This window comes from Providencia sp. LY12 (genome assembly GCF_057621555.1).
Genome location: NZ_CM172594.1, coordinates 2,418,745 through 2,475,077, shown reverse-complemented (window position 1 = coordinate 2,475,077; position 56,333 = coordinate 2,418,745). Strand labels below are relative to the sequence as shown.

The window sequence follows — 56,333 nt, the reverse complement described above, 5'->3', positions numbered from 1 at the left end:
TGATATTTCAATCCCCAAAGATGAAGACATCATTGCCGACCAGCGCCAAATGCAGAATATTCGCGGCGTACCCAAAATCGATAAGAATCGGCGCAAAGGTGCAGACGGTAAGAAACGCCACGGTGACAGCGCGGGTGCGTATTTGATGTTTACGCGTGCGACCTATCTTGATGGGCAAGAGATGGACTTTATTCCTCTGCCTGATAAGCACGCGGTCTCTAATGACGATGACTATCACAATTTTGATCGAGGTTGCTGGTGAGAATATTAAATCGCATGGTGAATGCCGTCGGGCAGCGGTTTTGGTTTAAAAAACACGCCCAAACGCAAGATGATGAATCACGGGTAAATCAGCTTCATCGCTATTATGGCGATCATCCTGTCAGTGGACTCACGCCCGCGCGTGCCGCCGAGATACTGCGTGATGCGGAGCGAGGTCAATTGCTCGCCCAATGCGAGCTGGCTGAGGACATGGAAGAAAAAGACCCGCACTTACAGTCTGAATTGGGTAAGCGTCGCCGCGCCCTTCAGTCGCTGGATTGGAAAATCAAGCCGCCCAAAAATGCCAGCCGCGAAGAAAAGCACGACGCCGAGCTGCTCACCGAAATTCTCGACGATGCAGATTGGTTGCCAGATTGTATCTTTGATGCCACCGACGCCATTTTAAAAGGCTTTAGCTGCCAAGAGATTGAATGGGAAGAAGTGGAAGGTTTGATCATCCCACGTTCGGTAGAGTGGCGCGACCCCGCATGGTTCCAAACGCCGATTGATGAGCGCAACGAATTGCGCTTACGCGATGGCTCCGCTCACGGTCTTGAGCTTCAGCCGTTTGGGTGGGTGCAGCATGTGGCTAAATCTAAATCGGGGTATCTGGCACGGACGGGATTAATCCGTACGTTAGTCTGGCCGTTCATCTTTAAAAACTATTCTGTGCGCGATTTAGCGGAGTTTTTGGAAATTTACGGCTTGCCCATCCGAGTGGGGCAATACCCTGCTGGGGCTACCGATAAAGAGAAAGAAACGCTGATGCGAGCGGTGATGTCGATTGGTCACAATGCAGGCGGCATTATTCCCCGTTCAATGCTCATTGATTTTAAAAATGCGGCAGATGGCACGGCTGACCCGTTTCTTGCGATGATGAACTGGGCGGAGCTGAGTATGTCTAAAGCCATTCTCGGCGGTACGCTCACCAGTCAAGCTGACGGTGCAACCAGTACCAATGCACTGGGTAACGTCCACAATGAAGTGCGTTTTGAGGTGCGAGACAGCGACGCGACCCAGCTTGCCGCCACCTTAACCCGTGATTTGGTTTTTCCACTGTACGCGCTTAACTGTCAGTCCTTTGATAATCAGCGCCGCAAGCCTGTCTTTGAATTTGATTTATCGGAGCCGGAAGATATAACCACGTATGCAACCGCCTTGCCGCAACTGGTGAATATGGGGATGAAAATCCCTGCACAGTGGGCGCATGATAAATTGCAAATTCCCGTGGCTGCCGACGATGAAGAGGTGCTCAAGCCTGCAACACCCGTGACACCGGATTTTTCAACGGCGCTACTGAGTGCCCGTCCGTTATCCGATAAGCCATTGGTGGCGTTAGCCTCGCAGGTTGAGCCGGACTCCGTGCAATCGATGGTGGAAACCGTTAGCCCGCAGGCGTGGCAATCCACTGTTGATCCACTCCTCATCCCACTCATTCAAGCGATTGAGTCTGACGGGTTTGCTGCCGCCCAGCAATTGGCTGATGAACTGTATGCGGAGATGGACGACACACAATTGACGGATATGCTGCATCGCGCCATGTTTGTGGCAGAGTTATGGGGACGCCTCAATGCCACAACCCGTTAATTTAGGCTATGCCGCCACGCTAGAGCCATCACTTGCAGTCGATTACTTTCGCGCTAAAGGCTATGAAATCACATGGAACTGGCAAGAAGCCAATGCCGCAACTCATGCCAAAGCCTTTACCGTGGCGAAAGCGGCGCGTCTCGATATTTTAGAGACTATCTACGCGGAAACTGAACGCGCGAAGAGTCAAGGTATCACGGAGCGCGAGTTTAAGCAGACCCTTACGCCTCGTCTGCAAGAGCAAGGATGGTGGGGAAAGCAAGTGATTGTGGACAGTGATGGTGGCGCGGAAATGGTGCAAATGGGCAGTCCTTCAAGGCTGTCCACCATTTATCGCACTAACGTTGCCACCGCCTATCAGGCGGGTCGTTATCAACAACAACTTGCCAGTGTCGAAACGCACCCTTACTGGCAATACATTGCTATCCTCGATGGACGCACCCGTAAAAGTCATGCTGCCATGCACGGGCGTGTTTTTCGTTACGATGATCCTATCTGGGACAAGCTCTATCCGCCGAATGATTGGGGGTGCCGTTGCCGCGTTCGCGCCTTAACCGAGGCACAAGTGAAGCGCATGGGCTTAACGGTTGAATCCAGTACCGGAGCCTTGCAGTCCCAGCAAGTGGATTCAGGCGTGGATAAGCGCACAGGGGAAGTCTACGAAGCAGAAACCACCACCTTTAGCCGTGGTGGGCAATCCATGACGACGGGCGCGGGTTGGTCAAATAATGTCGGGCAAGCCGCGATGGGGGCAGATGTGGCGATGGCGCAAAAATTGGTTGAGATGCAAAATCGCGCGTTACGCCAACAAGTGATCCAGTCAATGAATAATGCCCCAGCCCGTCAGGCGGCATTTGCTCAGTGGGCAGGTGAAACCCTCACTCAACAGAACGCGCCGCAGACGACCCAATCGCTGGGCTTTGTGAGTGATACCGTTGCGGTCGCCATCGAAAAACAATCGGGTCAAGCCGTTCCTCGTATTGTGACTGCCGATAATCAGACGTTGCAATCGGGTTTAACGCTGATGGAGTACCAAACGTTACCACAATTACTTGGGCAACCCGCTGCGGTGTTGTTAGATACGGAGCGACAACAATTGGTGTACGTGGGTGCCACAGGGCGTGAGCTGGGTCGAACCGTCATGAGATTACCGCTTGGCACCCAAAAATCGGCGTTAATCAGTCAGGCAGTTCAGGCGGAGTCTATGCCGTTATCGACGTTACAGGCAGGACTGGCAAGCGGACGTTATACCCTACTGGAAGGTAAACTATGAAGCTTGAGACAAAGATAGACGTTACCCCGATTCAAAATGCCTTTAAACGACTTCAGAAGCTTGGACAAGATACCACGCCGATTACGCGTGGGATTGCTGCCGTGCTTGCCAGTGAAAGTGAGGATGCCTTTGCCAGTGAAACTGACCCGACCACGGGAAAAAAATGGTCACCGTTAAGTGCGCGTTATCAAGAGAAATTAGAGAAAAGTGGCCGCGATGGGTTAATGTTACAGCGCTCACAAGGCGGGTTGGCCATGTCATTGATGCCCTATTATGACGCCACGAGCGCCGCCATTGGCACCAATAAAGCCTATGCTGCCTTGCATCAATGGGGTGGTTTGCCCACGATGCCCGTCGCCCCTGCGTCTGTGTCTGCACGTCCTTACATGGGGCTATCACCGCAGGGGATTGCCGATATTGTGGATATCATTCGCCAGAAGCACGAGGAAGCCTCAAGGCAGCGTTAACGCCCGTTATATCATGCTCACCCCGTTTAAACGTGTGATAGCGTTTTTAAACGGGTTTTAAACGCGGTATAGTGTCCTTTCTTAACTCGCTTTTCATTTGCCCTCCCAGTAAGGTGTGATTTACCACAAACCCGCCTTGTTTTGTTCCTCCGCCACAATGGCGGCATGAAAACCCGAAAAAACACCTCACCCAAACGCGTTGCCATTTTAAGTGCCGCGATAACACACAGCCAAGATGGCTGGTATCAACTGCTGCCTGCGGGGCATTTTAACGCCCGTGATGGTCGTCCCGATGATGTGCCGGGCGGTCAATGGTTTATTGATGCCACCATTGCTGCACAGTTTATCGAAGCCACCGCCGCTATCGGTCAACCCGTGCTGTTTGACTATAACCATGTGACCTTAAAACAAGATGAAGATCCAACCGCCTGCGCAGAAGCCAAAGCCGCAGCATGGTTACGTGACCCGCGTGCCGATATGCAGTGGCGAGACGGCGACGGATTGTATGTGCGCTTGTCTCTGACTCCCGCAGCACAAGCGGCGGTGGATAATGGCGAATGGGCGTATTTGTCGGCAGTTTTCCCCTATGACGAAGTCGGTCATCCGTTGTATTTGCGGATGGGCGCTCTCACCAATGACCCGGGTTTAACCGGAATGAAATCGATAGCGGCATTAAGTGCGCGACTCGATACCTTAATTTCTCTTCCATCCCCTACTGAGGACGTTCTTATGAATGAAACTCTCCTTCAGCTCCTTGAGAAGCTGGGCATTACGTTGCCTGAAGACACCAGCGAGCTGACTGAAGACGCATTACGCGAGCTGCTGGGTCAAGCGCTTGTGGCGATTGAGACCTTGTTAGCCTCTGCCCAAGTGGCATTAGACACGCAAGAAGTGATTGATACCACGCAAGATGTGGATGTGCTTGCCAGTGATATCACGGACATTGTGGATGACAACAGCGCAGAGCTGGCTGAAGTGGAACAAATCCTCGAAGAAGCCGCATTAGCCGGTGTTGACTTGACGCAATTTGTTCCTGCTAAAGCGTACAACCTGCTCGCACGCTCGGCGGCGGTATTAAATGCCCAAGCCAAAACGGGCGGCGCTGAAAACATTATTGCAACGGCACGTCGTTCCGGTCGAGTGGTCGCAGCAGAAGTCCCTTATTTACGCACGTTAGCGCGTACTCGCGGGATTGCCGCCCTCAATGCGGCAATTAAAGGTAGAACAGGGATTGCCGCGGTTACTCGTCGTCAAACGACCACCTTGACTAAGCCTGCTGCTCGTCTCGCTGTTTTGTCTGCCTCAGATAAAGAGGCTGCACGTTTACAGGGCTTGACAGATGTAGAGTTTTTGAAACGTAAAAAACTGGGAGCTAAAAAATAATGGCAATCATCACCCCTCAATTAATTCAATCTCTTTTTACAGGCTGGAATGGCGACTTCCAAAATGGTCTTACAGATGCCCCGAGTCAATATGAAAAAATTGCAATGAAGGTTGCCAGTACCACCAAATCAAATACTTACGGCTGGTTAGGGAAATTTCCTAACATGCGTGAGTGGATTGGTGATCGTGTGCTTAATGACATGGCATCACATGGCTATCAACTGGTTAACCGTCCCTTTGAAAGCACAGTCAGTGTTGACCGTGATGATATTGACGATGACAACCTTGGGATTTACTCACCGCTATTTACAGAAATGGGTCGAGCTGCGGGTGTCCAGCCGGATGAAATGTGTTTTGGGGCATTAACCAAGGGATTTAATACCTTGTGTTATGACAAGCAAAACTTTTTTGATACTGACCACCCTGTTTATTCCACCGTTGATGGGACTGGTGCCGCGAAACACGTTAGCAACATCCTGATAGATGATGCCTATCAAGGTGAACCGTGGTTCGTGATGGATTGCTCTCGTGCTGTTTTACCTATCATTTTCCAAGAACGTAAAGCTGCAGAGCTGGTCGCGATGGATAAAGTCGATGATGAGCAAGTCTTTATGCGCAAACAGCTTCGCTACGGGGTCGATACACGCTGTGAGGTCGGTTATTCCTTCTGGCAGTTAGCGTATGCAGGTCAAGCTTCGCTAAATAAATCCAACCTTTGGAAAGCAATTAAAGCCATGCGTGCTTTTAAATCAGATGGCGGTCGTCCATTAGGCATTAAACCAACATGCCTCGTGGTTCCGCCATCACTCGAAGAAGAAGCGACAATCTTATTAGAGCGTGAACTGACCACCGATGGTGAAAGTGGCACGGTCTCCAACGAAATGAAAGGTCGCTTAGAGCTGATTGTTGGCGACTACCTGTAACCATTAAACGGGGGTTAACCCCCGTTTAAATCGAGTTTAACCGGAGTTGAAATGCTATGTCTGATAAAGAAAGTGCTAGCAAACTTACCGAGATGGTGGGCGTCCATGTGGTCAATACCGCACATGAAGGCTACCGTCGCGCGGGTTTTGTTTTACATCAAGGCGAAAACACCTTACCGCCCGTTACAGCCGCCGTGCTCGAAGCGCTCGAAGCTGACCCACGTCTCACTGTTATGGTTATCGCGTCAAATCCTGATAGTGACCCACCGCGGGGGCTGGGCGATCCGATTGCACCAGCAGCGATAGTGACTGACGAGCCGACTTTATCGGTTGGTGAGGTGACTGTGGTTGTTGATGGTGATGCCGTGACGGATAAGCCAGCAAGTGAAGTGACGGCTACCGAAGAAGTTAAAGCGCCTCAAGAGCCAGTACCTGAAGCCACAAGTAAAGGAAAAGGTAAAAAATGAGTTACGCCACCCTGAATGATATGTATGCCCGGTACAGCCGCACGACGCTGAATATTCTGGCGGATAAAAAAATTGAAGATATTCGCCAATTATCCCCCGAAGAATTGGATGTTGAGCGCCAGCGTATATTGCAGATTGCGCTGGATGATGCCGCCGCCGCGATTGATGGTTATATCGATGGGCGTGCCACATTACCACTCAAAACTGTACCGACAGTGCTCGTCAGGGTGGCCTGTATTTTAGCGCGTTTTTCACTTGAGGAAGGCAAAGCCACCGATAAAGCAACCAAAGACCAAGAAGATGTTATCCGCTTTTTGGAGAAAGTCTCTTCAGGTGATATCAGTCTGGGATTGAGTCCCGAGGCTGAGCGTCCAACGGGTGGTGATGTCGCTCTGATGGAAAGCGCGGGCAGTGTTTGGTCACGCGGCAAATCAAAAGGGTTTATCTAATGGCGATCACGTCGGATATTTCGGACAAATTGCTTGAAGGCATTGATGGTCTTTTTGGTAACACGCTTCGCGCACTAGATACTCATCCGGGGAATTGGAGCGACAGCGCTGTGTCATTAATTGTCAATACTGCTCCCGCGGTTTATGTGGCATGGCTAGGCAACCGTCCGGGGGCAATTCGCCATACCGCTATTTCCAGTTGGGGGATTTTTGTCAGTGCTGAAGTGCTGGATGGTCGTCAGACCCATGTTCCCGGTATTTATGAGATTGTTGAGCGTCTTATCGGCTGGCTGAACAATCGTCGCATTGAACCTGCGGGGAACTTTACGTTAACGCAAGCCAGTAATCTATGGAGCGATATTCAAAGTAGTGGTGGCGTAGCCGTGTATGGGCTGTATTTTGAGGCACCACAACCGCTGCCTGACCCTGTGGAGATGAGCGAGTTAGATGACTTTGCTACCCATTACCAAGTTTGGGCTGAACCGGACGGCACGCCAGAGCAAGAAGCCCTTATTCATTTACCGATACAGGAAAAACCATGACCACGTTACACATTAAACCCGTGACAGGGCTAACGGTTCGTGACCCTGACACGTATCAACCGTTAGCAGATAAAGGCGAAGTCAAGCCGCGTAATGCATTTTGGCTGCGTCGTTTGAAAGACGGTGATGTTGTGCTTGTTAACACGCCCTCGAAAGGAGCTAAGGCATGATTTCTTTTAATGAGATCCCTTCCAATATTCGTGTTCCTCTGTGCTATATCGAGTTTGATAACTCAGCGGCAGTCACGGGAACACCGCCAACGTTGCATAAAACGTTGTTACTGGGTATTCGAGCCTCAACAGGTCAAGTGCCCGCGGGTGAGCCATTTCGTATCACGTCAAACAATGCGGCTGAGGCGGCGTTTGGTCGAGGCTCCATGCTTGCCGAAATGGCGATCAGCTTTATTAAAGCGAATGCCTTTGCGGATTTATGGGCATTAGCCGTGGATGATGATCCTGATGGCGTACATGCTGAAGGTGAAATTGCACCTGTGGGCACCGTTGCCCAGACCGGACAAATTGCGCTGATGATTGCCGGGACGTCAGTCCGTGTCACCGTTAAAGCTGGTGATACCGCTGAGGTCATGGCAAAGAAAATCAGTGATGCAATCAATGCCAATGACCGATTGCCTGTTAGTGCCAAAGTGAGTGAGCAAGTGGTCAAGCTCACCGCGAAATGGTCGGGTGAAACGGGAAATGATATTGATGTCCGACTCAATTATTACACGGGTGAATTACTGCCGTTAGGTATCGATGTCACCATTACCCCGATGGGCAAAGCGACGGGCAACCCGGATTTAGCCAATGCCATTACCGCGTTCGGTGATACGTGGTGGAACCACATGGTTAACCCGTTCACTGATACGTTAAACCTGAACCTCATGCGTGATGAACTCAAAGAACGCTGGGGCGCACTCAAAATGATTGATGGCATTTGTTGGATGGCAAAACGCGGCACGCTCGCTCAAACCTCTAGCTTTGGTCTCAGTCGTAATGATTACCTGTTTTCGACAATGCCAACGGGATTGTCTCCACATCCCCCGTACCTTTGGGCATCCACCGTCGCGGCTGTGGCAGTTGGGTCACTCAGTATCGACCCCGCACGTCCATTACAAACGCTCCAGTTACCGGGCATTTTACCGCCGTCTATTGGCGACCGCTGGCAACTTAATGAGCGTAACTTGCTGCTTTATGATGGGATTTCAACCTTTAACGTCGATACGGGCGGCAATGTGCAGATTGAGCGCATGATCACCATGTACCGTGAAAACGCTTTTGGTGACCCAGACCCGAGTTATCTCGATGTGGAAACCATTGCGACATTGTCGTACCTGCGTTATGCGACCCGCGTGCGTATCACTCAGAAATTCCCACGTCATAAGCTCGCAGAGGATGGTATTCGCGTCAGTGCAGGTCAAGCGATTGTGACCCCATCCATCATTAAAGCTGAGCTACTGGCGCTCTTTACGGAGCAAGAGTTTGCGGGGCTGGTTGAGGACTTTGACACCTTCAAGGAAACCTTGATTGTGGAACGCGATAAGAATGATCGCAATCGCGTCAATGTTCGCAGTAACCCTGATTTGGTCAATCAGTTCCGTACTTACGCTCACGCTATTCAATTTATTTTGTAAGGATAACGACTTATGGCTAGCCCTTATCAATATACCGGAATCGCCTTTATCCGCATGAATGGGAAGGAAATCCCCACGCTTGAGGGGGCGGTACTGACCCCGGGCGGCAAAATTCGAACCCCTGTAGTGGGTTCCCGCGTCTACGGTTTTCAGGAAGCCCCAAAAGAAGCGGCACTTTCTTGCACTATCCCGCAAGGTTCCGGTGTGAAGCTGTTTGACATTAAAAATGCGGTGGATGTCACTATCTCGTTTGAATGTGATACCGGCGAAAAATTCTTGCTGGCAAACGCATGGAGTGATGGACAAAGCACACTCTCGGGCAAAGGTGAGATAGTCGCCAATTTTAACGCAGTGGAATGTAAGGAGATCTAATCATGCAATTTACCCTAAAACACGGATTACCGTATGGCGACGGTGACGATGAAGAGCTTCAGTTTGATGTCGAGCTGCGTGAGCTAACCGCGGGTGATTTGATTGATGCTGAAGCTGCCAGTGAGCGCGTCGTGATGACCAATAAAGGGGCGGCATTGGTGTCGAGTCCTTCTCGTATGGGGTATGAGCTTATTCGCCGTGCGATTGTGCGCATCGGTAAAATTAACGGTCCATTGCCCTTTGAGATGCTGAAGACGCTCAATCAAGACGATTTAGAGCTGATTTCTAATTACTTTGGTGGGCATCAGGACGCGGCAATGAACACGGTTGTGGGCGTGACCGATAAGGGGCGATAGTTTGCAGTGCGTTCGAGCCATCGAGCGTACTGCATTATTTGTTGGGATTAAGCTACAAAGTGGTGCGTCGTGGGCAATGACGTTGCCACTTTCTAAATTGCGGTTGTATAAATCTTGGGTGGAGGCGCGATAATGGCAACTCAAAATAAGACACAATTTGTGGTTGATTTGGTGGGTAACGTCACCAGTCGCGCCCGCCAGTTTGGAGCCAGTATCAGCCGTTTCGGGGCGGAAGGTAGCCGCTCCATGAAACTGTTTACCAGCAGCATTAATGGGGCAAATGGCATACTGGATAAGTTTGACAATAAGTTAGTCGGGTTCGTGACAGGTGGCGGCTTGGCGATGGCAGGCAAAAAAGTTGCCGACCATCAACAAGTCATGACCAAATTGGGTACGCAATACAATTTAACCGCTGACCAAGTGGGCGAACTGGATAAACGTATCGCACAAACGGCAGCAACCTACCGCCTCAGCAGTAGCGATTTAACGAATGCCACCAATGCGTTTTTAACCCAAACGAATGACTTTGATGCCGCGATAAGCCAGCTTGATAATATTGCCAAAACCATTGGCGGGATTGGCGTTGAAGCCACGACCGCGGGGGCTAAGTTGGGGGATATGTTCAATGTGGGCTATAACTCCCCCGAAAAAATGAGTAAATGGCTCGATGGAATTGCGACCGCAACTAAGTTTGGTACGGGCGACATTACCCAGCAATTTAACGCATTGCCGAGTATGGGGAAAAATACCGCATGGAAAAGCCAGCAAGATCAAATGCAAATGCTGGCTATCATGCGTATTGCAAACAAAGAGTTTGATGACCCTGCACAAGCTGAAGCGGCTGCAAAAGGTTTATTTGATGTTGCTACTAATAAAGAAAAACAAAAAGCCTTACGTCAAAAAGGGGGTATCTCCGTTAAGGATAAGTCCGGTAAATTTAAGTCTCCTGCGGATTTAGTGAGCGAAATCAACACGGCAGCGTATAACAAAGAAAACAACCTCAATCAGGTCTTTGAGGGTGATACGCTCAAATTGATGATGGCGTTTACCGACCCCAAAAATAAAACCCTGCTAAAAGAGCAATCGAACCCGCTGAATATTCAAGATGGCTTGATGGATGAAAAAGCCACCCAAAATGTGCAAACCCTGAACGCGGCGATCATCTCGTTAACCAACGCAGGTGAGCGTTTTGCTCAGCTAAAGCTGGCTAAGCCCATTCAAGACTTAGCTGATGCCATCAATGACCTTTCCCCTGAAGAACTGGATAAGTATGCCGAACGCATCGAAAAAGTGGCCATAGGTATCGGTGCAGTGATTGCAGCTCGTTACGCCTACCGAGGGGGTAAAAAAGTTTTCGACTTCGCGCAGAGCTTTAAAAAAGATGGCGGCGCTGGCAGCAAAGATGGTGGCATCCCCGGATTAGGCGGTGATAGTGGCGTTGTTGATGTCTATGTCACTAACTGGAATGAGCAAGGTAGTGTCAGTAGCAACACAAACTCCGGTAATGATCTTATCGATTTTGGTAAAAACATTTTTGCAAAAGGGATAAATGCTGCTCTATCTATGACTGAGTTTTTAGACTCTGAAGATGCAAATGCCAACTTACAGAAATTAAGAGACGAGCAGAAAGCTAAATATCCACATGCCGATTTAGATTCGTTTATTCCCGCGCCAATCAGTAACTGGATGAATAAACCCGACGATCTTTCCTCACCACCAAACCTATTTGGTGATTGGTCGTCTTCCTCTGCCACGTTAGTTGGTGAACTGATTAAGGCACTACCGGAAGCCCCAGAACCCGCCAAACCTGCCGACGGGAAAATTACGGTCGTCGTGGAGTCGTCTGAAGGGTTAACCGTGAGAACAAAGTCCGTGCAATCTGAGAATGTTGATTTACGGGTGAATACGGGCTACAGCGGGGGGAATACGTACTAATGGAATTTGAACAAGTGATGTCGTTGTTTAACGATAATTCATGGCGTAGCCGGGTCAATCCGGGTAAAGGTTCGTTTCGTGGCGTCCCGTTCTTTATCATGGACGATGCCACGGTCAGTGGCGGGCGTCGTGTTGTGCGCCATGAGTACCCAATGCGTGATGATGGTGAGACCGAAGATATGGGGCTGTCTACGCGAGAATATGCGTTCACGGCCATTGTATTTGGTGACGATTACCTTGACCAAAAAGACGCGCTTATTGAGGCGTTAGAAGCCAATGAGCCGGGGGAAATTGACCACCCGTATTACGGTAAAAAGCACATCCAAATTGAAACTTATACCGTGCGTGAGTCATGCTATACGGGCGGTGTGGCACTGTTCTCAGTCACCTTTGTATTAGCCACTGAGAATACCTCGCCCGTTATCGCCTCAGAATCTTCGCTTAACAGTGACGCCCTAACCGATAGCACGCTGGCTGATATTGCCGGGCACTGGTCATCGTTCACGGACACGTTGAGTCATGCTGTGGAGCGCATGAGTGCCCTTGAAAATACGGTCAATACCATTGTAAATGGCATTCGTAGCCTGCCCGCAGGTTCAGGCATGAACCAGTTACTGGGCGCAGCGTTAGGATTAAAAGGCTCCCTGAAGAACCTAATTTATGTACCGGGTGAACTGTTTGGCTCTATCAGTGATTTAATTTCTGGGATGGTTGACGTAGCGCCTGCCGATTCAGCCAATCGCGCGTTACGTAAGACCTCAAGCGCTCTTGAGTCACAATTCACGTCGAATATTCCTGCGGTCGCAGAGTTTCAGCAAGTCATCAATACCACGACAGACATTTTCTTGACCCGTGAGTTAGTGGGATTGTCGCTGGATGCCGCCAGTGCCACGGCACGTGAGCAGCAATTAGCTTCCCAATTAACCCCCGCGGCTAACCTGCAAGGTGGCGCGCTCACGCTCACACCTGCATTACAGACCGACGCTGAGCGTGAAGTCATCCCTTTGATTGAAACTATCGGTGATGTGCGTCAAACCAGTGACGAACTGGAAGAGTCGCTTACTGAGTTAATCGTCCATACGGGAGATTTAGGTTGGTTTAATACTTCAGCTCAACTGCGTGATTTTCGCTTAGTGTTCTTGCAGCAAATGCAAACCACGGCAACACGTTTACCTTCAGCTCGCAGCGTGACGCTTGTTGATACCGAACCCGCATTAGTCACGCTTTATCGTGAAACTCAGAGCGTGGCGCAGATTGACCGTTTCATCCGTCGTAATGGCATTCGTCATCCTGCGTTTGTTACAGGCTCACTGTCCGTTGAGGTGATTGATGGCTAACACGATTGAACTCAAATTAGGCAACACAATTTATTCTGGTTGGAAAAAGCTCGATGTCACTCGTAGCTTAGAAGACATGTCCGGTCAGTTTAGTCTGGGTATCACCGTCAAAAATGATGACTCGCCCCTCGTCCTCAAACCCGGTCAAGCGTGCCAATTAGCGATGAACGGTCAGCCTGTCGTGACAGGTTACGTTGATACGGTCGAGGTCAGTATCGGCAGCGATGAACGTACCATTACGTTATCAGGGCGTGATAAAACCGGGGATTTAGTTGATTGCGCCGCCATTCACGGTAAGGGGCAATGGCGCAATGTGAACCTTGAAAGCATTGCCAAAGACCTGTGTCAACCGTTTGGCGTTAGCGTTCGCTGGCAAGTGACCGATGCAGCGGCGGCAACCGCATTTCGTCAGTGGCAAATTGAGCCGGGCGAAACCGTATTTGATAACTTATCTCGTGCTGCACGTCATCGTGGGGTACTGATGACCAGTAATGCCGCGGGCGAATTGGTGTTTACCCGTGCCAGTACGCAAACGGTGGCAACTTTGATCCTCGGTAAAAGTGAACGCCAAGGCGTCAAAATCCTCAGCTTAGACACTACGCTTTCGTGGCAAGAGCGCTTTAGTGTTTATCGCGTTAAGGGGGCTTCTGCCGCAGGTGGACGCTGGGGCGAAACACAAACACCCGTGCAATCCACTGCCATTTACATGGACGCTAAAGACCCTGAAATCAGTCGCTATCGCCCAACGATTGTGATTGCCGATGACAACATGACCAAAGCTAAAGGCACTGCCCGCGCTGCATGGGAGCAAAAACGCGCGATGGCGCATGGTATTAAAGCCAATGCGACTGTGCGCGGGTGGTTTCAAGCTTCAGGGCAGTTATGGCAGACCAATAACCTCGTGCAGCTCCATGCCGTACCCGCAGGTTTTGTGGATGAGCAGCTCTTGATTGTGTCTGTCAATTTCTTACTGGATAACGATGGCGGTACGGCCACACGGTTGGAATTGATGCCCCATGAAGGCTTCACTGAGCCTGCTGACCCTGAAAAGTCCGAAATCAAAGGTAAGCATTCCGATATCAGGTGGAAGCCATGATTGCTCAATTCAATAAATTTACGGCCAGTATTTCACGCCGCATCCGCTTATTGGTGTCACGCGGCGTGGTGAACTTTGTCAATGATTCCCTGAAGCAACAAAATCTTCAGGTGTCATTACTGGCAGATGAAACCGCTGATGATGTCGAGCGTTTTCAGAACTACGGTCACACCAGCGTTCCCCCTGCGGGCAGTGAAGCCATTGTGTTATCGGTGGGTGGCGTTCGCCAGCATTTAGTCGCCATTGCCGTGGATAGTCGTGGCGTGCGGTTGGGCAATCTTGAAAGTGGCGACAGTGCACTGTATCACCTTGAAGGTCATAAGATTTTACTGACCAAAGACGGTGTGATCCGAATTGAGTGCAAAAAGCTTGAAGTAGTTGCGGAAGAATCTGTGTTTGATTGTCCACAAACCCAGTTTCTAGGTGACGTCGAGATAATGGGGATTAGTAAAGCGCAAGACCATAAGTCAGGCGATAAGAGCGGTAAAGACCACATTCACGAAGAGCATGACGGGTACAATACGGGCAAACCGAAATGAATGCAATCAATGATATTCAATTACAGTGGCAGCTTGATGGCGCAGACATCGTGCTGAAAAATGCCGATATTGCACTGGATGACTCGCTTGGAACGGCGGTCATTGTTTCGTTATTTACTGACCGTCGCGCACTGGACTCAGATGTGTTGCCATCCGGTACAGGCACCGATAAACGCGGTTGGTGGGGTGATAGCTTTAATGAGCGTCCGATTGGATCACGTTTGTGGTTATTAGGACGAGAAAAGCAGCTCTCGACCGTGTTGCACCGAGCGAAAAGCTATGCGGAAGAAGCCTTAGCATGGTTGCTCGATGAGAAGTTGGTCAAGACCCTCACCGTTACCGCGTCTGTGCCTGAAGATAGTTGGTTATTGCTCTCTATTTCCTTAACGTTGCCCGATGGTAGCGTGTTGCCGATGCCTTTTAAAACACGATTAAACGGGGTTTAAATGCCATATCAAGCACCGACACTGTCCACATTGATTGCACGTAATCAGGCTGATATTGAAAGTCGATTACCGAGCACGTATGCCCGTGCCCCGTTTAGTGTCACTAAAGCGATTGCCTATGCAAACGCCGGAAATGCCGCAGGCTTACATGACCACTTAAACTGGACTAGCCGCCAAATCTTCGCCCATCTCGCGGATGAAGATAAATTACTGGAGCATTGCGGCTTTTGGGGCGTTTGGCGCAAACCTGCGACCCTTGCAGAAGGTGCGCTCACGGTAAATGCCACCGCATCGGCATTTATCCCCCAAGGTACACGCTGGCAACGCCCTGATGGTGAGGTTTTTGAAGCGATTGAGAATACTTCGCTAACCACGGGGAGCAATACCGTGGCAGTCAAAGCGCTCATTGAGGGGCGCAATAGCAACACCGTCGCGGGTGTCCCTTTTTCGTTGATTTCTCCCGTAATTAATGTCCAGCCAGACGCCATAAGCCAAGTTATCAGTGGCGGCGCAGAGCTGGAACCCATTGATTCACTGCGAAATCGCTTGTTATTTCGTGTTCAATATCCACCTTCAGGGGGCAATCAATATGATTATGTACGTTGGGCGCTTGAGGTTCCCGGTGTTACGCGAGCGTGGTGCATTCCACGTTATCGAGGTCATGGCTCCGTGGGGGTCATGTTTGTGCTGGATGAAGAGCCGGATATTTTCCCCAAAGAAAGCGACCTCGTGCGCGTAAAAGACTACTTAACGGGACATGTTAACCCTGTCACTAATCAGGTCGAGGGGAAAACGACAGGCGCAGAGCTGATTATGATCACCCCCACGGCGAAAACGGTCACGTTCTCCGTGCGCGTATCCCCCAATACTGAAGACGTACGCCAAGCGGTAAAGGCGAATTTAAAACGCTATCTAGACAGCTTGCCACCGGGAGGATTGGCGTATTTATCTGAGTTGCGGGCGGCGATTTCGAATGCACCGGGTGAAATCGATAATACGTTATACAGCCCGACGGCGGATATCCAAGCCACTGAAAATGAAATCTTTGTATTAGGTAATATCCAATGGCGATGACTCCGCAGCACTTTCAGCGTTCGGGGTTGCAATTACTCCCAACGGGTCGCGCATGGACAAGAAACCCCGAGAGTGACTTGGGGCGTTTGATGTTGGCAACAGGTGAAGAGTTAGCAAGGGTTGATGATGTTAATGATGTTTTACTCAATGAGATGTTTGCTGATCGCGCCTTTATGCTACTGGATGATTGGGAAGAGTTTGTCGGTTTACCCGATTGCAGTATTGATAAAGATTCATCGATTGATGCCCGACGACGTGCCGTTAAATCAAAAGTTGTGATGACTGGAAGCCTGTGCAATCAATTTTATGAGCGTTTAGCCGCAGAGCGTGGTTATAACATCCGAATGGTTGAGCACTACCCACATCATTGCCTGCGTGATTGCACTTATCCTCTTTATCCCGAGATAAACTGGTTTCGGGTTTATGTGCATGTTTTTGATAGAACAACTCAATTTGCCACTGTGCTCGATAATTGCCAGCAGCGGCTACGCATCGCCGATGCAGGGGATTTGGAATGCTTACTTGAGCGCTATACCCCCGCTGAGACTGAATTTATTTTTATTTATGAGTGAGGTTTAAATGTACGGACTCGATAATCAGAGCGGTGTCAATGCTATGCCCGCTCTGGCGCCAGTAAAAAGCCCTACGCCCCTTTGGTTCACTGAGGGCGGTTCAGGTTTAGCACCGTCTTACCCCGGTCAAGATTGGTTCAACATGGTTCAGGCTGAAATGCTGGGTGTGTTAAGTAAAGGCAGCATAAAACCGGAAAAAGGTAAGCTTAATCAGTTAACTGAAGCTATTAGTGCCATTATTGCGAGTTATAGCTACTCCAAAACAGAAATTAATCTCAAATTTCAGCCTGCTGGTAATTATGCGCCAGCAGGTGACTATGCAACCAATACAGCATTAAACTACGGGCTTAATGAAAAGCTTGATAAGAAAGGCGGTATAGCCACAGGTGCCATTTCAGTAAAATCATCAAACGAAGCCATATCAATACAGTGTACGAATGAAGAAATTGCCTTTTATTCGATAAAAAACTCGGATGGCAGTCGCGCCGCATACTTTGGCTACGGCAGTCCCGCCTCGCCGAGCACGCTTCAAATTATCAATAGCCGTAGTAATACAAACGTGACCATTGATGGCGGGCGAATCACTGTCAATGGTAAAGAGTTGATGGCTGTGGGTGCCTATGGCTTCGGCGGACGAGGTGCCTCGCTATCAACTGCTAATGATACTGAGTTACTTTCACTACTGAGAAATGTCGATACACCTTCTCAAATACTGAGTTCGAGAGAAATTGCTAGCCAGCATTTCCCTGGTAACTATTCAGCATCGCTTTATGCTAGGGGGAATGACTCATTCACTTTGTTAGCTGCGAGTTGTTTTTCTGATGATGTTATTGTTACTGCGGGTAACAATACAGGAACGCGATTAAAAGTCCTGAAATTACTGACAAGTCAGAATTTAGCGCAGGAATTGGGCAGTAGTTCTACTGTTGCTATCAGTCAGAAAGCAGTGTCTGAATCACTGTTTGGGCGAGGTAAATATATTGATGTGACGTCACAACGAAGCTCAGGTGTTACTTATACAAATACAACGAAAACACCGAGATTTATCTCGGTAATCTTCACTGGAAATGTAATGAACCCGCAGATTAATTTTGTTGTGGATGGTGTGCAGGCGGCTTTCTCTTACAACTCATCGGGAGAGGCAAAAACGGGTGGTGTGTGCATAATCCCTGCGGGTTCAACTTATTCATTCACAGCGAATGCGAATGCGAGTGTTAAAGTGATGGAGTTAAACTAATGATACATTTTAAAAATAAAGATAATGCCGTATTTGCATATACTAAGTCAGATTTAGCTCAAGTTGAGAGAGCGAGTGAGCTTGAAAAGTTGATTCTAGACATGGAACCAACATATAGCACTTTAGCTGAGAGCTTACAAAAAGCATCGATTGAATTACAAGAAGTATTAAATCAGCGTGATGATGCTCGTGAGAAACGCGAAGCTATCACGCTTAATGTAACGGATGATATTGAAAGTCTTAAAGAATCCATTACCAAACTTGATGAAGAAATTACTCAATTAGATTTAATTGTTATCGATAAACAAGAGCAACAAAGCCGTGCTCAGATTGCATTCAATAAAGCACAAGATGAATTAGAGCCTTTAAAAATTGAATACTCTGAAATTCCCCTCGTTTTTTTTGATATCAGAGAGCATCTGAATGTATTGAAGAAAATGACGAATAAAGAGGTTGAAGCATACATAAACCCGCCAATATCTAAAGAACAAAATATCGCAGAAGCAGAAATGAAGAAGCAGCAATTTGCTGAAGAAGCTGAAAAAAACATCACTATTTTAGAGCGAAAAGTACGCTTAGGCATGGCGACAGATGAAGAAAAAGATTTATTGACCGCATGGGAAATTTATAGCGTCAAAAATGCAGATGTTGATACATCTAAAGCGCCCGATATTGACTGGCCTGAAAAGCCGCAATAGTTCACGTAATTTGATAAAAACTCATGGCTAAAAGCGTTTCTCATTTTCAGTGAAGCGCTTTTTCATTTCACGCGGCGCGCTTCATCGGTAGCGACCAGTAGTTTAATTGGTGGTTTTATTCCTGCACTGGAACGCTCATTAGAGAACGTCAACAGTGTCAAATTTTCTTTAACAGAACAGCAGCGAGTCGCACAAGAAGCCGCGAGAGAGGCTATTAATTTATCTCGCGCTCAAATCGAAGGGGCTCAAGCGGATAGAAAAAGCGCCCAAGAAAAAATCAATCTTGCAGCAAAGATGCGTGACGAAGCCATTGCCCGCAGAGAGCAAGCTTTTGCGCTCGATGAGTATTTAGAGCGACAAGTTGAAGTGAACAAGCAGCATGGTATTTCAGTCAGCTACGCGGAGGATCATGCTAAAAACGCACGCATTATCAGTGAGGCAAACATTGCCGAAGCCGATGCCAAGAAGCGAATGCAGAGCGCGTCTAATGCCATTATTTTAGCTGATAAAAGCGAGCTTGATGGTAAGAAAAATCTAGCAGCTGCTACAGTTCAATTATCCGATGCCAGCAAAGAACTAACCTTCTCACAGCGTGCAGCGGCGAATAGTGCCAGTTTGTTTAAAAGTGCATGGGGCATGATGGGTGGCGCTGTCGGTATTGGCATTATGGCGTCAGCGGGCGCTTTTACTTATTTATACTCTCAATATCAGCAAGCCGAAGAGCGCCAAAAAGCCTTCAATGCAGCCTTGCAAAAAGGCGGGTTAGGGCTTGTAACAACCGCCTATGATCTGCGAAATCTAGCGAATGAACTAGGTGGAACCGCAGAGGCTTACAAGTCTGTCACCGCTGCTGCTAGCGCGGGTTTTTCTGGTGATTTGCTTCACCAAGTTTCAGAGCTTGGTGTTCAGATGGAAAAGTCTGGTGGTAGCGTTGATTTGCTTATTAGTAAATTGGTTTCTATAGGTGAACAGCCATTAACTGGAATAAAAAAACTAATTGATGAAGGCGTTGTTGTCGAATCAGATATTGTTCAGCGCATCGCGCTACTTGAAAGGGAAGGAAAAACAAGAGAGGCTTCCGAATTAGCTCAAATATCGACACTGCAAGCTAAGGTAAAAGCGGAAAATACGCAAAGTGAAGTGCTAAAAGCACAAAAAAATGAGGTTGAATTTCTTAGGCGTAGCTATCAAGGACTATATGAGGTAACTAACGGTAGTAATTATGTAAAAATAAATACACAAGTGAATAATGCATTCTTAGAGGAAACAATAAAACTAAAAAAAGAACAGGCGCAAATACAAGAAAAGCAATTATTAGAGCAAAAAGAAGCTGCATATAAACAACTTGAGATAACTACAAATTTTAATGCAGCATTTAAAGCAGGAACAGATCAGCAAAAGGAACGCTCTGAAAGGCAAAAGCAATTCAAAGAGATGTTGGATAAGGGCACTATTTCCGCAAATGAATATCAACAAGCCATAAAAGGGCTGGATAAGTTATTTACTGCCCCAAAGAAAACAGGTAGCAACCCTGTTGTTGATGAAGGAAAGCAGCGTATAGAGCAGCTTTTGCAGCAAGGAGCAGCACTACGAGCTCAGTTGGAAGAGACTGAAGGTCTTACTGCATCAGAGCGTAAGCTTGCTTCCTTTGAACAGGAATTAATTGGATTACAAGGGCAGCACTTAAACGCTAGACAAAAAAGCATCCAATCACATCATATCGAGATCCGTACACAGTTACTAAAAAATGCTGAGTTAGAAAAAGAAATTAAGTTTAAGGAGTTACGAAAAAAATTCGATGACCAAAATTTTGAGGTTATGCAGAAAACGTCAAAAATCAGTCAGGATGCAACAAATCAAATTTTGCAAATGACGATGAGTCAAAATGCTTATGATTTAATGCTTGAAGAGCAGCGTATTCAAGATGACTTTAGGCAAAGACGCTATCAGTTGGACAAGGAAGTTTCAGATAAAAAATCTCAACTCTATGCTGACCAAACGGCATTTTTACTTCAAGAAGAACAAAAGCAATTAGAAATTGTTCGTCAATCGTCGAAAGATAAATCTAGAGATCAGAGGGATGCTTACAAAGGAATGGCTAGAGGCGTACAGGATTTTGGCAATACAGCTGAAAACGTTTATGACCAAATGCGATCTATTAGTAATTCAGCCCTCAGTGACATGTCAGGTATGCTGGCTAACTTCGTAGCGACAGGGAAATTAAACTTTGCCGATTTTGCCCAATCAGTTGTGACTGAAATCACTAAGATGATCTTCCAGATGATGATTTTCAATGCTCTAAAAGCAGGTTTTACTGGTACCGCTTTTGGTGATGCAATGGGACTAAAAGCCACACCAAATGCCAAAGGTAATACTTATGAGTCTCCTGGGTTAAGTGCCCATCGTAATAGTATTGTGAAATCTCCAACATTATTTCCTTTTGCTAAGGGTGGCGTTCCTGGGATGGGGTTAATGGGGGAGGCTGGACCAGAGGCAATTATGCCATTAACTCGCGGAAGGGATGGTTCGCTAGGCGTTAGGGTTCTAGGGTTGGAGCAAGCACAATCAGCCGCGCCAAGTATCATTATTCATCAAACATTCCACGTTACTGGCAATGGTGATCAGGCTCTTTATGATGCAATGCAGGAAGCTGCAAAGATGGGGGCAAAGCAAGGTTCAGATGACGCTTTAGCTAAAATACAGCGTGATTTTATGACGAGAGGAAAAATCCGAGGATCCCTTGAGAGGTAATCATGGTATTAGAGTGGCCAGAAGCCGTTGTGCCAGCAACAATGAACTGGCAATTAATCAGCAATAGTAAATCATTTGCGTCTGTTTTTACCGGAAGCGTGCAAACAGTGCGCTTTCCTGGTAGCCGTTGGCGCTGCACATTAACCTTTAATAATCTTACCGAGCAATTATCACGCGATCTAGAGGTTCTTATGGCGGCGCTTGATGGTGAAAGTGGCCGAGTAAAAATTAGCAATTGGTTGCGTCAAGGATTGACTGGAAAAGGTGAAGCAAGAATAAGTACCGCCAATCAAACAGGTAAAATATTACAAACTAAAGGATGGATAGCTAGTTCAATTATATTGCGTAAAGGCGATTATTTGACGGTTGGTAATGAGTTGAAACTGGTCACTGATAATGTCATTAGTGACAAAGAGGGGAATGCAGTTATCCCTATTTCACCTATGTTAAGGGTTTCTCCAGCTGCCAATGATAAATTGGAAACTGTGCGCCCATTTGGAGTTTTTAAATTAACCAGCAATGATCAGGGTAATTTTCAATACAGACCGGGCGTCTTTTCTAATGTAACAATTACGTTTGAGGAGGCGTTATTCTAATGCTTTATCATCCATTTTCTAATAGCATGGTCAAAGCAATTAATGATGGGGCTGAATTAGTCATAGCTGCAAAACTTGATTTGAAGTCAGGGGTAACAAGAGCCCATACCGGGATTGGCAATTTGATTATTGCGGGTGAAGTCTATTTAGGCGTGGGTTCTTTGGGGAGCATAGAAACAGTTTCGGAAAATAACACCACAAGCCCACAGCAACTTATCTTGTCACTTTCTGGTTTTGACTCACTTTTAATTGCCGATGTTATGAATGAGCGAAGTCGTGGTAGAAATGTCAGTTTAATGCTGGTGGCTTTAGGTGGTGATGGGAAACCCGCTGTAGCTGAAATTGTGTTCGCTGGTCAAATATCAAATATTGGTGTGACTACAGGTAATAATAACGAAGTTGCCGTCACGGTATCAAATCGATTTGAACGATGGTCACAAGGTTTGCCAGATAGATTTACGGATGAATCATGGACAAAGAGGCACGCGGGTGATCGTATTTTTCGTTATGTTGCGCAAATGGCGGAGCGTGCTATCTATTGGGGTAGCAAAAAAGATGCGCCAGCATTTATTTATAAGTGATTTGTCATTACTCTTGAAAAAACTGTATAGGATATTCGAGTGAACAAACAATTAATGATTAGCTCTGCAGTTGTAGTTGGCGTGGTTGTCGCTGTTTTTATTTATCGAGAGGCTTCTGTATCTCAGTCATCCATATATGACGCTGTAGAGAAAAAAGTTTCTAGTAAAATGACGGATCCTTCATCAGCAATTTTTAGAGATTTTGAATCTCACTCAAATGAGTCTAATGGTAAATCAAAAAATGTTACTGTGTGTGGGTATGTGAATTCCAAAAACATATATGGTGGGTATGCTGGCAGTAGAATGTTTATATCCACAGTGGCAATAGATGGGTATAACATTGATGTTGGATCTGTAATTATTTCTAATAGTGCTGAACAAGATAAAGCCATATTAGAAATGTGCAAAAAATAATTATTCGAATACCATAAACCCGCTTCGGCGGGTTTTTTTATGCCCGGAGATCAGCAATGCGACATCCTAACTGGACAACCAGACTCCCTGAGACACTACAAAAAGCGATGCAAAAACCATTTTCATGGGGTGAGCACGATTGCTGCTTATTTGCTGCGGATTGTGTGATTGCGCTCTGTGATTTTGATCCCTGTGAAAAAGTGCGTGGAAGATATAAAACTCGCACCGGCGCAATGCGTGTTTTAAAAACGGAGTTCGGTGATATTGAGTCTGCGCTTTTAAATCACTTTCTTGAAATTCCAGTTAATCAAGCAATGCGTGGCGATATCGTCATGTTTAACGGCGATGATGGGAAGACGCTTGGCGTTATATGGGCAAATAAAGTTTGGGCGGTTACCGAGTCAGGAGCAATGCCAGTTAATCATCAACCAGTCAAAGCATGGAGAGTAGAGTAAATGGGAAAGACGGTCACTAACATTGTCTCTGCTGGGTTGATGATTGCAGGGGTCATCGCCACAGGTGGATTGGGCACAGCATTAATCGTAGCCGGTATTGCTGTGCAAGCTGCTGGTACCATGATCTTCAAAGATAAAATGCCATCGATGAGCTATCGGGACCAATCTGAACGAAAACAAATGCTACGCTCTGCGGTTGCATCAGAAACTATTATTGTGGGGAAAACGGTGTGTTCTGGTTTATTGTTTTTCGCAGAAGAAGAGCGCGGCGAACAAGATGAAAATGAACGTCTATTTATGGCATTAGCCATTGCTGCACACAAAGTTGATCACATCGGCAAGATTTGGCTGAATGATGATTTGATAGGAACTTTCGGCGATAAAGCGGGTTATGAGTTTCATAACTCCCGGACTGATTGTGACCCATACATGCTAAAGAATGCACCATCATGGAAAGAGGACATGATCGGGGGATGGTTTGACATGGTTACGATTAACACTGAGATACGATGCTGAAAAATTCCCGTACGGTGTGCCAAACGTCAAAGTAGAGGTTTGGGGTAAGCAGCTATTCGATCCTCGCACGAATAAAACAACCTGGAGCAACAATGGTGCACTGGTAGTTCTCGATTTTTATCGCAGTTATCTTGGTGTGCCTGATGCTGATATTGATTTTGAATCATTCAAAACAGCTGCAGATCTGTGTGACGAACAAGTCGTTAGCCCAGAAGGTGTTGCCGAACCACGCTACACAATTAATGGAGCCTATGAACTTTCTGAATCTCCAGCATCGATACTCGATCACATGCACAAATGCATTGCAGGAGAGCCGACTTATGTCGCTGGTAAGCATGGCATATTAATGCAAGCCTATAACGGTCCTGCGGTATTGCGTATTGAACCTAATCAAATCATTGATACTGTTAACATCACGCCGGAACTGGCTTTACGCGATGCCACTAATGCGATTTATGGGACGTTTGTTGATGCTGATCAGCTGTACATCAAAACTGACTTTGAGCCTGTCATTATCGAAGAATGGATTGATGAAGATGGGTTAGAAATCAAAGAGAACATGGATTACCGGTTTGTCACTAGCCCATACCAAGCAGCACGGCTTTCTAATTTATATCTACGGAAAAAGCGTGCAGGTCGCCGTATTCAATTGCGCATGAATATAGATGGTTACGCGTATCGACCAGGAGAAGTGATTTTATTAAACCTTCCTCATATTGGTATTCAAAACCTTGAGTTTCGTGTCGCTGAATGGAAATTTCACCCTCAGGAGGGTGTTGATATTCTCCTCGAGGAGGATGGTGCTTATATTTATGAAGATATCATCGGCAAGCCATTTGTTAGACCACCGTTTACTGTATTGCCAACGGGCGGGGTGGCACCACCGTTAAACCTTGCATTTGTACCAGTTAGTATCGGCGAGATTGTGCAAGGGTATTTGAGTTGGAGATCTGCTGCTGCAGATGTTCGCTATAACACCGTGAACATTATTCAAGATGGGAAAGTGATTCAATCAATTCAGGTACCGCAAGATAGGGTCGATTTATCAGGACTTGTTCGCGGATCCTATCGCGCTGAAGTTCGTTCAATTAATGCCGCTGGCGCCATGTCTGCACCTGCCATTATTGATTTTGACATTCAAGCCCCGCCCATACCAGTGAGCGTTGAAGTCACTGGCGGGATGTTCTCATTAACATGCGTTCCTCGAGCTGGAGAATCTGCACAACACGGCTATACGTTTGAATTCTGGTTCAGCGACAAGAAGCTAACCAACACTAACGATTTGGAAGTTACAACAAAATCCAATCGGTTAGGACAAGGGCAGTTTTGGACGAAAGAGAATTTAAAAGCGGGTACCGATTATTGGTTTTATGTTCGAACAGTCAATAGTTACGGAAAGTCACCCTTTGTCGAAGCGGTTGGGCAAGCCAATGCATTGCCTGCAGATATCATCGATGAAATGGGTGGTCAGTTCATGACTACAGAAGCCGGTAAGCGGTTGGAGGAACAGCTTAATTGGGTCAATGAGTCTAACTTGATAAACAGCGCTGCCACCTTTGAAGTTCAGCAAGATTTATTCACAAAACACGGCGAATCAGTGGCGCAGATTAAGCGTTTGGATCGTGTGTTTGCGAGCGCTGAGTTGGCATGGGCTCAATCTATTGTTGAAGTTAATGCATCAATAAATGGCGTTAAAGCAGGCGTTATCAAGAATGACCAAGCCATTGCTGATTTAGACAAAGCATTTTCTAAATCTGTCACTGAATTAGAAAGCTCAATTGGTGAAGTGAAATCCGGAGTTGTTAAAAACGATCAGGCTATCGCGTCATTAAACAAGTCGTTTGCAGAATCACAAACGCAGGTTCAGTCAAAGCTTGATGAACAGATGGCGATTGTTAACACCAAAGCGACAACCGAATTTACGGCAAAAGGTGAGGGCTACGCAACGTGGGATGTGAACGCAGGTGTTTGGTACAACAAGCAATTCTATAAAGCGGGTATGGTGATTAGCGCCGAAGTGAAGGCAGGAAAAGTAGATACCTATATTGGTTTCATGGCGAACAACTTTGCATTTATTAATCCCGCAAACGGTAGCTTTGAAACGTTCATGTATCTTAAAAATGGACAAATGTTTGTCAAAGGCGCTTTCATTGAAGAAGCCCATATTCAGCAAATCATTGTCGGTACTGATATGCGCTCTAAGAACTACGTACAGGGCAAATCAGGGACGCGCATCGACATGAACACGGGTGTCTTTGAAACGAACAGTAATGAAGGGGACTACTCTGTTATTCGAAATAGCAAGGGTGATTACTTCAAGTACAAGGACACATACATCATTGAGCTAGGGTGGTTCTTATGATTGATAAATTGTATGGACTAAAAATAAGAAATCTTGATGGTAGCGAATTTATTTTCAATGAGAAAACAGCTCCAGCCACAAATCTATGGACTCGCTATGTGACTCGGCGTGATGGTATAACTCCCGATGGAGGTTGGTTAACCTACAAATGGACATGTCCAAATGAGGTGCCAGACGGTTACGGGTTTCAGGTTGTATCATTTAGATCCGCCGAGGTAACTTTCAGGCAAGTGGGGGATAGGAGATATGTGTCAGGGACGAGAGATAAAATGGTATACAGTACCAGCAATCGAAAAATTACGGTTATGGGGCTGCATGACTATGACCTTAATTATGTAAAAATTATCTCCTTTCCTACCGCTGAATCTCAAAAAGTGACCAGTGGCTTCGGTTTAAAAGTATCGGGAAGTTCTATTTTTCTTGAAAATACACCACCATTGGGTTACGCCTACGCAACTCATAAAGCAAAAGTGTATATCGATAAGTTTTTTGATATAGGCAAAGTATTTCCGGGATTGACGATAGAGAATGCTATTTTCTTTTTTTACACCGATGATAATAAATCATTCATTCGGCTTGAGGCTTCTAACGTAACAAGTTGGGAGGAGCTTAAGTGGTGGAGATATGTGAGTCGTAATAGGAATAGTACCGGTATTACTGATTATTCTTCAGCGTGGTATTGGGTGATTGCGTTTACCAACGTACCCAGTGAGCAACTCGATACTCCGGGGTTTGGGCTTAAAATTCGCAACATCAACGAGAAAAAAGTGACTTTTAACTCACAAATGGGCGTAATGACCCGACCGATTACGCTCCCTTCAAATCAGATCCCAATCAATAGTGGCATAAGTATTGATGATATACGTCGTCCTATGTATACGCCGACAGTGGTGGGAGAAGTTTTTTCAAGCAATGGAGGCTTGGGGTGGTGGAGAGACCTCAATATAGGAAATATAGGTGAGTCAAAGGTTGGTTTATTATTGACGAGTACATTACAAGATCGTGGTCATCACGGTGATTATACGGTAGCAAGAACGGCACTCCCTGCTATTTTTCTAGACGCAGCAGACTACTTTCCATTCCCATAAGGTAATCCAATGAAAAAAATTAACTATGCGATTCTCGTAGGGATCGTTGCGCTTATTGCTGCCTGCAAATCGCCAGTAACAGTGACCCATAACCCGTGCGATGGCATGTTTACGGTCACGAAAAATAACGGAAATTTCGAATTTAAACAGCAAGATTGCTTGAAGAAATAGGGGCATTCATGATTTATCAAACAGGCACAATCACAACCACAGCAGGACAAACAAAAATAAAAGGTACCGGAACGCGCTGGAAAGATAATTTGGCAGGTATCTCTGAAGGCTGTCCAATCTCTATCTTTATCAATAACGTTGTGTACTTTAATAATGTGTTATCTGTGAATTCAGATACCGAGATTAACTTAACCTATCCGGTGCCAGTGGCAGCTTCAGCAGCCAAGTATCAGATAGCGACATTCGTTCTGGATAGCATGAGCGATGGTGTTCGCAAGATGCTTGCGAATCAGCAGTATATCCAATACTTCTTGCGCAACATGGATACATGGCTAACGCAAGACGGCATTGTTGAAGTTAAAACTCCGACTGGGGAAACCGTAAGGCTTGAGAGTCTTATTGAACTGAAAAAACAAATGGATAACAAGCTCGATAAAACAGGAGGCACAATAACAAAAAATGGTGAGGCTTTAACTCTTAAAAACACGTCTGCTAATCAATCCTTATTTCTGAAATTCAGGAAGTCAGACGGTACAGAAAGAGGGTATATTGGCGCTCCAAATGACACTGACCGAATTTCCTTGGTTAATAGTACAGCAGGCACATCTTTGACATTATCGGAAGATAAACGATTATTATGGCAGGGTAAAGATGTTCCTACGCTAGTAAACCCACAAGCTCAAGATACGGCTGTTCAATATGCAACGCCAATGTGGATTATTAGATCTAATGGGGTGAATGGCGAATGGGTTAAAATTGCAAAAATAGGCGGGGCTGGGTCATCCCATGGTGGTTCACGCTATCTCTTTACATTAAACTGTACAACATCTGGATTTTCATCCCAGAGCAATTTCCCAGCGTTTGCACACCTGTCTATCACAATAGGTAACGGTAGCAACCCTAACAGAAACGTAGAGGCATCATTTATAGGGCTGGAAGCCTACGGTATCAACAACAGGTCGCCAGTTCGCATTCGCCAGCTTTCAGCATTTGAGGCAGAAGTGTGGGTCGGGATAGGATCTTATTCAAGACTGAGTTGCTCTTGCATAACTTACGACAGCATGGTGCCTTATTCTAACTCATTCATAAACGACATCCCGCTATCGGAGAACGCCGATAAATCGGTGTATGAAGGGTCTAATAACTATCTGTATGCGGCTGCGAACAAAGACGGCAACGTACAATCTAGAGAAAGCTTAAAAATATCTTCTTCGGGGAATTTCCCTAACGTAACTCTAGCCAAAGGAGACGGCTCTTTGGTGTCGCTTGAGGCTAACCCGTCTACTTCCTCCAACTTTTTAAACTTTGTCCACAGATTTTCTGGGAATTCTGTCGTTGTGGGGGTTCCTAACAAATCGGGCTCGCTTGTACAAGTTGGTGACTTTGGACTAGGAGATGGCGTGTCGGAGGCTTTAACAGACGCGCAGATGAAGCAAGCTAGAGTTTTTAGATCGTTTAGACAGGGTGGAGGCACAGCTGACAGGATGTTTGGTGGGTGGGGGTGTGGAATTGCATTTCCATATGACACCACGAGACATGCTGGGATTTTCATAAATAACCAGACATCTGCTCTCAATACTTACATTAAAAACAATTTAGGTGAAGTGTCAGTTCAAGCAGTATATAGCACAGCGAACACAACCAAGGATAGCAATGGAAACCTAAAAGCGGCATCTCCGATCATTAAGGTATTCGCAGAGCATATTGATACAAACGAAGAATCAGAAGGTGTAACACTCAAAAAGCTGCACACTGGAATTTATCAACTGCATGGGGTTCTTGGTTTACATTCTGATGCTAGCTGGGGTGGAGTTCATGGTGGTATTACTATCCCGTGCGGCATTAACCAGCTTCCACTAGTGTATGCGCTTTATGATGTACTTGAAAAAGGTAAACAGCACCCATTCGATGGTCGCATCGTTGAGCCTGATGAGGATGGTGATATCGTACTTTATACGACATACCGCAAGCATGACTTGCCGCAGAACATTCAATATGAGCGATTCAAACTTTACCCTGAATTTCTTAAAGAAGTCGATGGGGAAATGGTTGAATTAACTCCGGGTGAGCCTTGTGATATTCCCAATGGCCACTGGATTGATGTTCGTGTGAATATGTCGAGTGATTCTATCTACAATCAGAAGCTAGCTGAAGCTGAGAGGCTTGCTAAACTAGAAGCAGAGCGATTAGCTGAAGAAGAAGCTAAACGAGCAGCAGAAGAAGCGGAAAGAGCAGAACAGGAAGCTACGGAACGTAAACAATATGACCTTGGTGATAATGACACATTGCTATAATTAAAAAATAAATGCGCCAGCTTGAGTAGTTGGCGCACTCTAATCATTTATCGAAATACTCTACTTCCTCAGTTTCTTTCATTTCAGGCATCCAATCTCCATCATTCCAAATTTCTTCCAGCGTTTCTTCAATGTAGGTTTTCTTTTCGTTCTTACCAAGGCCATCAATAGAAACATTAGCTTGAGATCCCCAACTAATATCGATATTTAAATCAGGGTATTTGGGGTTCAATCTTTTTGTGATCTCATTTCTCAATGCGTCGAAAGTCCCCACAGGTAATTTACCTTTCATGCTTGCAGCGAAGCGAACTTTAATAGTAACCATCGTACATTCTCCTTGCATAAAGTGCTGTATATAAAAACAGTTAAATAATTACTGTGATTATATGCAGTAAAATATTAATGGAGATCAAGAAATAAGGTAAAATTTATCTTATGGCTAAGAAAATGACTTCCCCAAAACCATTTAAAGAATATCGTTAAATCAAGAGGTTAAATGATAGTTGAAAATGGCATAAAACCAAGGGGTAATGCCATTTAAATAATTATGAATCAATAAGTTAAGTTATTATTAAGCGCATGAATAAAATATAAATATAGAATTTACTTTCTAAAAATAAAATTAGTTAAAAGTAAAAAGTTAATAAAAAATTGTTATCAATTGTATGTATAGTGAGTAAGCATTTTAATTATTAGAGTATTTTGCATGAAATGCTTCCTAACTAAATGTTTTCATTTATAAAATTATTAATTAAGTTAATGTATAGATAGTATGTTATAGTACATTAAATAATCATGCCTCATTGCTATAAAAGCAAATCTTGCCTTCGCAAGCTTTTATCTAACAAATAGATGCGGTATCCAAGGGAAGTAATTCCTAAGGGATTGCCTATGAATTTATCTACATTGTACCGAAACATTTTATCGCTTACAGGGAATGCTTTAATAATAGTTGTATTACTGCTAGCTGCATTTTCACTTGTATACTGGATGTAAAACTATTCTGCAGATCACGGAAATAAAAGGTATTTAGCCTCTGAAAACTAAGTGTAGAGGCTTAAAAGCATCAATGATGGGGATTGTTAGTGCGCTTCCTCGCGTATAGCTTAATGGAGAAAAAATGAACTATTACATTCAGACAATGATGGAACCACAGGGTAGTTATAAAATGCATAAGATTGGATGTAAGAATATGCCTATAGCTGTAAATAGATTTTATCTTGGTAACTTTTTAAATGCTATGCAAGCGATTAAAATGGCTAAAAAATCAGGTTATGAAGTTGTAAAAATATGCTCTAGCTGTATAAATAGTGGTATAACGTATTAAAATAAATCGCTAAATATTACTTTTTAATTTGCATTTATAATATCAATAGTAAGCTCTTCTGAAAAAGGAGTGAAATATAAAATTTGCTATTATTGTGTTTGTGTGGCCTAATGGTTTAACTGGTTTGGAAGTACAGGCCTATTTATGCTAGTCAGTTTAAAGTCGTTCACCATTTAGTGTTATCTAAGATACCCTTCATTGCGAATTCCTTCTAATTAATTCCCATAAGTAAAAATAAAAAACAAACCTAATATGCCTTATGGCAAACTTAAAAAATTAAAGGAAATTCTATGTCTAATACAATGACTGGTTCAGTAAAATGGTTTAACGACGATAAAGGTTTTGGTTTCATTACTCCAGCTGATGGCTCTAAAGATGTATTTGTTCATTTCTCTGCAATTCAGAGTGATAACTTCAAATCTTTAATTGAAGGTCAGCAAGTTTCATTCATCATTGAAAATGGTGCAAAAGGTCCTGCTGCAGGACAAGTGGTGGCGCTTTAAAGACACTATAAAAGTCTATCTGTACTTTAAATGTCCTTGCTGTAGTGGATCTCAATATAGAACCTCACAGTTTGATATTTCAGTAAATAATCCACATGGCGCTAAATGCATTTTTTGCAAAAGCTCAATGAAAGCAAAAGTTTGCTGATTAAAATTTCGATAGTACTTAAAACCTCGTTACAACGAGGTTTTTTTATTTAAATCGTATTTATTTAAATGGATGTGTTAAGGTTAAGGAATAATTATACCTCATTGCTATGAATAGCAAATCTTGCATCCGCAAGCTTTTATCTAAAAATAAATGTGGTATCCAAGGGATATTTACCCAAGGTATACTAATGAAAAAGCAAACAGTTCAGTGTTTAGTTGTAACTATTTATAAGAACATACTCATTTTGGCTGTGTTAACTATAGCGGTCCTTGGTGCAATTTATTTCTTTGATACGCCATCATTAAATAAGCTTGGTAATGGGTATGTGTTTTCTAACAATTAACTCATAAGGTGTATTCTGTGAACTGGTTTCCTCTTTATCGACGTATTGTTATATATTCAGGAAATATATTTGTAGTAATTATATTAGTAGGGATATTAATTTTGATTGCTTCATATGTAGTTAATTTATTTAAATAATTTTTCCCCACCATTAACTCAACTGGAAGAGTATTTAGCCTTATTAAGTCTAAGAGTTGAGGTTCGATACCTCGATGGTGGTCCATTTCCTTAATTAATGATATTACTATTTAATATCAAAGGATTAATATCCTGTGGGTGTATCATGTCAGGCCTAAGTCAATCCAAATTGATTTGTAGAATCTTGCAGTGGATTAGTAGTGCCGCATTACTTTTACTTGCTGTTATATTAATAGCATTTTTAATAAAAGAAACTGTTGTATTAGCAGGGTTGTTATTTACAGCTAATGATTCCATTTCAATTTACTTATTAGTAGATGGTCTTATTGTTTATTTTTTATACTTTGAGTTCATTGCATTGATTATTAAATATTTTCAATCTAACTATCATTTTCCATTACAGTATTTTATCTATATTGCAATTACTGCAGTAATTAGGTTAATAGTGGTTGAGCATAAAGATCCACAACTCTTCATTATTTACTCGATATCAATATTAGTACTTATTTTTGCTCTATATGTTTCTAATGCAGATAGGTTAAAGCCCAAAGAATGAGTTTTTATAAAATAAATAAGTAGCTTAATGATAAGCTATAGTAGGAAGGTTGATCTAAACAAGTAAAACAATTGTTAATATTATATGTATTATAGCTAGCTATCGTATAGAAATAAGAACGTATCAAACTATAAAATAATTAATAAACTAAAAATCAGAAAATGTTTGAATATGAAAAATATTAAATGAATCCATTGAATTTTTACAGAAAAATTAATTATAGTAAAACTATACAAATCTTATCTGGGAATTACGTTAACTAAGTGATACTGTTAAGAGAATACTCAGAGGTGATTATGGATACGGATAAAGATGTAATTTATATGCGAATATGTCAAGTAGTTGGTCGGGCTGTTATGTTGCTAAATGAGTCAAAGCACAACATTACTGGAGAGCGCATATCTGCGATTTTAAAAGAGCAAAAAGAAAGTGAGCAAGAGAAACAAATGATAACCATATATGCGATTGCAATTGATTTAATGGATTCTAGGTGAACGAATTAATTTCTATATATTATCAATGAATTAAAAACCTCTATTTTTGCTATGTAAAAGATAAAATATTAATGATAACGTCATAAATATCAGATGATTAATATAGCCATATACTGTTTTGTAATGTGAAATGACGGGAAGCGATATCCGATTTATTTAACACAAAATAATGTTGTTCTAAAAAAGTTATAAAAGGTACTTATTCAGAGTAAACCTTTAAGTTTTGGTCTCCATCAGCTTTGTGCCATGAGCGGAAATTCAAACGGACGCTGTAAATAATTAAAAAAGTCCGATGTAATGGAGCGCAGCAGTGAATATGATTTATTTCTTAGAAGAAATATCATCAGAAGTGTTCTAATAGCTTATCTTGATAGATGTGATAAGTTCTACTATCCCAATTCTTTGCTGAATAGGTCATGAAAGTATCATTAGAACCATAACGTTATGATAATGTCAGTAGAATTATTTTATTCATGCATTTTTTCATAAGGGATCTGTATTTGATTTTAGAATTTAAAAGACTAACAGAGGTCAATGTTAGCAATATTATTACGCTCAATAACCATCCTGATGTATTACGGCACATGCCATTGGGAAGCCCCGATTTTAACTACCAAAAGTGTATAGAATGGGTGGCACAAAAAGATGCTCAATGGAAAGAACATGGTTATGGCCCGTGGGCAATTATGATTAATGAGCATTTTGCTGGGTGGGGGGGATTACAATATGAAGACGGTGATGCAGACCTTGCCCTGGTGCTTCACCCAGATTATTGGGGGGCAGGTAAAATAATCTATGACGAAATTATCAGACGTGCTTTCTGTGAGATGAAACTAGAAAGCATCACTATTTTACTGCCCTTGAGTAGGGTAAAAATTAAAACTATTTTACGGTTGGGTTTTCAACCTGATGGTGAAGTGATGTTTGATAGCATATGTTTTCGTCGGTTCCGCTTATTAGCAACGCAAGAGCCTATATAAAGTAGGTTGTTACCTAAAAATGCATTAGCGGTCGCGCTAACCATGCATTCCTGAACAGGGATAATTATGAACGTCCGCTTATTGTTCAAACCAGACACTCGAGTTTAGCTGTCTAATTAAAGCAAAGATAATTTAAGCGATTAGAAAAGACGATTATTGTGATGGGTTAATTGTGTTAAAATCGATTAATTTCCACTCAATGTTTGAGAAATAGCAGTTATCAAAACTAAATTAATCATTTATGTTATCAATGACTTAAAACTCTCTGTTTTTATCATGAAAAAGATAAAATATTTATAGTAATATGATAAATATCAGATGGTTATGATTAATGTATCTATATACTGCTGCGCCACATGGGTTGGGTTGAAGCGGCAGACTTAATCGTTAAAGGTATGGAAGGCGCAATCGCGGCTAAGACTGTAACTTACGATTTCGAACGTCAATTAGAAGGCGCTAAATTACTGAAATGTAGCGAATTCGGCGACGCAATCATTAAACACATGTAATTTATTACGTGGTGTGAATAATTACGGGAGCCTAAAAACTCCCGTTTTTTTTCGTCGGGTTTTTCTCTCAAAAATGCATAAATTAATTACATTAGACTATAGGTCGCATAAAAAAATTTGGAAAACTTAAAAGGGTTAAAATATATATTAATTAATAGTATTTAGCTTTGTATTTACAGCTGCCTAGTGCAGTCTTTTATTAATTCTAAACAATCAAATAGGTATGAATCCTATTATCTAAAGATTATCTTAATGCAATGTGAAGACATTTAATGAATAAGTGTTTGTACTTACTTTTGCATAAAGAAATGGCGCTGGAAGTTAGTTTGATAAATGTTAATATGATAAGAATTATTTGTAGTGAAATTAATGAAGTAAATAAAAATTAGAAAAGAATCGTTATAAAGTTTAGAACACAGCAAATTAGCAATTCTGAGGTATAGAATTATATGAATAACAAATACTTAGCTTCAATTGTTCAATTGGCATTATTTACTGTCTCTTTTCAATCTGCTGCATTTCAAAAAAATGAGTATAACCCGATCGTTTTTAATTTTGCTCAACTCTATGATTTTAATCCAGTTAAAGGCAATATCAAAGAACTGAATACCTTTGTTTATAATGAGGATGAAACCATTAATTATCAGTCTGCATTAAAGATTGGTCGTGATGGTTGTGTTGATAGTTTCACGATGAAACAAAAAAAAGATGAGTATTTAAATAGCATTGCTAACTGGCTTTCAGTCAAGCGAGAAAAAAATAAATTAGTGGGTTCAGATGCAAATGGACCTGTTGAAATGGAAGTGGCAGAGAATTGTTTGATTATTTCAAGAACTGATAGTAATGGAAAGTTAATATATCAGTACAATAATGATGGAATAATTATCGGCTCAATGAGTGCAGAACCTAAAGTTCAATACAGTGAAAACACATATAACGAGAATAACCTTCCTGAGACGATAAAATATTATAAAGATAATGTTGTTTTCTCTGAAAGTATCATTAGTTACGGCAAAGACATAACTAAGCCATTTGATCTTCAAATGGAAATTAAGGCACTTGGTTTGCCAATCTTAGTTGTCGATTCTAAATGTGATTATGACGAGCAAAATATTGCACACAAATGCAACTTTATACTCACAATCGTATCAAATGGAAAAACAATAAAGTTACCGAAAAGAAGTATTACGGAAACCGTGTTTTACTAGCGGACAATGCATTGAAGCAAATAGATTAAAGATATTTTGAAGAGAATTTAAAAGGGTAGTTAAATAAGCCCCTTACATAATAAGGGGCACTATTTTTATGCTTTTGGATCTGCGCCAAAACGGTTGTCGCCTTTAGTACCCTCTAAGCACATGAAGACGAGCAAAACGATCGCACCAAATGGGATAAATGAGATTAAATACCACCAGCCTGATTTTTCAGTATCATGTAAGCGACGTACAGATACAGCAATGGAAGGGACGATAGTGGCTAACGCATAGATCCCTAATAAAATTCCAGCGATCATTCCTAATCCACCCATTTCGCCTGTTGTGTAATCAACAGATGAAATGATCAATGCATATAGAACCATAATGATGATCATGTTAATAAGAGTAAACATCCAATACTCTTTACGTCTAGCACGACCTTCGAAATTAGCATAGTTATTTTTGATGACTTCTAAATACCAATTCATGTTTATTCCTTGACGAAAAATTGAGTGGTGAGTATAGGTAGAACTTAAATTTGTGTAAATCAGCATTATCTGTATATTTCAAGATAACAGTAAGATAACTCTCAATAAATTAATCCATCTCCCATGAGATAATCTGTTAAAAACAGGCATGCTTGCGAAACTTTACATTAATTCTAGCAGCTTATTTCACTTTACTAAAAGATTGTGCTGGTTTTTTCTTATTTTAAAAATGTATGACTTAAATGAAAATAGTTTTATGTTAGAGATAAAGATAGTATGACCGAGAGTATTTGTATGGTAGTGCATCTAAGCTCTAAATTTCTTGAGCTCAGTGAGGTAATCTAACCTTTAACTTTAAACGTAAGCACAGTAAAATTAGGCGCATCCTTCTGGTGGTGTTTTTACGTATAAGATTTCAATTTCATTAAAATAAATAGTAATTTAACTATCAGAATAAATATAAAAATTAGAGGACAGCATGAATATTAAGTTCTTATCACTGGCTTCCAGCATAACAACATTTTTTTTACCATTTCAGGCCGGTGCAGTCCCTATGGATAAATATAACCCGGTTGTTTTTAATATGGCTCAACTGTATGATTTTAATCCAGTAAAAGGCAATGTTAAGCATGTTAAATCTGTCGTTTATAATGAAGATGGTTCTATAAACTATGAATCAGATTTGAAAATAGCAAAGGATGGCTGTATTGAAAGCTTTAGCATGACTCGTACAAAAGATGAGTATATTAACAGTGTACATAATGAGCTTTCTGTTAAACGTGAGAAAAATAAATTGATTGGTCAAGATTCTAATGGACCAGTAGAAATGGAAATTGGAAATAATTGTTTAATTCTATCTAAAAAAGATTCCGATGGTAAATTAACCTACCAGTATAATGCCGATGGCTTCATTAATAGCTCATGGGTCGCGGAACCTAAAACTAAGCTCAGTGCGTTCCACTATGATGAAAATAATCGCTCATACAATGTTTCCTATTACAATGATAATAAATTGTTTTCAGAGATTTCCGTAAGGTATACGAGTGATGAAACTAAGCCGTATGATCTTATTCTAGAAGTTAAAGTGCTCGATCAGTCTGTGCTAACTGTTGATACTCAATGTGAGTATAACCAGCAGGGCGTGTCGCATAAGTGCCAATTTGTATTGACACTTATTTCGGATGGAAAGCAAATTACATTGAAGAAACATAGTACGACGGATGCTTCATTCTATTAGTTGTAGGTCAATGGGGTGTTTTTCTCCATAGGATAAAATGCAATAAGCCCATAAGACCATGTCCCACAATATAAGCTTCGATTAGTCCTGTGAGTGTTTTATGAATATTTCTTGCTTCAGGGGCTAATGATGAGTTTTGCCACCATAAAATAAACCAAGTTACACCAGAAAGGATAACTAGCGCCAATGCACCCAGTCCAAGCCCTTGGACACTTGTTGCTAACCCTTTAGGTGAGCTGTCAGGAAGCTTTAAATTAAATAAGCTTGTGATATCGTTTTTTATCTGAGTGAGATCCCCCCATAAATAAGGATAGAAATATCTAAATCCTCGATTTGAGAGACAGACAAAAATGAGAATGGCCGCTAAAAATAATAAACAAAACCCAATGATAATGTGTAGCCAAGTAAAATAATACGCAAGACCACTTGTTGGGATTACGCCACTTTTACTGACAGACATCCAATTGCTGATGATAATTTGCCCAATGACCAATAAAAATATCATGCAATGAGTTAAGCGAATCGTGGGCGTTTGATAAACACCAAAAAACTGCCAAATAGATTTAAACAGTTTCATTTTATTCCTTAAAAGAATTCTTTTTCTATTACTCTATGTTGTAGTCTTTTTACTTATGAAATTCAATAAGTTTATTTTGATGATAAGAATTAGATGAATAGATTTAAGTAATGCAAATAAGAAGTATTTTTATCCAATAAAAGACAGAGCGATTGAAAGTCATGTGATTTGACCGAATATAGCATTAAGAAATGTAAAATTAATATTATATTGGGAAATAGTCATGAATAAGATGGTATTTGTGGAGCAGGCATTAAAAGAGGTTCTTGGTAAACAAATTGGAGAGTTAGCTATAATCAAGCAATTCTTCTCATCGGATTATGTGCAAATAGTTGATGGAAAACAGATTGATTTTTCTGAGTTCTATGCGCATATGCAGGTTTTAAAAGAAGCCACCGAGAGCATTACGATAGAAATTAAGTCAATTGCAGAAGGTGAAAATTGTGTTCATACGCAACATATTGCGAAAGCAATAAAAAAAGATGGCACGGTGAGTGAATTTGAAGTATTTGCTTGCTTTCATTTGATGGATGGAAAAATTATTCGATGTGAAGAGCTGACGAGAATGTTATCAGGCTCAAAACACGATAATGATTTGGGTTCTAGAACATAAATATATTTATAAAGGCAATCAACATGAAGCCATGTAGCTAATATAGGGGTTATTGTAATTAGCTACATGATTAAGTGTTATTTTATGCAGGATAAGTGAGTTGCATACCGGTTCCAACTTCTTGAACAGGGGCATGTTTTGCTAAATGAATTTTAGCAGCCAAGTCCGTGCAATGGCATGGGTGGATCTGCAATAAATTTTGTTTTTTAAAATACTCACTGGTTTGGTTTAACAGCTCATCGGACGCTTTTTGTAAATGAAATCCGCCGATGACAGTCACAATTTTGTCTATTTTAGTGACTCGCTTAGCATGCTCGACAATGTTACAGATCCCAGAGTGTGAGCATCCTGTAATAACAATCAGCCCCTCGGAGGTTTTAATCGCAAGGGCGCTGTCATCCAGTACATAATCATCAACACTGTTATTATGTTCATCGATAGTTTTACCTACCGGCTCTTTTCCTTCAAACGTGTTATTTCTTGGGATCTCACCTAAGAAAATGACATTCTCAGAAACAGAGTAAGAACCTTTAGTTTCAACTGTATCAAAGTAGGCGGTTAAAACATTCTTAGGGGTATTCGCGCCAATAACTTTTGAGTGATAACTTTTAGGTTGCAAAGCGTCCGGATGATAAATCAATTTTTTGGATTGCTGGGATTCGACATTTCGGCGATCTAAATATTGAATAAGGTGATTAATTCCCCATGTGTGGTCATTATGACCATGGGATAAAACGAGGTCAGTAATTTGAGCAAGGTCGATATTGAGGATATTGGCATTATTAATGAAAACATCGGAATAGCCAGTATCAAATAGAATTTTTTTACCGTCAGCTTCAATGTGGTAGCAAACTGCGGGTTCGCCACAAAAATAACTGTCAATCAGGGTGTTGTTATCAACGAGTACAGAAATTTTTATTGTCATTTTTATCTCTTTAGTTGTTTCATTATACAAAGAGGTTATATCAGAATAATGGCAAAAAATATTCAACCATCGATAAACATATAGGGTGTAAAAAAACACATGTTTAAATATGTGATCGGGAAAGGGTTGTTTATGAAAGCTAACTAGTCAATGTGAGTGGTTTAGAGTGATAATCAGTACAAATACTCTTAACCCTATTGAGTTTGCTATGATTTCCTTATTGGTAAAATGCTTGTTTGGTGCACTCGCTGTTTTAGTTATCGCGATCCTCTCGCGAAGCAAAGTTTATTATATTGCGGGATTGGTTCCTTTGTTTCCCACTTTTGCATTAATTGCCCATGTGATTGTGGTTCAGGAGCAAGGTGTGGAGGCATTAAGAAAAACAGCATTGTTTGGTTTATGGTCGCTAATCCCTTATGCAATGTATTTAATCACTGTTTATGTCTTTGCAACCAAATTAACACCGTGGATTTGTTTAAGTTTAGCAACATTGATTTGGATAGTCACCGCAGCTGTTTTAGTGTATTTCTGGCAGCTTATGCAGTGAAACTTATTGGTTTAACGCTTTCATTGCGTAAATTTAATGAAGTGTGTGTTTTTTAGTACTTAAATTTATATACAACATTTCTGTGTTAGATTTACACTCGAATTATTTTTTAGACGATTTATAATAATACTTAGTGTGTTCTAATTCGCCATTCATAGAGAAAAATGTTACTAAGAGTCCTTGTAGTATTATTAGTCGCGGGCTGTTCCTACATAGCAGGTGTGATGACAGAAGTTTCTTCAGATACTGAGATGGACGCAGAGAGTAAAGTCAAAAGCGCCGTTGAAGATTTTCTGGTATATCCATCAGCCGCAACATACAAAAATGTGAAATATCATGTCCTGAATCAGAATGAAGAGGGCGATGAGACTGGCTACTATTGTGGTGAAGTTTTTGGATTTGAAGATGGTTTACCTTACGGATATAAACGATTTATTGTTCGTTTACATAAAAACAAAGAAGGTAAAACAGTGGTTTCTATTCCACTAGTGGAAAAAGTTGATGACATTGTTCCTGTTGAACAATTTGACCCTATCTGGGAACGTTATTGCAATCGAGAGTAATGAATCATAAGGCAGATTGATCTTTGTATTATCAACTCTGCCTTATGATTTCATGGTTTTATTGCCAATGTCGCTAGGAATGTTGGCAAGAAATTATCGATAACAAAACGAGGATTTGGCTGCCAATCTTCTTGAAAGCCTGCAATGTTAAAGCCTGCCTGAATTTGCCCCCCAATTAAGTCTGTCAGTGAATGACCGAAGACAAACGCCTCTCGCTTTGCGTATTTTATTGCCACCTGTTCTTGCGATAAATTATCCAATTCTGAAAACGGCATGGTATATCGAGGTCGAATAATTGTGTTTTCAGTAGGACTTTTTTCTCTATCATCAATAAATACGACAGGGTTAAAAAAGCTTGAAAGCAATCGACCTTGTGGTTTAAGGACTCGAAAGCATTCTTGCCATACAGGATTAACATCGGGAATGTATAAGTTTGAAATTGGGTGAAAAATAATATCAAATGAATTGTCTTCAAACATAGGGAGATGGCGCATATCTCCTTGAACTGTCGTCAGTGCTAAATTATCTCGCTTAGCCACCATACTATCTTGCGCTAACTGTTTTTCTGACAAATCAAATACTGTTACGATAGCGCCCACAGCGGCCAATATTGGCGCTTGTTGCCCACCAGCAGAAGCTAAACAGAGAATTTTTTTCCCTTTTACGTCGCCAAGCCAAGCTTTATTTAATGGGGTTGGCGTTAGATGAATTTCCCAATTTCCTTTTTTTGCTTCTTCAATTGTTTGGCTATCAACCGGAGTAGACCAAGGTTGTTGAGATGCCGCTTGTTTATCCCATGCTTTTTGATTTGCAATAATAAAATCCATCATAAAGTGTACCTGTTAATACATTAATTAAGTTCATTGTAATCACGGTGAGATTAAAGTAAACAAGAAAACGTACCAGAAAGTACAGTTTGTTTCCCTATTAGGAAAAAATGCAAGCTATTTGGCTGGTTATACGTGAAAGCAATAATGAACAAATATGGGAAGATGATTGAAATTAAGGGGCGTTATTCGCATAATATATGCATATTTGAACTTGCCATTGGCTTATCATGCTAGCAAAATTCTATCCTGTCATCTTATTGGTTATTTCCAATGTATTTATGATGTTCGCTTGGTATGGACATTTAAAATTTACGAATAAGCCATTATATATAGTCATATTCTTTAGTTGGCTGATTGCATTTGTAGAATACTGTTTCGCGGTACCCGCAAATCGCTTAGGGCATCAATATTATAGCGCCGCTGAATTGAAGACGATGCAAGAAGTGATTACGTTATGCGTATTCGCTGGGTTTTCTGTGCTTTATCTTGGTGAGAGTTTTACAATAAACCATATTATTGGCTTTATTCTTATTTTTGCAGGCGCATTTTTTATTTTTAAAGGCCCTTTTTAGTTACCAGCATCTTCTACTTTATAGAGAATGGTAGGGTAGAAGATGCTTGGTAAAGAAGAGGGTTTTTACTTACACCCAACCTTTTTGACGAAACTCTTTAAGTACCGCAACGAACTGCTCCATTTCTTGCGGGGTACCTAAGGTTAAGCGGTTCCAACCCATAACAGGTGGAAACTCTCTGCCAACCATAATATTGGCCTCTTTCATGCGCTGCTTATAGGTTTTCACATCGCCTTTTACTTTATGGAAAATAAAGTTAGCTTGTGATGGCGCATATTCTAAGCCTAATTCATTGAGCGCAGTTTCAACGATTTTACGCGAAAGATTGTTAGATTTAAGGCTATATTCCAGGAATTTTTTATCCTTCAATGAAGCAATGGCAGCGACTGCTCCTGCAGTATTAGTGTTATCAATCGAGATAAACTCATCGACTGCTTCAATGATTTCTGGGGTAGCAATACCGTATCCCACTCGCAAGCCTGCTAATGCGTAAATCTTCGAGAAAGTCCGTGTCACGATCAGGTTTTTTTGTCCTGCTTTGACTAATTCGATTGCGCTCACAAATTGTGGATCTTCAACAAACTCGGCGTAGGCTTCATCAACAATAAAAAATTGTTTATCTGAAATTTTTTTCATCCAGCTATCGAGTGGGCTATGCGGAGTTATCATCGCCGTTGGATTGTTTGGATTACAGATATAGATAATGGATAACCCGTCGAAATCATTGGCGATTTGCTCCATTTTTATCAGGTCAAAACTCAAATCCGATTTTAATGGAACTTTAGTAATTTCTACACCGAGTGGGAGTGCATAGAGTTCAGCATAGTTAAATGTAGGATCTGGGGTGACAAGCTGAATTTTTATGCCTTCTTTTCTTGCCTTATTTGCGAGCATGGCGACAGCCGCCTGAATGGTTTCTGACGAACCATTTCCGAGGGTCACATTCTTGCTGTCTAGGTTATGCAGTGTGCCAATATTGCCGATAAGCTCGGAGCGTGCATCATCAGGATAACGGAATGAACCTGGTAAAGCTTCAATGACTGCTTTTTGTGCATTAGGTGACATTCCCAATGAGTTCTCATTGAAATTGAGTAATAAAGGATGTTGGGCATTTGGTTTAACAAGTGCGCTAGTATTTGCACTTGCATGATTTAAAACTGAATTTAGTGCTAAGCCACCTGCAACAAGTGAGCTTGATTTTAGAAAAGAACGACGATCCATAATGAGTCCCTGAAATATATTTATCTTGTGTGATTAGATTACTCGAAATAATTCAGTTGTAAATAAATATATAGTTAAAGTGATTTTTTATTCATTTTGTTATATTTCAAAAGGCTGGTTTGAAACGGAGATAATTTTCAATTCTATCTAATTGATTGATTATAAATAGTAATTTTGATTAGTTTTAATTTTTGGGAGTGGTGTTAATTATTGCAAATTGAATTGATATGGTTGTATATTATTATACATAACGATAACTAATCACAGAGAGAGAATAATGAAACTATTTATGTTTTATGTTGGTGGTAATGCCGGAAAATCCAATATTGAGGTGCACGATATTCAGTTTGCGGCAGTTAACACACCAGAAGAAGCTTGGCCATTATTGCGAGATGCTTGGTTTGGGGATAAAGATAAAATCCATGTAGATGGGTATGCAGATATCAATTGGGCAGATGGGTTCGACATCAGTTTGAGCAAAGAACCATCAGAAAGTGAATACAAACTCTATTTTATTAATGTAGGTGGATATATTTCATCAACGCTTGCGGAGCTGCATGAGTTTGATCTCTTTGTGGCAAAAAATGCCCAAGAAGCTAAACAAAAAGCAATTAGCCAGCTCTTAGTGAATAGCCAGCAACAGCATAAAGATAATTTAAAAGATGTTGATGATTGTTTATTACTACAAAAAATTGGTGAATATTATATTCACCTAAATAAAAATGAGAATGGAAATAGATATCAACCATTATGGCAAGGATATTTACCAATAGGTATAAATAGCTAGTTTTTAGTTAATACGTAATAGCCAGCATTATTAAAGATATTACTGGCTATTATTATTCAGAGTGAAATTTATTGAGCTTCTTGTGTCACTAAGCTAGGTGATATTTCAATCACTGCCACTTTCACCATATATTTTTTATTATTCTCACCCTTTGGTACTTCCGCTATGATTTTCTTTAACGCCTCTTCTGGTTGAGCGGTTTGTACAGCCGTGGAGTATTGCATCATTCCTTGATGGCGTCCCATATATTGCCCACGGTAGTTACCATCACAGGGTCTGTCATACTGAGATTGACTGGAGCCGTTACACCAAGTTCCATTGCCATTTCGGTGATAACCATTACCGTGATAAGCAAAGGTAGAGAAACTCACCGCTAATAAACTGCTGACTAAAATAAGTGATTTTAAATTTTTCATTCTGATTCTCCTCTTTATTTATTATCAGCTTGCCATTGTGGTTTTTTATTTCAATCGGATTTACTTAAATATAGGGAGATTTCATATTTAAAACACAGTTATTCATTATTTCTTCACACTGATAAAAATTTGTTAAATAAATATTGGAATTACTCTAATGTCTGAAAGACAATATTATATAAGCTATAGAATTTTAAATGTAAAATAAATTTATTTTTATTTTGTCAATTAAATAGAACTTTTTGTGCGGCATGAATATCGAGATACTTATTATTGATGGGGTAAAGGTGTTAACATAATCAATAAACCCATAAGTGTAGTATGAGAAGGATTTGAGATTGAAACGTATAAAAAGTAAGCTACTGATAGTGATTTTACTGGCGTTAGGCGCATTTGCTTATCAGTTTTATACAACAATCGGTGATAGTGATGTTACCAAGCAAGCTGAAAAGCTTATCGAGAATAAGTTAAGTTCAGGTAGTCCTCTGACTTTTGACGATGTCAAAATTGTTCTGAAAAGCGAATTTAAAGAAGGTGAAAGCTACCGAGTCTGTGGTTTTTATCAAATCAGTGAGAAAGGTGATAAGTTACCGTTTGTTGCTAGCGTCAGTGTTCAAGGTGGAAAATTCTCTGAACATCATCAATTGATCACCAGTGATACACCAGAACTACGCACTGCCATTGTGTCATTGTGTGAGAAATCACAGTAATTCTATCTAGAGTATTTACGGTATAGCTACGTACTCAATTCAGGCATTCGCCTACATTTTCCCCATAAAAAAAGCCAGTAATAAATACTGGCTGCTATAAATTAGCAAAAGCAATGTAAATGAAAATTCGTTATATACATTATCATATAACGCTTAAAAGAAAAGGACTTTTATACAAAGTTGACTAACATCATCATTAACTATGATCTTGATCAGGGTTTGAAATAGGGGGAAGGGCGAGAGCGATGAGTTCCAGCCTAGCGGTTATCGCTGTAGGCTGGAAAATAGAGCTAGAGTATTATGCTTTTAACCAGTGACCATGATGGAAAACATCTTCAACCAGTTCATGGAGAACGATATGTGCTTCTTTATCATCATGGAAGCCTTTGGTATTGAAGGTGGTTGCACCACTGTCATGTGTAATAAAAAGGTTGCTACCAGGGTATACTTCTAAAACTCTGGCATGCAATTCAGCAGTGAACGCGTCGTAGGATTTTTCAGAGAGTGTTGAGACTAAATCGTCAGAAACTTTGATGTGGATTTCCATATATTACCCTTTGATGTAGAAAGTAAATTAGCGATAAGTGTATTGGTATCATAAAACATTAGCAATATTCTTATTGCGATGATTGCGAAATGATTATTCTACTCTGAAATAGGTTTAAGCGGTAGATTTAAAATAAGTAAAATATAATTCAAAAAAGACGTATCAAACTATATTTAATATTTATCATCAATGATTATTCAAAGGAGTAATAATTAAAATCCATCAATTAGTTATTTAATTTAAAAAACACTGAAGGATTATTTAATAAAATACGCGTTCACTTAATTAAATTTAATGTTTTTTTACTTATAACTGTAATTTCTGGTTAAAAATTGTCATGTTTTTAATCAATTGATTGAGAATGCTCTTAAAGTAATCAACTTAATCATATCGATTTGTTTTTATTGCCATTTAATTGTGCTTTTTTATTCTGGGTTGCATGATTGTTCGTTGTCTTCAGTATTAAATAGACTGATGGCCAGAAAAAAATTTACAGGGAAAGTAAAAAAAATATAATTCATGGGTCTTGTTTAATAACATTGATTATTCATGATAAACCATCATGGTTTATATTTTTATGTGTTTAATTACTTAAATAATATGGAGCTAAATAACTCACCAACTAATACCTCTATTAGTGGATATAATAAAAGGAGCATAATTTGATAGAATTTATAAACTCAATCAGCAATCTTATTTGGGGCTCGTTATTAATTTATTTATTATTGGGAGCCGGTTTATATTTTACAATACGATCTAAATTTATTCAGTTTAGGCATTTTGGCCACATGTTCGGAGTACTGAAAAATAGCACTCAATCGGACAGTTCAGGTATTTCTTCATTCCAAGCACTATGTACCAGCCTAGCGGCGCGAGTTGGTACTGGAAATCTAACGGGTGTTGCTATCGCGATTACGGCAGGCGGCCCTGGCGCTATATTCTGGATGTGGGTGGTTGCATTACTAGGAATGGCAACGTCATTTGTCGAATGTACATTAGCGCAGCTTTATAAAACCAAAGATGACCAAGGTAACTATCGCGGCGGGCCTTCTTATTACATGGAGAAAGGCTTAAAACAGCGCTGGATGGGTGTACTGTTCTCCATCTTCTTAATCATTGCATTTGGTTTGGTTTTTAATGCAGTTCAAGCGAACTCCATTGCACAAGCAACTGCTGTGGCATTTGATTTTAACCCACTCTATGTTGGTATTGCCTTAGTGATCCTCAGTGGAACCATTATTTTTGGTGGATTAAGATCAATTGCTAAAGTCGCCGAATTTGTCGTGCCAATCATGGCTATCGCTTATTTAGTACTGGCTTTCTGGGTTGTCGGTCAAAATATTGATCGCTTACCTGATGTCTTTATGCTGATTTTCCGTAGCGCCTTTGGTTTACAGGAAGCCGCGGGCGGCGCCATTGGTTATGGTATCGCTCAGGCGATGACGCAAGGCATTCAGCGCGGATTGTTCTCGAATGAAGCCGGAATGGGTTCTGCGCCAAATGCAGCGGCATCTGCGTCACCTTACCCACCACATCCTGCCTCCCAAGGCTATGTCCAAATGTTAGGTGTATTCATGGATACCATTGTGATCTGTAGCGCTACAGCCATTATTATTTTGGCTTCAGGCGTGTTAGATGGTCCGGTGGGTAAAATCAATGGTATTGAGCTGACTCAGCTAGCTTTATCTTCTGCGGTAGGCAGTTGGGGAAGTATCTTCGTTGCGATTGCGATTTTCTTCTTTGCTTTTACATCCATCATTGCCAACTATGCTTATGCAGAAAGCAATATGATTTTCTTGGAAAATAATCATACCGCTGGGCTGTTTATTTTCCGCTTAGCGACATTGGGGATGGTGATGTTCGGGGCGCTCGGTGAAATGCCACTGATTTGGAAGCTTGCGGATGTTTCGATGGGCTTAATGGCAATTACAAACTTGATTGCCATCCTCTTATTGTCCGGTGTGGCATTCAAACTCGCGAAAGATTACAACCGGCAGTTAGGTGCTGGAAAAATTCCAACATTTGATATTAATGACCATCCAGAGCTGAAAAAACAGCTTAATGAAGGAATTTGGGAAAAAGAGTCGGTTGAGCAGTGGGTTAAGAACGAAGCCCATTAATTTTGCAATCTCTGGTTGCTGTTGACGCAATTGATCGCAGTTGAAAGCAAATAGAAATAGAAGGCGCTTAGATTTGTTTCTAGGCGCCTTTTTTATTCTTAATTGTCTGCTCAATAAATATAAAAAAACTTGCTTTATTGCCCTTAGAGCGTAAGGTTTTGGAGGAAAATAATAGCCAAGATAAATATGAAATAAGGTGTTGATCAGGAAGATGAAACTCGGACGATACGCAGCAACATTTTACGGGGTCGTATCCATATTATTGTGGAGCACGATGGTAGGGCTTGTTCGCAGTACGAGCGAAAACTTTGGTCCTATTGGTGGCGCGGCACTTATCTATTCGATAGGGAGCCTAGTTTTGGTTGTTGTAATGGGGTTGCCGAAAATTCATCTTTTCCCTAGACGCTATTTGTTTTGGGGGGCGTTTTTATTTGTTAGTTATGAAATTTGCTTTATTTTAGCGCTAGGGCTTGCCAATAATCGTCAGCAAGCCATTGAGCTGGGGATGGTGAATTACTTATGGCCGAGCTTCACAATTGCGTTAGCGGTTTTATTTAATCGACAGCGTTTTAGTTTATTACTGATTATCGGGCTTATTTTAGCGTTTGCGGGTTTATTGTGGGTTATCTCCGGCGATCAACCTTTATCCCTAAACGCCATTCTTTCAAATATTCAAAGTAACCCACTTAGTTACGGCTTAGCCTTTGTTGGTGCATTACTGTGGGCTTTTTATAGCAATATTACGAAACGAATGTCGAATGGCTGCAATGGTATGGTGCTGTTTTTTATCATGACATCGGTCGGATTGTGGATCTTATTTATCTTCTCGACGCCAGCGCCATTTAATATCAATGTGAATAGTGTCAGTTTGTTATTTATCACTGCCATTGCAACCGGCGGGGCAAATGCGCTTTGGACAGTAGCAATCATCAAAGGCAATGTGGCTTTTCTCGGGACATTGTCCTATTTCACTCCTGTTATCTCTACAGCATTTTCTTCAATGCTCTTGAGCACCGCATTAACTTTGGGCTTCTGGCAAGGCGTCTTGATGGTTACCATAGGGTCAATCACCTGTTTTATTGCCACAAGGCGCTGAGTTATGTTTGGGCGTGTAACGAACACTAATAGCGCCGAGGATAAAAATCACGCCAAGTAGCTGCAATACCCAATGTTCTGGTAAGCCATGTTGAACAGCTTTACTGTTCCAACCTGAAAAAGCCCATCAAGCAAATAACAAGCCGAATGTCAGCGATATGCCAACATTCGGCTTTTAAATATCAAGATTAAGCTAAGTTTTGCTCAGCAACAGGCTCGCTTTTCGCGGTCAATTTGCCGATAAACATCGAGATAATAAACGCGATAATGCCTGGAATTAACCAACCCATCCCTTGCTCAAACAGCGGTAAATAAGTGATTAAGTTTGCTTTTATTGATGCGCTCAAGAGTTCCATATTATTCAGCGTATCGAATAGGCTCATCAGCACAACTACGCCAATGGTGATCCCATAAGTGACTCGAGGAGCAGCCATAAACTTGCGCGCAAATTGCAGGAACACGATAGTGACCGATGAAGGATAAATCATCAGCAGCGCCGGAATGGTGACGCGCAATAAGGTGTCGAGACCAAACGTGGACACGACGGTGGTTAGCATTGTGAAGAAAACTACCCAGAAGCGATAACCTAAACGGTGATGGAAAGTCGCAAAGTAATCCGCACAGGCGCTGGTCACACCCACTAATGTGGTCATGCTTGCCAGTAATACAATTCCGCACATGATCCACGTACCTACCGCACCAAACAGGACATCGACGTAACGAGAGAAGATCTGTCCGCCATTGGTGGCTGTATTCGCCACTTGTTCACTGGTCGCGCCTAAATAGAACAGGCAGATATACAACGCCGCGAGTAAGCTTACTGAAATTAAACCCGCTTTAATCGTGATAGTCGCGACTTGGCGAGGTTCAGTGATCTGTTTCGATGCTAATGCGCGCGCCACAATCCCTCCAAACGCCATCGCTGAGAGGACATCCATGGTTTGATAGCCATCAATCACGCCGCCAAAGAAGGCAAACTCAGCATACTGTTTAACTGGCGGATTCATGTCAGAAAGCGGGTTAATGACCACGGCAATTCCCACAACCACTAACAAAATAAGTAACGCCGGAGTCATAAACTTACCAATCGCGCTGATCATAGTGCCTTGCTTCAACATGAAGAACATCGAGGTGAAGTTAAAAATGAGTGCGAAAGTGAGATGAGAGAATGTGCTTTTTTCAACGAAGCCTAATGGTAAAAAGCCCATTTCAAATGCGGTATTCGTCACCCTTGGCATCGCAAATGTGGAGCCGACAATTAGGTAGAGTGCAACCCAGAAAATGACCGCAACCCATTTAGGCAAATCAACAGAAAGCTTTTCACCACGTCCTTTTACTGCAACTGTTACTAAGGTTAAGAAGGGTAATAGAACACCGGTGATCAGAAAACCTAATGAGGTATCAAACCAGTCTGTCCCTGATTGATAGCCTGCCATCGGTGGAAAGATGATATTTCCCGCGCCTAGAAATAAGGCGAATACCATCATCCCCAGAATTAACATATCTTTAGTCGAAAACATTTTACTACCTGTTAGTGATGTGGGTTTTATTGTACTTATAGATGAATGACAATTTTTTAAAAGAGGCAGATAGTATCAAATTTGGAAGAGTAAGTAAGGTAAAGGATAAAATAGCCCTAAGAGAAAGACAGGAGATGGATATGCCAGAATGGGGATGTCTAGGCATATCCAGTTAAATTGTATTTTGGTCTAGAGATTTGAACTCTAAATTAACTGCTCACTAGATAATAAATTTGTTTATTGCGATAGCAACACCATCACAATCGTTGGTGTCGGTGACAAATTTCACTATTTCACGAATATGTGGTGCAGCATTTCCCATTGCAACCGAAACACTCGAATACTGTAGCATGGCAACATCATTATTTTGGTCACCGATGCTCATGACTTTATCCGGCGTGAGAGATAATTTCTCACATAACACTTTTAGTGCAGAGCCTTTGCTTACATCCTTATTCGAAACTTCGAGGAAATAAGGACTAGTTTTGATCAGCGAGTAGTTTTCAAAGGTATTTTCAGGAATATAGCTGATACCTACATCCAGTTTTTCGGGATGGTCAATAATCATGATTTTGGTAAAACTGAGCGAGCTATCCATTTCGTTAACCGGGCAATACACCAGAGGGGTATTGGTGAAATAGGCATCATGAATGGTATAGCGGCTAATATGACGATTCGCAGTGAACATGGTGTTGTCTGCAAGGGCGTGCATATGAACCCCCACGTTGTTAGCTAGTTCAGCAAAATATTGATAATCTTCAAAATCTAACAAGTTTTCATACAGGTGACTGCCATCATTGGCTTGATGGATCACGCTGCCATTGTTACTGATACAGTAGTTGCTGGCAGTATCTAATCCAAGTTCTTGAAGGTAGGGTAAAATACCAGAATAGGGGCGACCTGAGGCAAGGACAATTCGCACACCTTGTTTGTGCGCGCGGGTAATGGCTTCTTTCACTGCGGGAGAAATTTGGTGCTGCGAATTGAGTAACGTGCCATCTAAATCAATGGCGACCAGTTTGATTGACATCAATGCCTCCTAAAATAGAACTTTTACACGTACCTTACTCTGATTATCGAGAATGTAAATTATCTAAGAGGGCAACGGATAAGTTGCTCAGTAAAAAGGATGAGAATACCCATGTTTTATCGCATTAAAACTGAAAAAATGCAGGTTAATGCGCGTAAAACAAATTCACTCATCATCCGGGATTAGGTGTAATGGCTCTTTTACATCCAAATGAATTTGGTCATTTTGACGAAAATCAAACGGCGTAATGCCATATTCTTTGCGGAACATATAGGTAAAGTGGGATTGCGAGCCGAAGCCAAAATCTAACGCAATATCAAAAATACTTTGGCTGCTGTTTCTTAATAAATTTACGGCGCCAGCCAGTCGGCGCTGACGGATATATTTTCCTAAGGAGATTCCTGTGACCTCCTTAAAGATTTTTTGCATATGCCAAAGGGAATACCCAGAATAGGCAGCGAGTTCTTCCAAATGGATGACTCGACCTAAATGCTCTTCGATCCATTTACTTAGAGCATTAACAAGTGCTACGTGGTTATCTTGTGCCATCTCAAATTCATTCTTATTTTACGGTAACCGAAGTATACACAACTTCATTTCACCATGACAAAGGTTGGTTGTGCGGTATTACAGATTTATGTATAAAAATCACACAATAATAGCCAGTTATTTATCAAGAGCTGCAAAAATAAACAATTGTTTTCTTGAAAACGATGAATAGCCCATTTTACGAAACTAAAGACGATAATATCGATTAATATTGCCAGATGATGTGACTATTAAGAACCCCATTATCTATGCGAAATATGCTATTAATCATCAGCATTGTAATTATTTGTGCTTTTTTATACCTCTTGGCGATGAATAATCTCTGCGATCAGGGCGGGGATGATTTTCAACTCGGTGTTTGCCGCGTGACGGGTTTGTTACCATTTTGAGTTTGCATTTTGCAACGTCTTACAGGATATTAGTTTGTCATTATTTGGAAACATTAGAAGACAGGCAGAAAGCCAGCTTTACAGTTGTATAATTGCGAGTGGAGTTCATGCAAAAATTCAAATAAACTTGCGTGATTATCACAACTGTGGACGATAACAAAAAGCTAGAGGATGAAGGGTAAAGATATGGCGCAACAGACGCTAAAGCGCGGATTGAAAAACAGGCATATTCAGTTAATTGCCTTGGGGGGCGCTGTCGGTACAGGGCTATTTTTAGGGATAGCAACCACCATCCAAATGGCAGGTCCGTCGGTACTACTTGGGTATGCATTGTGTGGATTTATCGCTTTTCTGATCATGCGTCAGTTAGGTGAAATGATTGTTCAAGAGCCTGTTGCAGGGTCATTTAGCCATTTCGCATTCAAATATTGGGGCGGTTTTGCCGGGTTCCTCTCGGGTTGGAACTACTGGGTGATGTTTATCCTCGTGGGGATGACTGAACTGACCGCTGCGGGTAAATATATGCAACACTGGTGGCCTGAGTTACCTATTTGGGTTTCGGCACTGGTGTTTTTTATTGCGGTTAATGCAATTAACCTGATTAATGTTCGCTCTTATGGAGAAACGGAATTCTGGTTTGCGCTGATCAAAGTTGTTGCGGTTATCGCGATGATTTTATTTGGCTGTTACTTACTGTTTAGTGGCCATGGCGGCCCTCAAGCCAAAGTGAGTAACTTATGGGAATACGGCGGCTTTTTTGCCAAAGGCTATAATGGGCTATTAGTCGCGCTGGCGATTATTATGTTCTCATTTGGTGGATTGGAATTAGTGGGGATCACTGCAGCAGAAGCTGAAGATCCAGATAAAAGCATTCCAAAAGCCATCAATCAAGTGGTTTACCGTATCTTAATTTTCTATATCGGCTCACTGGCGGTATTACTGGCGCTGTATCCGTGGGTGCAACTGGATGGCAAAACTAGCCCCTTCGTACTGATTTTCCATGAGCTGGGTGATTTACTCGTTGCCAATGCATTGAACGTGGTGATTTTGATTGCGGCTCTGTCGGTTTATAACAGTGGGGCATACTGTACTAGCCGTATGCTGTATGGTTTAGCACAACAAGGTAACGCACCGCGCTTTATGGCAAAAGTGAATAAAGGCGGCGTGCCTGTAATGGCGCTTATTGTTTCAGGTATCGCGACTTCTGGCGGGATCTTGATTAACTTCGTGATGGAAGGCAAGGCGTTTGAATTACTGATGTCCTTGGTGGTCACCACGTTAGTTTTAAACTGGATTATGATTTGTGTTTCTAACTTGAAGTTTAGGGCTGCAATGAATAAACAGGGTATTGAAACGAAGTTTAAGAGTATTTGGTATCCGTTTGGTAACTATCTGTGTTTAGCATTCTTGTCGCTGATTTTGATTATTATTCTGACAATGGATGGGTTACGCGTTTCTGTGCTGATTATGCCTCTTTGGATCGCGGTTCTGTGGGTTGGTTATCAATTCTCAGGTGCTAAAAAACAAGGTGTAGAGAGCAAAGCGTTATAGCCTTATCAATCAGTAAAAGACCAGATAAATAAAAAACAAAAAACCGGTAAGATTTTTAATCTACCGGTTTTTTTATGCTTGCTTTTTGGTCAATCAGCCTCTAGCGAGATGAGTTCAAACGCTTACCACTGCCAACGTAACCAAGCAAACAGGACGTTACCGTTATTGTATGTTCCTGGAATATAGGTCGCTTGAACAGAAAGCTTATCATATTCAATAGAAACTAAAGGCAGAGGCGCAGGGAGTGGAATATAGCTATATTCCTCACGCGCGGTAATACCTAATGTGAATCCCGCACCCATACGGAAGCCATCAAGATCGCCCGGGATCCACATTTTTTGGAAACCATAACCCACGATTGGCTCGACTTTATTATGGGAATCCATAAATGCCATTGCGTAGAGTGCATGCCAGTCATTATCTTCATCATAACGATATTTACCGATACCAAAGCCCCATGGCTCTTCATTATAGGTATCTGTTTTTTCTTTATCGTACATAAGACGGTTATGCCAAGTGAAGAACGGGATATACAGCTCATATTTGTCAGAATCCCAAGTGGTGCTGACATTATTAGTGAATTTATCCCATAAACCGACTGACTGCTCTTCAGCAAATGCAGGCGATGACATGCAGATTGAAGCGCTCAGAATTGCCGATGCGCCTACAACCAACTGTATGTTTTTATTAACTCTCATTGTGGATCCAATCTAGTTTTATCTGATAGATGAGTCATGATAGACATTGACAATGATGACATCATTATCGCAATTGTAATAATTGTAGTGGAAATTATTTTAATAAAGATAAGCTAAATAGGACAGCAATAAATGGTTAAATTAGGATAATGACGTATTGGGATCGTAATTTGCTGTAAGGAATCAACTCAATATTGATATCAATTTTTTGATATTAGAATGAATCAATTAGCTATAACCATTTGATTATTAATTATAAAAATCCAATTTATTTTTGATGAAAATCAATCGCATTTAATTATTGAAGACAATGGATAATCTGCTAGTAATTAGCATTGCGTATGAGACAATTCATTTAAGGACGTTATTTAATTAACTTAATGATTTTTATTAAGTTAAAAAGACGTAATAAGCGCAATATGACTAAGGTCAATTATCTTTCTAAAGACAATTGTTTTACTGAAGACAATTATTTTACTGAAGACAATGGAGAGGGCACTAATGAGAGTGAATGCATTAACGATTGCGGGAACGGATCCATCTGGTGGAGCTGGTATTCAAGCAGATCTGAAAACATTTTCCGCACTCGGTGCGTATGGAACCAGTGTGATGACTGCGCTGGTGGCACAAAATACGCAAGGTGTTCAAGCCATCCATAATATCCCTTCAGACTTTGTTGCGGCCCAATTGAACTCTGTTTTAAGTGATGTCCGTATTGATGCCGCGAAAATCGGCATGTTATCTAATCGAGGCAATGTTCAAGTTGTCGCCAATGCGTTGAAAAAAACACCCGTGCCTTATGTGGTGCTCGATACAGTAATGGTCGCCAAAAGTGGAGACCCGCTATTATTACCGGACGCGGTGGAAACCCTAAGACGCGAGCTTTTACCTATGGTTTCGTTGATCACGCCAAATTTGCCCGAAGCAGCCGTATTACTTGATGAGCCGATGGCGCAAACGGAAGAACAAATGCGTGAGCAAGGGCAACGCTTACTGCAATTGGGTTGCCAGAGTGTCTTGATGAAAGGCGGGCACTTAATCGATTCTCAAAGCCCTGATTGGTTGATCACCCCAGAAGGGGAATGGCGCTTTACATCGGTACGTATCGATACCAAAAATACTCATGGAACAGGATGCACGTTGTCAGCAGCGTTAGCCGCACTGAGGCCGCGTTTTGAGGATTGGCAACAAACAGTTGTGGAAGCAAAAGCCTATTTGCAAGGGGCGCTAGAGCAAGCGGATAGCTTAGAAGTTGGTAGTGGTTTTGGGCCTGTACATCA

General features: G+C 42.0%; 63 protein-coding genes, 1 tRNA gene and 2 pseudogenes (2 of these 66 only partly in view). 54 read left to right on the top strand and 12 right to left on the bottom strand.

Translation table 11 applies throughout. The annotated features are described in order from the left end of the window. The 33 genes from ACY3ZI_RS11725 to ACY3ZI_RS11565 form a co-directional block, all read left to right on the top strand. Positions 1-262, top strand: the final stretch of a protein-coding gene (locus ACY3ZI_RS11725; RefSeq protein WP_487375213.1) for a terminase large subunit domain-containing protein. 1,298 nt of this gene lie to the left of the window's left edge; 262 of the gene's 1,560 nt are visible here — the last part of the coding sequence; its start codon lies beyond the left edge, outside the window; it ends in the stop codon at positions 260-262. Between the two features lie 14 nt (positions 263-276). After that, entirely contained in the window at positions 277-1,848 is a 1,572-nt protein-coding gene (locus ACY3ZI_RS11720) for a DUF935 domain-containing protein (RefSeq protein WP_487377528.1), read from the top strand. After that, on the top strand, positions 1,832-3,121 hold the full coding sequence (locus ACY3ZI_RS11715) for a phage head morphogenesis protein (protein ID WP_487375212.1): 1,290 nt from the start codon (positions 1,832-1,834) through the stop codon (positions 3,119-3,121). Before ACY3ZI_RS11720 ends, ACY3ZI_RS11715 begins: the two co-directional genes overlap by 17 nt. Further along, positions 3,118-3,588, top strand: coding sequence for a phage virion morphogenesis protein (locus ACY3ZI_RS11710; RefSeq protein WP_487375211.1), 471 nt, complete (start codon positions 3,118-3,120; stop codon positions 3,586-3,588). Before ACY3ZI_RS11715 ends, ACY3ZI_RS11710 begins: the two co-directional genes overlap by 4 nt. A gap of 165 nt (positions 3,589-3,753) precedes the next feature. After that, positions 3,754-4,971 carry a phage protease gene (locus ACY3ZI_RS11705; RefSeq protein WP_487375210.1) on the top strand — a complete coding sequence of 406 codons (1,218 nt, stop codon included), beginning with the start codon at positions 3,754-3,756 and terminating at the stop codon, positions 4,969-4,971. Beyond that, a complete protein-coding gene (locus ACY3ZI_RS11700) occupies positions 4,971-5,894 on the top strand; it encodes a Mu-like prophage major head subunit gpT family protein (protein WP_487375209.1) in 924 nt (307 codons plus the stop codon). The genes ACY3ZI_RS11705 and ACY3ZI_RS11700 overlap by 1 nt, the downstream gene beginning before the upstream one ends. Before the next feature lie 56 nt (positions 5,895-5,950). Further along, the gene (locus ACY3ZI_RS11695) at positions 5,951-6,361 is read left to right on the top strand and encodes an HI1506-related protein (protein WP_487375208.1); all 411 of its coding nucleotides are present in this window, start codon (positions 5,951-5,953) and stop codon (positions 6,359-6,361) included. After that, on the top strand, positions 6,358-6,810 hold the full coding sequence (locus ACY3ZI_RS11690; RefSeq protein WP_487375207.1) for a gp436 family protein: 453 nt from the start codon (positions 6,358-6,360) through the stop codon (positions 6,808-6,810). The genes ACY3ZI_RS11695 and ACY3ZI_RS11690 overlap by 4 nt, the downstream gene beginning before the upstream one ends. Then, positions 6,810-7,352 (top strand): DUF1834 family protein, encoded by a 543-nt coding sequence (locus tag ACY3ZI_RS11685; protein ID WP_487375206.1) that lies wholly within the window; start codon positions 6,810-6,812, stop codon positions 7,350-7,352. The genes ACY3ZI_RS11690 and ACY3ZI_RS11685 overlap by 1 nt, the downstream gene beginning before the upstream one ends. Then, positions 7,349-7,522, top strand: a complete 174-nt coding sequence (locus ACY3ZI_RS11680; RefSeq protein WP_487375205.1) for a DUF2635 domain-containing protein — start codon at positions 7,349-7,351, stop codon at positions 7,520-7,522. Before ACY3ZI_RS11685 ends, ACY3ZI_RS11680 begins: the two co-directional genes overlap by 4 nt. Beyond that, entirely contained in the window at positions 7,519-8,982 is a 1,464-nt protein-coding gene (locus ACY3ZI_RS11675; RefSeq protein WP_487375204.1) for a phage tail sheath subtilisin-like domain-containing protein, read from the top strand. The genes ACY3ZI_RS11680 and ACY3ZI_RS11675 overlap by 4 nt, the downstream gene beginning before the upstream one ends. A gap of 12 nt (positions 8,983-8,994) precedes the next feature. Then, a complete protein-coding gene (locus ACY3ZI_RS11670) occupies positions 8,995-9,354 on the top strand; it encodes a phage tail tube protein (RefSeq protein ID WP_487375203.1) in 360 nt (119 codons plus the stop codon). Positions 9,355-9,356: 2 nt separating this feature from the next. Next, positions 9,357-9,710 carry a phage tail assembly protein gene (locus ACY3ZI_RS11665; protein ID WP_487375202.1) on the top strand — a complete coding sequence of 118 codons (354 nt, stop codon included), beginning with the start codon at positions 9,357-9,359 and terminating at the stop codon, positions 9,708-9,710. Between the two features lies 1 nt (position 9,711). After that, positions 9,712-9,843, top strand: a complete 132-nt coding sequence (locus ACY3ZI_RS11660) for a hypothetical protein (protein WP_487375201.1) — start codon at positions 9,712-9,714, stop codon at positions 9,841-9,843. Continuing rightward, entirely contained in the window at positions 9,843-11,645 is a 1,803-nt protein-coding gene (locus ACY3ZI_RS11655) for a phage tail tape measure protein (protein ID WP_487375200.1), read from the top strand. The genes ACY3ZI_RS11660 and ACY3ZI_RS11655 overlap by 1 nt, the downstream gene beginning before the upstream one ends. Further along, positions 11,645-12,982, top strand: a complete 1,338-nt coding sequence (locus tag ACY3ZI_RS11650; protein WP_487375199.1) for a DNA circularization protein — start codon at positions 11,645-11,647, stop codon at positions 12,980-12,982. Before ACY3ZI_RS11655 ends, ACY3ZI_RS11650 begins: the two co-directional genes overlap by 1 nt. Then, positions 12,975-14,078 carry a phage baseplate assembly protein gene (locus ACY3ZI_RS11645; protein ID WP_487375198.1) on the top strand — a complete coding sequence of 368 codons (1,104 nt, stop codon included), beginning with the start codon at positions 12,975-12,977 and terminating at the stop codon, positions 14,076-14,078. The genes ACY3ZI_RS11650 and ACY3ZI_RS11645 overlap by 8 nt, the downstream gene beginning before the upstream one ends. Further along, on the top strand, positions 14,075-14,617 hold the full coding sequence (locus tag ACY3ZI_RS11640; protein WP_487375197.1) for a phage baseplate assembly protein V: 543 nt from the start codon (positions 14,075-14,077) through the stop codon (positions 14,615-14,617). Before ACY3ZI_RS11645 ends, ACY3ZI_RS11640 begins: the two co-directional genes overlap by 4 nt. Next, on the top strand, positions 14,614-15,063 hold the full coding sequence (locus ACY3ZI_RS11635) for a phage GP46 family protein (protein WP_487375196.1): 450 nt from the start codon (positions 14,614-14,616) through the stop codon (positions 15,061-15,063). The genes ACY3ZI_RS11640 and ACY3ZI_RS11635 overlap by 4 nt, the downstream gene beginning before the upstream one ends. Further along, on the top strand, positions 15,064-16,137 hold the full coding sequence (locus ACY3ZI_RS11630) for a baseplate J/gp47 family protein (protein ID WP_487375195.1): 1,074 nt from the start codon (positions 15,064-15,066) through the stop codon (positions 16,135-16,137). Next, on the top strand, positions 16,128-16,709 hold the full coding sequence (locus ACY3ZI_RS11625; RefSeq protein WP_487375194.1) for a YmfQ family protein: 582 nt from the start codon (positions 16,128-16,130) through the stop codon (positions 16,707-16,709). The genes ACY3ZI_RS11630 and ACY3ZI_RS11625 overlap by 10 nt, the downstream gene beginning before the upstream one ends. A gap of 7 nt (positions 16,710-16,716) precedes the next feature. After that, a complete protein-coding gene (locus ACY3ZI_RS11620) occupies positions 16,717-17,946 on the top strand; it encodes a hypothetical protein (RefSeq protein ID WP_487375193.1) in 1,230 nt (409 codons plus the stop codon). Further along, positions 17,946-18,644: a tail fiber assembly protein gene (locus ACY3ZI_RS11615; protein ID WP_487375192.1), complete on the top strand. Its 699-nt coding sequence runs from the start codon at positions 17,946-17,948 to the stop codon at positions 18,642-18,644. Before ACY3ZI_RS11620 ends, ACY3ZI_RS11615 begins: the two co-directional genes overlap by 1 nt. Before the next feature lie 294 nt (positions 18,645-18,938). Beyond that, positions 18,939-21,395, top strand: coding sequence for a phage tail tape measure protein (locus tag ACY3ZI_RS11610; RefSeq protein WP_487375191.1), 2,457 nt, complete (start codon positions 18,939-18,941; stop codon positions 21,393-21,395). A gap of 2 nt (positions 21,396-21,397) precedes the next feature. Beyond that, positions 21,398-21,991 carry a hypothetical protein gene (locus ACY3ZI_RS11605; RefSeq protein ID WP_487375190.1) on the top strand — a complete coding sequence of 198 codons (594 nt, stop codon included), beginning with the start codon at positions 21,398-21,400 and terminating at the stop codon, positions 21,989-21,991. Continuing rightward, positions 21,991-22,572: a hypothetical protein gene (locus ACY3ZI_RS11600; RefSeq protein WP_036975551.1), complete on the top strand. Its 582-nt coding sequence runs from the start codon at positions 21,991-21,993 to the stop codon at positions 22,570-22,572. Before ACY3ZI_RS11605 ends, ACY3ZI_RS11600 begins: the two co-directional genes overlap by 1 nt. Before the next feature lie 39 nt (positions 22,573-22,611). Then, complete coding sequence (locus ACY3ZI_RS11595) at positions 22,612-22,986, top strand: hypothetical protein (RefSeq protein WP_036975553.1); 375 nt, start codon at positions 22,612-22,614, stop codon at positions 22,984-22,986. Between the two features lie 56 nt (positions 22,987-23,042). Continuing rightward, complete coding sequence (locus ACY3ZI_RS11590; RefSeq protein ID WP_036978723.1) at positions 23,043-23,441, top strand: DUF6950 family protein; 399 nt, start codon at positions 23,043-23,045, stop codon at positions 23,439-23,441. Then, on the top strand, positions 23,442-23,957 hold the full coding sequence (locus ACY3ZI_RS11585; RefSeq protein WP_487375189.1) for a hypothetical protein: 516 nt from the start codon (positions 23,442-23,444) through the stop codon (positions 23,955-23,957). Then, positions 23,920-26,319: a phage tail tip protein J-related protein gene (locus ACY3ZI_RS11580; RefSeq protein ID WP_487375188.1), complete on the top strand. Its 2,400-nt coding sequence runs from the start codon at positions 23,920-23,922 to the stop codon at positions 26,317-26,319. The genes ACY3ZI_RS11585 and ACY3ZI_RS11580 overlap by 38 nt, the downstream gene beginning before the upstream one ends. Next, a complete protein-coding gene (locus ACY3ZI_RS11575) occupies positions 26,316-27,407 on the top strand; it encodes a hypothetical protein (RefSeq protein ID WP_487375187.1) in 1,092 nt (363 codons plus the stop codon). The genes ACY3ZI_RS11580 and ACY3ZI_RS11575 overlap by 4 nt, the downstream gene beginning before the upstream one ends. Before the next feature lie 9 nt (positions 27,408-27,416). Continuing rightward, a complete protein-coding gene (locus tag ACY3ZI_RS11570) occupies positions 27,417-27,578 on the top strand; it encodes a hypothetical protein (RefSeq protein ID WP_154600948.1) in 162 nt (53 codons plus the stop codon). Between the two features lie 8 nt (positions 27,579-27,586). Then, positions 27,587-29,872: a phage tail fiber protein gene (locus ACY3ZI_RS11565; protein ID WP_487375186.1), complete on the top strand. Its 2,286-nt coding sequence runs from the start codon at positions 27,587-27,589 to the stop codon at positions 29,870-29,872. A 43-nt stretch (positions 29,873-29,915) separates the two neighbouring features. On the opposite strand, the gene ACY3ZI_RS11560 is transcribed toward ACY3ZI_RS11565, so the two are convergent. After that, a complete protein-coding gene (locus ACY3ZI_RS11560; protein ID WP_154604274.1) occupies positions 29,916-30,197 on the bottom strand; it encodes a DinI-like family protein in 282 nt (93 codons plus the stop codon). A gap of 795 nt (positions 30,198-30,992) precedes the next feature. Here ACY3ZI_RS11560 and ACY3ZI_RS11555 point away from each other — a divergent pair. The 9 genes and pseudogenes from ACY3ZI_RS11555 to ACY3ZI_RS11515 all read left to right on the top strand — a co-directional run bounded on the left by ACY3ZI_RS11555 (position 30,993) and on the right by ACY3ZI_RS11515 (position 36,080). After that, positions 30,993-31,199, top strand: a complete 207-nt coding sequence (locus ACY3ZI_RS11555) for a hypothetical protein (protein ID WP_154630890.1) — start codon at positions 30,993-30,995, stop codon at positions 31,197-31,199. A 290-nt stretch (positions 31,200-31,489) separates the two neighbouring features. Then, positions 31,490-31,702, top strand: coding sequence for a transcription antiterminator/RNA stability regulator CspE (gene cspE / locus ACY3ZI_RS11550; RefSeq protein ID WP_036975560.1), 213 nt, complete (start codon positions 31,490-31,492; stop codon positions 31,700-31,702). Then, positions 31,659-31,832, top strand: a pseudogene (ymcF, locus tag ACY3ZI_RS11545) (cold shock small protein YmcF); the annotation flags it as partial. The gene cspE and the pseudogene ymcF, both read left to right, overlap by 44 nt. Before the next feature lie 508 nt (positions 31,833-32,340). Then, positions 32,341-32,418: transfer RNA gene (locus tag ACY3ZI_RS11540), tRNA-Asn, on the top strand. 60 nt (positions 32,419-32,478) lie between these two features. Then, entirely contained in the window at positions 32,479-32,889 is a 411-nt protein-coding gene (gene psiE / locus ACY3ZI_RS11535; RefSeq protein WP_036975563.1) for a phosphate-starvation-inducible protein PsiE, read from the top strand. Positions 32,890-33,185: 296 nt separating this feature from the next. Further along, entirely contained in the window at positions 33,186-33,383 is a 198-nt protein-coding gene (locus tag ACY3ZI_RS11530) for a DUF2767 family protein (protein WP_132496092.1), read from the top strand. A 500-nt stretch (positions 33,384-33,883) separates the two neighbouring features. Then, complete coding sequence (locus tag ACY3ZI_RS11525; protein WP_036979447.1) at positions 33,884-34,363, top strand: GNAT family N-acetyltransferase; 480 nt, start codon at positions 33,884-33,886, stop codon at positions 34,361-34,363. Positions 34,364-34,704: 341 nt separating this feature from the next. Beyond that, a pseudogene (locus tag ACY3ZI_RS11520) lies at positions 34,705-34,872 on the top strand (NADP-dependent isocitrate dehydrogenase); the annotation flags it as partial. A 449-nt stretch (positions 34,873-35,321) separates the two neighbouring features. Beyond that, positions 35,322-36,080 (top strand): YnfC family lipoprotein, encoded by a 759-nt coding sequence (locus ACY3ZI_RS11515; RefSeq protein ID WP_487375185.1) that lies wholly within the window; start codon positions 35,322-35,324, stop codon positions 36,078-36,080. 95 nt (positions 36,081-36,175) lie between these two features. Here the strand turns inward: ACY3ZI_RS11515 and ACY3ZI_RS11510 are convergent, their stop codons facing one another. Continuing rightward, complete coding sequence (locus ACY3ZI_RS11510; RefSeq protein ID WP_036953139.1) at positions 36,176-36,556, bottom strand: DUF805 domain-containing protein; 381 nt, start codon at positions 36,554-36,556, stop codon at positions 36,176-36,178. A 478-nt stretch (positions 36,557-37,034) separates the two neighbouring features. Here ACY3ZI_RS11510 and ACY3ZI_RS11505 point away from each other — a divergent pair, with 478 nt between their 5' ends. Next, positions 37,035-37,793 carry a YnfC family lipoprotein gene (locus ACY3ZI_RS11505; protein WP_036953140.1) on the top strand — a complete coding sequence of 253 codons (759 nt, stop codon included), beginning with the start codon at positions 37,035-37,037 and terminating at the stop codon, positions 37,791-37,793. A gap of 7 nt (positions 37,794-37,800) precedes the next feature. Here ACY3ZI_RS11505 and ACY3ZI_RS11500 read toward each other — a convergent pair whose 3' ends face one another. Continuing rightward, positions 37,801-38,370 carry a cytochrome b/b6 domain-containing protein gene (locus ACY3ZI_RS11500; protein ID WP_211885840.1) on the bottom strand — a complete coding sequence of 190 codons (570 nt, stop codon included), beginning with the start codon at positions 38,368-38,370 and terminating at the stop codon, positions 37,801-37,803. Positions 38,371-38,593: 223 nt separating this feature from the next. On the opposite strand from ACY3ZI_RS11500, the gene ACY3ZI_RS11495 reads away from it, so the two are divergent. Continuing rightward, on the top strand, positions 38,594-38,983 hold the full coding sequence (locus ACY3ZI_RS11495) for a nuclear transport factor 2 family protein (RefSeq protein WP_211885838.1): 390 nt from the start codon (positions 38,594-38,596) through the stop codon (positions 38,981-38,983). An 82-nt stretch (positions 38,984-39,065) separates the two neighbouring features. Here ACY3ZI_RS11495 and ACY3ZI_RS11490 read toward each other — a convergent pair whose 3' ends face one another. Then, positions 39,066-39,908, bottom strand: a complete 843-nt coding sequence (locus tag ACY3ZI_RS11490) for an MBL fold metallo-hydrolase (RefSeq protein ID WP_132496085.1) — start codon at positions 39,906-39,908, stop codon at positions 39,066-39,068. Between the two features lie 208 nt (positions 39,909-40,116). Here ACY3ZI_RS11490 and ACY3ZI_RS11485 point away from each other — a divergent pair, with 208 nt between their 5' ends. Continuing rightward, positions 40,117-40,455 carry a GlpM family protein gene (locus ACY3ZI_RS11485; protein WP_249215404.1) on the top strand — a complete coding sequence of 113 codons (339 nt, stop codon included), beginning with the start codon at positions 40,117-40,119 and terminating at the stop codon, positions 40,453-40,455. A gap of 224 nt (positions 40,456-40,679) precedes the next feature. Continuing rightward, a complete protein-coding gene (locus ACY3ZI_RS11480; protein ID WP_230083248.1) occupies positions 40,680-41,018 on the top strand; it encodes a hypothetical protein in 339 nt (112 codons plus the stop codon). Positions 41,019-41,068: 50 nt separating this feature from the next. Here the strand turns inward: ACY3ZI_RS11480 and ACY3ZI_RS11475 are convergent, their stop codons facing one another. Further along, complete coding sequence (locus tag ACY3ZI_RS11475; protein WP_211885837.1) at positions 41,069-41,848, bottom strand: class I SAM-dependent methyltransferase; 780 nt, start codon at positions 41,846-41,848, stop codon at positions 41,069-41,071. Positions 41,849-42,075: 227 nt separating this feature from the next. Here ACY3ZI_RS11475 and ACY3ZI_RS11470 point away from each other — a divergent pair, with 227 nt between their 5' ends. Further along, a complete protein-coding gene (locus ACY3ZI_RS11470; RefSeq protein WP_036953148.1) occupies positions 42,076-42,420 on the top strand; it encodes a DMT family protein in 345 nt (114 codons plus the stop codon). A gap of 69 nt (positions 42,421-42,489) precedes the next feature. On the opposite strand, the gene ACY3ZI_RS11465 is transcribed toward ACY3ZI_RS11470, so the two are convergent. Then, positions 42,490-43,641 carry a pyridoxal phosphate-dependent aminotransferase gene (locus ACY3ZI_RS11465; protein ID WP_487375184.1) on the bottom strand — a complete coding sequence of 384 codons (1,152 nt, stop codon included), beginning with the start codon at positions 43,639-43,641 and terminating at the stop codon, positions 42,490-42,492. A 277-nt stretch (positions 43,642-43,918) separates the two neighbouring features. Here ACY3ZI_RS11465 and ACY3ZI_RS11460 point away from each other — a divergent pair, with 277 nt between their 5' ends. Continuing rightward, complete coding sequence (locus ACY3ZI_RS11460; RefSeq protein ID WP_487375183.1) at positions 43,919-44,428, top strand: DUF1543 domain-containing protein; 510 nt, start codon at positions 43,919-43,921, stop codon at positions 44,426-44,428. 68 nt (positions 44,429-44,496) lie between these two features. Here ACY3ZI_RS11460 and ACY3ZI_RS11455 read toward each other — a convergent pair whose 3' ends face one another. After that, positions 44,497-44,844 (bottom strand): hypothetical protein, encoded by a 348-nt coding sequence (locus ACY3ZI_RS11455; RefSeq protein WP_211885832.1) that lies wholly within the window; start codon positions 44,842-44,844, stop codon positions 44,497-44,499. 338 nt (positions 44,845-45,182) lie between these two features. Between ACY3ZI_RS11455 and ACY3ZI_RS11450 the strand changes: the two genes are divergently transcribed. Then, positions 45,183-45,554 carry a hypothetical protein gene (locus ACY3ZI_RS11450; RefSeq protein WP_132496078.1) on the top strand — a complete coding sequence of 124 codons (372 nt, stop codon included), beginning with the start codon at positions 45,183-45,185 and terminating at the stop codon, positions 45,552-45,554. Between the two features lie 298 nt (positions 45,555-45,852). Here ACY3ZI_RS11450 and ACY3ZI_RS11445 read toward each other — a convergent pair whose 3' ends face one another. Then, positions 45,853-46,101, bottom strand: coding sequence for a DinI-like family protein (locus ACY3ZI_RS11445; protein WP_036953155.1), 249 nt, complete (start codon positions 46,099-46,101; stop codon positions 45,853-45,855). Between the two features lie 662 nt (positions 46,102-46,763). On the opposite strand from ACY3ZI_RS11445, the gene ACY3ZI_RS11440 reads away from it, so the two are divergent. Both ACY3ZI_RS11440 and yddG read left to right on the top strand, forming a co-directional pair. After that, the gene (locus ACY3ZI_RS11440; RefSeq protein WP_211885831.1) at positions 46,764-48,221 is read left to right on the top strand and encodes an alanine/glycine:cation symporter family protein; all 1,458 of its coding nucleotides are present in this window, start codon (positions 46,764-46,766) and stop codon (positions 48,219-48,221) included. A gap of 211 nt (positions 48,222-48,432) precedes the next feature. Continuing rightward, positions 48,433-49,317, top strand: coding sequence for an aromatic amino acid DMT transporter YddG (gene yddG, locus ACY3ZI_RS11435; protein ID WP_211885829.1), 885 nt, complete (start codon positions 48,433-48,435; stop codon positions 49,315-49,317). 187 nt (positions 49,318-49,504) lie between these two features. On the opposite strand, the gene brnQ is transcribed toward yddG, so the two are convergent. The 3 genes from brnQ to ACY3ZI_RS11420 form a co-directional block, all read right to left on the bottom strand. Further along, positions 49,505-50,836, bottom strand: coding sequence for a branched-chain amino acid transport system II carrier protein (gene brnQ / locus ACY3ZI_RS11430; RefSeq protein ID WP_211885828.1), 1,332 nt, complete (start codon positions 50,834-50,836; stop codon positions 49,505-49,507). 220 nt (positions 50,837-51,056) lie between these two features. Further along, a complete protein-coding gene (gene yidA / locus ACY3ZI_RS11425; RefSeq protein WP_211885827.1) occupies positions 51,057-51,866 on the bottom strand; it encodes a sugar-phosphatase in 810 nt (269 codons plus the stop codon). 165 nt (positions 51,867-52,031) lie between these two features. Further along, positions 52,032-52,415, bottom strand: coding sequence for a helix-turn-helix domain-containing protein (locus ACY3ZI_RS11420; RefSeq protein ID WP_036953169.1), 384 nt, complete (start codon positions 52,413-52,415; stop codon positions 52,032-52,034). A gap of 248 nt (positions 52,416-52,663) precedes the next feature. On the opposite strand from ACY3ZI_RS11420, the gene mgrB reads away from it, so the two are divergent. Both mgrB and ACY3ZI_RS11410 read left to right on the top strand, forming a co-directional pair. Next, entirely contained in the window at positions 52,664-52,804 is a 141-nt protein-coding gene (mgrB, locus tag ACY3ZI_RS11415) for a PhoP/PhoQ regulatory lipoprotein MgrB (RefSeq protein WP_071992159.1), read from the top strand. Positions 52,805-52,990: 186 nt separating this feature from the next. After that, the gene (locus ACY3ZI_RS11410; RefSeq protein WP_036953171.1) at positions 52,991-54,355 is read left to right on the top strand and encodes an amino acid permease; all 1,365 of its coding nucleotides are present in this window, start codon (positions 52,991-52,993) and stop codon (positions 54,353-54,355) included. Between the two features lie 122 nt (positions 54,356-54,477). On the opposite strand, the gene pagP is transcribed toward ACY3ZI_RS11410, so the two are convergent. Beyond that, positions 54,478-55,053, bottom strand: a complete 576-nt coding sequence (gene pagP / locus ACY3ZI_RS11405; RefSeq protein ID WP_036953173.1) for a lipid IV(A) palmitoyltransferase PagP — start codon at positions 55,051-55,053, stop codon at positions 54,478-54,480. 501 nt (positions 55,054-55,554) lie between these two features. Here pagP and thiD point away from each other — a divergent pair. Next, a protein-coding gene (gene thiD / locus ACY3ZI_RS11400) for a bifunctional hydroxymethylpyrimidine kinase/phosphomethylpyrimidine kinase (RefSeq protein ID WP_036953175.1) crosses the window boundary here: on the top strand, positions 55,555-56,333 show its 5' portion. The gene runs 19 nt beyond the window's last position; only the first 779 of its 798 coding nucleotides appear in the window; it begins with the start codon at positions 55,555-55,557; its stop codon lies off the right edge, out of view.

Excerpts from the sequence above, each read along its gene's own strand:
- ACY3ZI_RS11690 (WP_487375207.1), top strand. The coding sequence starts at position 6,358 with ATGAGTTACGCCACCCTGAATGATATGTATGCCCGGTACAGCCGCACG.
- ACY3ZI_RS11490 (WP_132496085.1), bottom strand. The coding sequence starts at position 39,908 with ATGACAATAAAAATTTCTGTACTCGTTGATAACAACACCCTGATTGAC.
- ACY3ZI_RS11510 (WP_036953139.1), bottom strand. The coding sequence starts at position 36,556 with ATGAATTGGTATTTAGAAGTCATCAAAAATAACTATGCTAATTTCGAA.
- ACY3ZI_RS11650 (WP_487375199.1), top strand. The coding sequence starts at position 11,645 with ATGGAATTTGAACAAGTGATGTCGTTGTTTAACGATAATTCATGGCGT.
- ACY3ZI_RS11615 (WP_487375192.1), top strand. The coding sequence starts at position 17,946 with ATGATACATTTTAAAAATAAAGATAATGCCGTATTTGCATATACTAAG.
- ACY3ZI_RS11495 (WP_211885838.1), top strand. The coding sequence starts at position 38,594 with ATGAATAAGATGGTATTTGTGGAGCAGGCATTAAAAGAGGTTCTTGGT.
- ACY3ZI_RS11560 (WP_154604274.1), bottom strand. The coding sequence starts at position 30,197 with ATGGTTACTATTAAAGTTCGCTTCGCTGCAAGCATGAAAGGTAAATTA.
- ACY3ZI_RS11555 (WP_154630890.1), top strand. The coding sequence starts at position 30,993 with ATGAACTATTACATTCAGACAATGATGGAACCACAGGGTAGTTATAAA.
- psiE (WP_036975563.1), top strand. The coding sequence starts at position 32,479 with ATGTCAGGCCTAAGTCAATCCAAATTGATTTGTAGAATCTTGCAGTGG.
- ACY3ZI_RS11480 (WP_230083248.1), top strand. The coding sequence starts at position 40,680 with ATGACAGAAGTTTCTTCAGATACTGAGATGGACGCAGAGAGTAAAGTC.
- ACY3ZI_RS11710 (WP_487375211.1), top strand. The coding sequence starts at position 3,118 with ATGAAGCTTGAGACAAAGATAGACGTTACCCCGATTCAAAATGCCTTT.
- ACY3ZI_RS11470 (WP_036953148.1), top strand. The coding sequence starts at position 42,076 with ATGCTAGCAAAATTCTATCCTGTCATCTTATTGGTTATTTCCAATGTA.
- ACY3ZI_RS11530 (WP_132496092.1), top strand. The coding sequence starts at position 33,186 with ATGGATACGGATAAAGATGTAATTTATATGCGAATATGTCAAGTAGTT.
- cspE (WP_036975560.1), top strand. The coding sequence starts at position 31,490 with ATGTCTAATACAATGACTGGTTCAGTAAAATGGTTTAACGACGATAAA.
- ACY3ZI_RS11655 (WP_487375200.1), top strand. The coding sequence starts at position 9,843 with ATGGCAACTCAAAATAAGACACAATTTGTGGTTGATTTGGTGGGTAAC.
- ACY3ZI_RS11640 (WP_487375197.1), top strand. The coding sequence starts at position 14,075 with ATGATTGCTCAATTCAATAAATTTACGGCCAGTATTTCACGCCGCATC.
- ACY3ZI_RS11585 (WP_487375189.1), top strand. The coding sequence starts at position 23,442 with ATGGGAAAGACGGTCACTAACATTGTCTCTGCTGGGTTGATGATTGCA.
- ACY3ZI_RS11445 (WP_036953155.1), bottom strand. The coding sequence starts at position 46,101 with ATGGAAATCCACATCAAAGTTTCTGACGATTTAGTCTCAACACTCTCT.
- ACY3ZI_RS11715 (WP_487375212.1), top strand. The coding sequence starts at position 1,832 with ATGCCACAACCCGTTAATTTAGGCTATGCCGCCACGCTAGAGCCATCA.
- ACY3ZI_RS11500 (WP_211885840.1), bottom strand. The coding sequence starts at position 38,370 with ATGAAACTGTTTAAATCTATTTGGCAGTTTTTTGGTGTTTATCAAACG.
- ACY3ZI_RS11685 (WP_487375206.1), top strand. The coding sequence starts at position 6,810 with ATGGCGATCACGTCGGATATTTCGGACAAATTGCTTGAAGGCATTGAT.
- ACY3ZI_RS11460 (WP_487375183.1), top strand. The coding sequence starts at position 43,919 with ATGAAACTATTTATGTTTTATGTTGGTGGTAATGCCGGAAAATCCAAT.
- ACY3ZI_RS11635 (WP_487375196.1), top strand. The coding sequence starts at position 14,614 with ATGAATGCAATCAATGATATTCAATTACAGTGGCAGCTTGATGGCGCA.
- ACY3ZI_RS11515 (WP_487375185.1), top strand. The coding sequence starts at position 35,322 with ATGAATAACAAATACTTAGCTTCAATTGTTCAATTGGCATTATTTACT.
- ACY3ZI_RS11575 (WP_487375187.1), top strand. The coding sequence starts at position 26,316 with ATGATTGATAAATTGTATGGACTAAAAATAAGAAATCTTGATGGTAGC.
- ACY3ZI_RS11475 (WP_211885837.1), bottom strand. The coding sequence starts at position 41,848 with ATGATGGATTTTATTATTGCAAATCAAAAAGCATGGGATAAACAAGCG.
- ACY3ZI_RS11645 (WP_487375198.1), top strand. The coding sequence starts at position 12,975 with ATGGCTAACACGATTGAACTCAAATTAGGCAACACAATTTATTCTGGT.
- ACY3ZI_RS11455 (WP_211885832.1), bottom strand. The coding sequence starts at position 44,844 with ATGAAAAATTTAAAATCACTTATTTTAGTCAGCAGTTTATTAGCGGTG.
- ACY3ZI_RS11675 (WP_487375204.1), top strand. The coding sequence starts at position 7,519 with ATGATTTCTTTTAATGAGATCCCTTCCAATATTCGTGTTCCTCTGTGC.
- ACY3ZI_RS11620 (WP_487375193.1), top strand. The coding sequence starts at position 16,717 with ATGTACGGACTCGATAATCAGAGCGGTGTCAATGCTATGCCCGCTCTG.
- ACY3ZI_RS11700 (WP_487375209.1), top strand. The coding sequence starts at position 4,971 with ATGGCAATCATCACCCCTCAATTAATTCAATCTCTTTTTACAGGCTGG.
- ACY3ZI_RS11590 (WP_036978723.1), top strand. The coding sequence starts at position 23,043 with ATGCGACATCCTAACTGGACAACCAGACTCCCTGAGACACTACAAAAA.
- ACY3ZI_RS11420 (WP_036953169.1), bottom strand. The coding sequence starts at position 52,415 with ATGGCACAAGATAACCACGTAGCACTTGTTAATGCTCTAAGTAAATGG.
- yddG (WP_211885829.1), top strand. The coding sequence starts at position 48,433 with ATGAAACTCGGACGATACGCAGCAACATTTTACGGGGTCGTATCCATA.
- ACY3ZI_RS11565 (WP_487375186.1), top strand. The coding sequence starts at position 27,587 with ATGATTTATCAAACAGGCACAATCACAACCACAGCAGGACAAACAAAA.
- ACY3ZI_RS11605 (WP_487375190.1), top strand. The coding sequence starts at position 21,398 with ATGGTATTAGAGTGGCCAGAAGCCGTTGTGCCAGCAACAATGAACTGG.
- ACY3ZI_RS11720 (WP_487377528.1), top strand. The coding sequence starts at position 277 with ATGGTGAATGCCGTCGGGCAGCGGTTTTGGTTTAAAAAACACGCCCAA.
- ACY3ZI_RS11570 (WP_154600948.1), top strand. The coding sequence starts at position 27,417 with ATGAAAAAAATTAACTATGCGATTCTCGTAGGGATCGTTGCGCTTATT.
- ACY3ZI_RS11670 (WP_487375203.1), top strand. The coding sequence starts at position 8,995 with ATGGCTAGCCCTTATCAATATACCGGAATCGCCTTTATCCGCATGAAT.
- ACY3ZI_RS11705 (WP_487375210.1), top strand. The coding sequence starts at position 3,754 with ATGAAAACCCGAAAAAACACCTCACCCAAACGCGTTGCCATTTTAAGT.
- ACY3ZI_RS11625 (WP_487375194.1), top strand. The coding sequence starts at position 16,128 with ATGGCGATGACTCCGCAGCACTTTCAGCGTTCGGGGTTGCAATTACTC.
- ACY3ZI_RS11695 (WP_487375208.1), top strand. The coding sequence starts at position 5,951 with ATGTCTGATAAAGAAAGTGCTAGCAAACTTACCGAGATGGTGGGCGTC.
- ACY3ZI_RS11610 (WP_487375191.1), top strand. The coding sequence starts at position 18,939 with ATGCGTGACGAAGCCATTGCCCGCAGAGAGCAAGCTTTTGCGCTCGAT.
- yidA (WP_211885827.1), bottom strand. The coding sequence starts at position 51,866 with ATGTCAATCAAACTGGTCGCCATTGATTTAGATGGCACGTTACTCAAT.
- mgrB (WP_071992159.1), top strand. The coding sequence starts at position 52,664 with ATGCGAAATATGCTATTAATCATCAGCATTGTAATTATTTGTGCTTTT.
- ACY3ZI_RS11630 (WP_487375195.1), top strand. The coding sequence starts at position 15,064 with ATGCCATATCAAGCACCGACACTGTCCACATTGATTGCACGTAATCAG.
- ACY3ZI_RS11410 (WP_036953171.1), top strand. The coding sequence starts at position 52,991 with ATGGCGCAACAGACGCTAAAGCGCGGATTGAAAAACAGGCATATTCAG.
- ACY3ZI_RS11505 (WP_036953140.1), top strand. The coding sequence starts at position 37,035 with ATGAATATTAAGTTCTTATCACTGGCTTCCAGCATAACAACATTTTTT.
- ACY3ZI_RS11600 (WP_036975551.1), top strand. The coding sequence starts at position 21,991 with ATGCTTTATCATCCATTTTCTAATAGCATGGTCAAAGCAATTAATGAT.
- ACY3ZI_RS11465 (WP_487375184.1), bottom strand. The coding sequence starts at position 43,641 with ATGGATCGTCGTTCTTTTCTAAAATCAAGCTCACTTGTTGCAGGTGGC.
- brnQ (WP_211885828.1), bottom strand. The coding sequence starts at position 50,836 with ATGTTTTCGACTAAAGATATGTTAATTCTGGGGATGATGGTATTCGCC.
- pagP (WP_036953173.1), bottom strand. The coding sequence starts at position 55,053 with ATGAGAGTTAATAAAAACATACAGTTGGTTGTAGGCGCATCGGCAATT.
- ACY3ZI_RS11665 (WP_487375202.1), top strand. The coding sequence starts at position 9,357 with ATGCAATTTACCCTAAAACACGGATTACCGTATGGCGACGGTGACGAT.
- ACY3ZI_RS11485 (WP_249215404.1), top strand. The coding sequence starts at position 40,117 with ATGATTTCCTTATTGGTAAAATGCTTGTTTGGTGCACTCGCTGTTTTA.
- ACY3ZI_RS11680 (WP_487375205.1), top strand. The coding sequence starts at position 7,349 with ATGACCACGTTACACATTAAACCCGTGACAGGGCTAACGGTTCGTGAC.